The 57,671-nt window shown below is 38.3% G+C and carries 54 protein-coding genes and 1 other annotated feature (1 of these 55 running past the window's edge); of the genes, 8 read left to right on the top strand and 46 right to left on the bottom strand.

What is annotated here, in order from left to right:
* The 3 genes from clpB to HMPREF2758_RS02875 all read right to left on the bottom strand — a co-directional run.
* Positions 1–1,906, bottom strand: partial view of an ATP-dependent chaperone ClpB gene (gene clpB, locus HMPREF2758_RS02885; RefSeq protein WP_070609087.1) — the 5' portion only. The gene continues 707 nt to the left of window position 1, outside the view; the window shows 1,906 of its 2,613 coding nt (coding positions 1–1,906); its start codon is at positions 1,904–1,906; the stop codon falls past the left edge of the window.
* Between the two features lie 122 nt (positions 1,907–2,028).
* A complete protein-coding gene (locus HMPREF2758_RS02880) occupies positions 2,029–2,400 on the bottom strand; it encodes a hypothetical protein (RefSeq protein WP_246823217.1) in 372 nt (123 codons plus the stop codon).
* 20 nt (positions 2,401–2,420) lie between these two features.
* The gene (locus tag HMPREF2758_RS02875; protein WP_006907694.1) at positions 2,421–2,759 is read right to left on the bottom strand and encodes a metal-sulfur cluster assembly factor; all 339 of its coding nucleotides are present in this window, start codon (positions 2,757–2,759) and stop codon (positions 2,421–2,423) included.
* Between the two features lie 198 nt (positions 2,760–2,957).
* On the opposite strand from HMPREF2758_RS02875, the gene HMPREF2758_RS02870 reads away from it, so the two are divergent.
* Positions 2,958–3,779 (top strand): Cof-type HAD-IIB family hydrolase, encoded by an 822-nt coding sequence (locus tag HMPREF2758_RS02870; protein WP_070609085.1) that lies wholly within the window; start codon positions 2,958–2,960, stop codon positions 3,777–3,779.
* A gap of 84 nt (positions 3,780–3,863) precedes the next feature.
* Here HMPREF2758_RS02870 and HMPREF2758_RS02865 read toward each other — a convergent pair whose 3' ends face one another.
* Complete coding sequence (locus HMPREF2758_RS02865; protein WP_070609084.1) at positions 3,864–4,874, bottom strand: YitT family protein; 1,011 nt, start codon at positions 4,872–4,874, stop codon at positions 3,864–3,866.
* 49 nt (positions 4,875–4,923) lie between these two features.
* Positions 4,924–5,358: a hypothetical protein gene (locus HMPREF2758_RS02860; RefSeq protein ID WP_070609083.1), complete on the bottom strand. Its 435-nt coding sequence runs from the start codon at positions 5,356–5,358 to the stop codon at positions 4,924–4,926.
* Positions 5,359–5,509: 151 nt separating this feature from the next.
* Between HMPREF2758_RS02860 and HMPREF2758_RS02855 the strand changes: the two genes are divergently transcribed.
* Entirely contained in the window at positions 5,510–7,384 is a 1,875-nt protein-coding gene (locus HMPREF2758_RS02855; protein WP_070609082.1) for a fructose-bisphosphatase class III, read from the top strand.
* A gap of 103 nt (positions 7,385–7,487) precedes the next feature.
* Here HMPREF2758_RS02855 and rplS read toward each other — a convergent pair whose 3' ends face one another.
* Positions 7,488–7,835, bottom strand: a complete 348-nt coding sequence (rplS, locus tag HMPREF2758_RS02850; RefSeq protein WP_070609081.1) for a 50S ribosomal protein L19 — start codon at positions 7,833–7,835, stop codon at positions 7,488–7,490.
* Positions 7,836–8,030: 195 nt separating this feature from the next.
* On the opposite strand from rplS, the gene HMPREF2758_RS02845 reads away from it, so the two are divergent.
* Positions 8,031–8,444 (top strand): hypothetical protein, encoded by a 414-nt coding sequence (locus HMPREF2758_RS02845; protein ID WP_070609080.1) that lies wholly within the window; start codon positions 8,031–8,033, stop codon positions 8,442–8,444.
* Between the two features lie 70 nt (positions 8,445–8,514).
* Here HMPREF2758_RS02845 and rpmA read toward each other — a convergent pair whose 3' ends face one another.
* The 28 genes from rpmA to HMPREF2758_RS02700 all read right to left on the bottom strand — a co-directional run bounded on the left by rpmA (position 8,515) and on the right by HMPREF2758_RS02700 (position 38,056).
* On the bottom strand, positions 8,515–8,805 hold the full coding sequence (gene rpmA, locus HMPREF2758_RS02840) for a 50S ribosomal protein L27 (RefSeq protein WP_006907701.1): 291 nt from the start codon (positions 8,803–8,805) through the stop codon (positions 8,515–8,517).
* A 13-nt stretch (positions 8,806–8,818) separates the two neighbouring features.
* Complete coding sequence (locus HMPREF2758_RS02835) at positions 8,819–9,163, bottom strand: ribosomal-processing cysteine protease Prp (protein ID WP_070609079.1); 345 nt, start codon at positions 9,161–9,163, stop codon at positions 8,819–8,821.
* Positions 9,163–9,474 carry a 50S ribosomal protein L21 gene (gene rplU / locus HMPREF2758_RS02830; RefSeq protein WP_006907703.1) on the bottom strand — a complete coding sequence of 104 codons (312 nt, stop codon included), beginning with the start codon at positions 9,472–9,474 and terminating at the stop codon, positions 9,163–9,165. Before rplU ends, HMPREF2758_RS02835 begins: the two co-directional genes overlap by 1 nt.
* Positions 9,475–9,490: 16 nt before the next feature.
* Positions 9,491–9,561 (bottom strand) — a sequence feature (ribosomal protein L21 leader region).
* 74 nt (positions 9,562–9,635) lie between these two features.
* Positions 9,636–11,540, bottom strand: coding sequence for a M13 family metallopeptidase (locus tag HMPREF2758_RS02825; protein ID WP_070609078.1), 1,905 nt, complete (start codon positions 11,538–11,540; stop codon positions 9,636–9,638).
* A 106-nt stretch (positions 11,541–11,646) separates the two neighbouring features.
* Positions 11,647–12,216, bottom strand: coding sequence for a rod shape-determining protein MreD (gene mreD, locus HMPREF2758_RS02820; protein WP_006907706.1), 570 nt, complete (start codon positions 12,214–12,216; stop codon positions 11,647–11,649).
* The gene (gene mreC, locus HMPREF2758_RS02815) at positions 12,203–13,054 is read right to left on the bottom strand and encodes a rod shape-determining protein MreC (RefSeq protein ID WP_070609077.1); all 852 of its coding nucleotides are present in this window, start codon (positions 13,052–13,054) and stop codon (positions 12,203–12,205) included. Before mreC ends, mreD begins: the two co-directional genes overlap by 14 nt.
* Positions 13,055–13,072: 18 nt before the next feature.
* Positions 13,073–14,095, bottom strand: a complete 1,023-nt coding sequence (locus HMPREF2758_RS02810) for a rod shape-determining protein (RefSeq protein ID WP_070609076.1) — start codon at positions 14,093–14,095, stop codon at positions 13,073–13,075.
* A gap of 131 nt (positions 14,096–14,226) precedes the next feature.
* Positions 14,227–14,928 (bottom strand): RadC family protein, encoded by a 702-nt coding sequence (gene radC / locus HMPREF2758_RS02805; protein WP_070609075.1) that lies wholly within the window; start codon positions 14,926–14,928, stop codon positions 14,227–14,229.
* A gap of 51 nt (positions 14,929–14,979) precedes the next feature.
* Complete coding sequence (locus HMPREF2758_RS02800) at positions 14,980–16,329, bottom strand: bifunctional folylpolyglutamate synthase/dihydrofolate synthase (protein WP_070609074.1); 1,350 nt, start codon at positions 16,327–16,329, stop codon at positions 14,980–14,982.
* 21 nt (positions 16,330–16,350) lie between these two features.
* The gene (locus HMPREF2758_RS02795) at positions 16,351–18,993 is read right to left on the bottom strand and encodes a valine--tRNA ligase (protein WP_070609073.1); all 2,643 of its coding nucleotides are present in this window, start codon (positions 18,991–18,993) and stop codon (positions 16,351–16,353) included.
* A 333-nt stretch (positions 18,994–19,326) separates the two neighbouring features.
* Positions 19,327–20,073, bottom strand: a complete 747-nt coding sequence (locus HMPREF2758_RS02790) for an NAD-dependent protein deacylase (protein WP_070609072.1) — start codon at positions 20,071–20,073, stop codon at positions 19,327–19,329.
* Between the two features lie 172 nt (positions 20,074–20,245).
* On the bottom strand, positions 20,246–20,626 hold the full coding sequence (locus HMPREF2758_RS02785; protein ID WP_070609071.1) for a RidA family protein: 381 nt from the start codon (positions 20,624–20,626) through the stop codon (positions 20,246–20,248).
* A 39-nt stretch (positions 20,627–20,665) separates the two neighbouring features.
* Complete coding sequence (thiI, locus tag HMPREF2758_RS02780) at positions 20,666–21,874, bottom strand: tRNA uracil 4-sulfurtransferase ThiI (RefSeq protein WP_070609070.1); 1,209 nt, start codon at positions 21,872–21,874, stop codon at positions 20,666–20,668.
* A gap of 4 nt (positions 21,875–21,878) precedes the next feature.
* A complete protein-coding gene (locus tag HMPREF2758_RS02775) occupies positions 21,879–23,030 on the bottom strand; it encodes a cysteine desulfurase family protein (RefSeq protein WP_016647843.1) in 1,152 nt (383 codons plus the stop codon).
* Between the two features lie 79 nt (positions 23,031–23,109).
* Positions 23,110–24,834: a septation ring formation regulator EzrA gene (locus HMPREF2758_RS02770; protein WP_016647844.1), complete on the bottom strand. Its 1,725-nt coding sequence runs from the start codon at positions 24,832–24,834 to the stop codon at positions 23,110–23,112.
* 309 nt (positions 24,835–25,143) lie between these two features.
* Positions 25,144–25,383: a hypothetical protein gene (locus tag HMPREF2758_RS02765; RefSeq protein WP_016647845.1), complete on the bottom strand. Its 240-nt coding sequence runs from the start codon at positions 25,381–25,383 to the stop codon at positions 25,144–25,146.
* A 665-nt stretch (positions 25,384–26,048) separates the two neighbouring features.
* The gene (locus tag HMPREF2758_RS02755; RefSeq protein WP_070609068.1) at positions 26,049–26,315 is read right to left on the bottom strand and encodes a hypothetical protein; all 267 of its coding nucleotides are present in this window, start codon (positions 26,313–26,315) and stop codon (positions 26,049–26,051) included.
* 212 nt (positions 26,316–26,527) lie between these two features.
* Positions 26,528–27,136 (bottom strand): 30S ribosomal protein S4, encoded by a 609-nt coding sequence (gene rpsD, locus HMPREF2758_RS02750; protein ID WP_070609067.1) that lies wholly within the window; start codon positions 27,134–27,136, stop codon positions 26,528–26,530.
* 211 nt (positions 27,137–27,347) lie between these two features.
* Positions 27,348–28,076: a tRNA (guanosine(37)-N1)-methyltransferase TrmD gene (gene trmD, locus HMPREF2758_RS02745; RefSeq protein WP_070609066.1), complete on the bottom strand. Its 729-nt coding sequence runs from the start codon at positions 28,074–28,076 to the stop codon at positions 27,348–27,350.
* A complete protein-coding gene (rimM, locus tag HMPREF2758_RS02740; RefSeq protein WP_070609065.1) occupies positions 28,066–28,590 on the bottom strand; it encodes a ribosome maturation factor RimM in 525 nt (174 codons plus the stop codon). Before rimM ends, trmD begins: the two co-directional genes overlap by 11 nt.
* A 69-nt stretch (positions 28,591–28,659) precedes the next feature.
* Positions 28,660–28,935, bottom strand: coding sequence for a KH domain-containing protein (locus HMPREF2758_RS02735; protein ID WP_070609064.1), 276 nt, complete (start codon positions 28,933–28,935; stop codon positions 28,660–28,662).
* 40 nt (positions 28,936–28,975) lie between these two features.
* Positions 28,976–29,248, bottom strand: a complete 273-nt coding sequence (gene rpsP / locus HMPREF2758_RS02730; protein WP_006907724.1) for a 30S ribosomal protein S16 — start codon at positions 29,246–29,248, stop codon at positions 28,976–28,978.
* Positions 29,249–29,342: 94 nt separating this feature from the next.
* A complete protein-coding gene (gene ffh / locus HMPREF2758_RS02725; protein WP_070609063.1) occupies positions 29,343–30,803 on the bottom strand; it encodes a signal recognition particle protein in 1,461 nt (486 codons plus the stop codon).
* Positions 30,804–30,818: 15 nt separating this feature from the next.
* Positions 30,819–31,151 carry a YlxM family DNA-binding protein gene (gene ylxM, locus HMPREF2758_RS02720; protein WP_070609118.1) on the bottom strand — a complete coding sequence of 111 codons (333 nt, stop codon included), beginning with the start codon at positions 31,149–31,151 and terminating at the stop codon, positions 30,819–30,821.
* Positions 31,152–31,287: 136 nt separating this feature from the next.
* The gene (locus HMPREF2758_RS02715) at positions 31,288–32,247 is read right to left on the bottom strand and encodes an ABC transporter permease (protein ID WP_070609062.1); all 960 of its coding nucleotides are present in this window, start codon (positions 32,245–32,247) and stop codon (positions 31,288–31,290) included.
* The gene (locus HMPREF2758_RS02710) at positions 32,247–33,329 is read right to left on the bottom strand and encodes an ABC transporter permease (RefSeq protein ID WP_070609061.1); all 1,083 of its coding nucleotides are present in this window, start codon (positions 33,327–33,329) and stop codon (positions 32,247–32,249) included. Before HMPREF2758_RS02710 ends, HMPREF2758_RS02715 begins: the two co-directional genes overlap by 1 nt.
* Positions 33,330–33,332: 3 nt before the next feature.
* Positions 33,333–34,892: an ABC transporter ATP-binding protein gene (locus tag HMPREF2758_RS02705; RefSeq protein ID WP_006907729.1), complete on the bottom strand. Its 1,560-nt coding sequence runs from the start codon at positions 34,890–34,892 to the stop codon at positions 33,333–33,335.
* A gap of 263 nt (positions 34,893–35,155) precedes the next feature.
* On the bottom strand, positions 35,156–38,056 hold the full coding sequence (locus HMPREF2758_RS02700; RefSeq protein ID WP_016647849.1) for a DNA translocase FtsK: 2,901 nt from the start codon (positions 38,054–38,056) through the stop codon (positions 35,156–35,158).
* 173 nt (positions 38,057–38,229) lie between these two features.
* Between HMPREF2758_RS02700 and yidC the strand changes: the two genes are divergently transcribed.
* Positions 38,230–39,198: a membrane protein insertase YidC gene (yidC, locus tag HMPREF2758_RS02695; protein ID WP_006907731.1), complete on the top strand. Its 969-nt coding sequence runs from the start codon at positions 38,230–38,232 to the stop codon at positions 39,196–39,198.
* 194 nt (positions 39,199–39,392) lie between these two features.
* Here the strand turns inward: yidC and HMPREF2758_RS02690 are convergent, their stop codons facing one another.
* From HMPREF2758_RS02690 to gndA, 3 genes are all read right to left on the bottom strand, one after another.
* A complete protein-coding gene (locus HMPREF2758_RS02690) occupies positions 39,393–40,886 on the bottom strand; it encodes a sensor histidine kinase (RefSeq protein ID WP_070609060.1) in 1,494 nt (497 codons plus the stop codon).
* A gap of 3 nt (positions 40,887–40,889) precedes the next feature.
* Positions 40,890–41,591: a response regulator transcription factor gene (locus HMPREF2758_RS02685; protein ID WP_006907733.1), complete on the bottom strand. Its 702-nt coding sequence runs from the start codon at positions 41,589–41,591 to the stop codon at positions 40,890–40,892.
* A gap of 93 nt (positions 41,592–41,684) precedes the next feature.
* Positions 41,685–43,121, bottom strand: coding sequence for an NADP-dependent phosphogluconate dehydrogenase (gndA, locus tag HMPREF2758_RS02680; protein ID WP_070609059.1), 1,437 nt, complete (start codon positions 43,119–43,121; stop codon positions 41,685–41,687).
* 195 nt (positions 43,122–43,316) lie between these two features.
* Here gndA and HMPREF2758_RS08800 point away from each other — a divergent pair, with 195 nt between their 5' ends.
* Positions 43,317–43,454 (top strand): DUF4044 domain-containing protein, encoded by a 138-nt coding sequence (locus tag HMPREF2758_RS08800; RefSeq protein WP_164999400.1) that lies wholly within the window; start codon positions 43,317–43,319, stop codon positions 43,452–43,454.
* A gap of 111 nt (positions 43,455–43,565) precedes the next feature.
* Here HMPREF2758_RS08800 and HMPREF2758_RS02675 read toward each other — a convergent pair whose 3' ends face one another.
* Together HMPREF2758_RS02675 and HMPREF2758_RS02670 are read right to left on the bottom strand one after the other, a co-directional pair.
* The gene (locus tag HMPREF2758_RS02675) at positions 43,566–46,358 is read right to left on the bottom strand and encodes an ABC transporter permease (protein WP_006907735.1); all 2,793 of its coding nucleotides are present in this window, start codon (positions 46,356–46,358) and stop codon (positions 43,566–43,568) included.
* An 11-nt stretch (positions 46,359–46,369) separates the two neighbouring features.
* Complete coding sequence (locus HMPREF2758_RS02670; protein WP_006907736.1) at positions 46,370–47,071, bottom strand: ABC transporter ATP-binding protein; 702 nt, start codon at positions 47,069–47,071, stop codon at positions 46,370–46,372.
* Between the two features lie 87 nt (positions 47,072–47,158).
* On the opposite strand from HMPREF2758_RS02670, the gene HMPREF2758_RS02665 reads away from it, so the two are divergent.
* Positions 47,159–47,686, top strand: coding sequence for a TetR/AcrR family transcriptional regulator (locus HMPREF2758_RS02665; RefSeq protein WP_070609058.1), 528 nt, complete (start codon positions 47,159–47,161; stop codon positions 47,684–47,686).
* A gap of 54 nt (positions 47,687–47,740) precedes the next feature.
* On the opposite strand, the gene HMPREF2758_RS02660 is transcribed toward HMPREF2758_RS02665, so the two are convergent.
* From HMPREF2758_RS02660 to HMPREF2758_RS02630, 7 genes are all read right to left on the bottom strand, one after another.
* Complete coding sequence (locus HMPREF2758_RS02660) at positions 47,741–48,142, bottom strand: rhodanese-like domain-containing protein (RefSeq protein WP_006907738.1); 402 nt, start codon at positions 48,140–48,142, stop codon at positions 47,741–47,743.
* 13 nt (positions 48,143–48,155) lie between these two features.
* On the bottom strand, positions 48,156–49,127 hold the full coding sequence (locus HMPREF2758_RS02655; protein ID WP_083304838.1) for an ROK family glucokinase: 972 nt from the start codon (positions 49,125–49,127) through the stop codon (positions 48,156–48,158).
* A complete protein-coding gene (locus tag HMPREF2758_RS02650) occupies positions 49,117–49,821 on the bottom strand; it encodes a rhomboid family intramembrane serine protease (RefSeq protein WP_006907740.1) in 705 nt (234 codons plus the stop codon). The genes HMPREF2758_RS02655 and HMPREF2758_RS02650 overlap by 11 nt, the downstream gene beginning before the upstream one ends.
* Positions 49,822–50,026: 205 nt before the next feature.
* The gene (rpmG, locus tag HMPREF2758_RS02645; RefSeq protein ID WP_006907741.1) at positions 50,027–50,179 is read right to left on the bottom strand and encodes a 50S ribosomal protein L33; all 153 of its coding nucleotides are present in this window, start codon (positions 50,177–50,179) and stop codon (positions 50,027–50,029) included.
* A gap of 90 nt (positions 50,180–50,269) precedes the next feature.
* A complete protein-coding gene (locus HMPREF2758_RS02640; protein WP_070609057.1) occupies positions 50,270–50,860 on the bottom strand; it encodes an MltG/YceG/YrrL family protein in 591 nt (196 codons plus the stop codon).
* Between the two features lie 15 nt (positions 50,861–50,875).
* Positions 50,876–51,361: a terminase gpP N-terminus-related DNA-binding protein gene (locus HMPREF2758_RS02635; protein WP_070609056.1), complete on the bottom strand. Its 486-nt coding sequence runs from the start codon at positions 51,359–51,361 to the stop codon at positions 50,876–50,878.
* Between the two features lie 72 nt (positions 51,362–51,433).
* Positions 51,434–53,626 carry a peptidoglycan D,D-transpeptidase FtsI family protein gene (locus HMPREF2758_RS02630; protein WP_070609055.1) on the bottom strand — a complete coding sequence of 731 codons (2,193 nt, stop codon included), beginning with the start codon at positions 53,624–53,626 and terminating at the stop codon, positions 51,434–51,436.
* A gap of 260 nt (positions 53,627–53,886) precedes the next feature.
* Between HMPREF2758_RS02630 and HMPREF2758_RS02625 the strand changes: the two genes are divergently transcribed.
* Positions 53,887–56,550, top strand: coding sequence for a YfhO family protein (locus tag HMPREF2758_RS02625; RefSeq protein WP_070609054.1), 2,664 nt, complete (start codon positions 53,887–53,889; stop codon positions 56,548–56,550).
* A 70-nt stretch (positions 56,551–56,620) separates the two neighbouring features.
* A complete protein-coding gene (locus tag HMPREF2758_RS02620; protein ID WP_006907746.1) occupies positions 56,621–57,634 on the top strand; it encodes a DUF1189 family protein in 1,014 nt (337 codons plus the stop codon).
* Positions 57,635–57,671: the final 37 nt, after the last annotated feature.

The raw sequence follows: 57,671 nt of genomic DNA, 5'->3' as shown, positions 1-57,671 counted from the left end.
CCATATGGTGTTCATCATCAAAAAGCACTTCTGCTAAGGATTTAGCTAGTTCAGTTTTACCTACCCCAGTTGGTCCTAAGAATAAGAAGGAACCAATTGGACGATTAGGATCCTGTAGACCTGAACGTGAACGAAGGACTGCTTCACTGACCTTCTGTACAGCTTCATCTTGACCAATCACTCTTTGATGGAGCGTTTGATCCAAGTGTAACAACTTGGTTCTCTCCCCTTCAACTAATCGATTAACGGGTATACCGGTCAATCGTTCCACCACTTTCGCAATTTCCGTTTCAGTAACACTCTCTTGGGTTAGCCGTTCCGCTTGATGACCGACTTCTTGACTCGCTTGCGCTTCGATTTCTTGAAGTTCTTCTTCCATCTTAGGTATTTCACCGTGCCGCAAACGCGCAGCCGTTTCAAGGTCATAATTATTTTCAGCTTCTTCCAAATCATGACGAGCTTGATCTAATTTTTCGCGTTTTTCACGAATCTTGTTCGAAGCTTCCTTCTCGATTTCCCAACGCATTTTTAATTCATTAGCTTCTTGCCGAACAGCAGATAAATCTTCTTGTAAGTTCTCTAAACGCTTCTTAGAAGCTTCATCTTCCTCTTTTTTCAAAGCGGCTTCTTCAATCTCTAATTGCATCAATCTCCGATTTACCGCATCCATCTCGGTCGGCATGGAATTCATTTCGACTTTAATAGTGGCACAAGCTTCATCAACCAAGTCAATTGCCTTATCTGGTAAGAAGCGATCTGTAATATAACGATCAGAAAGCGTCGCTGCCGCTACCAAAGCATTATCATGGATGGATACTCCATGATGGATTTCATAACGTTCTTTTAATCCTCTTAGAATTGAAATTGTATCTTCAACAGTGGGTTCATGCACCATAACCCTTTGGAAACGCCGCTCCAATGCCTTATCCTTTTCAATATTTTCACGATATTCATCCAAGGTCGTTGCCCCGATACAGTGCAATTCACCACGAGCCAGCATAGGTTTTAAGAGATTCCCTGCATCCATGGACCCTTCTGTTTTACCGGCACCGACAATGGTATGGATCTCATCAATAAATAGAAGGATTTGGCCTTCTGACTTTTTAACTTCTTTGAGTACCGCTTTTAACCGTTCTTCAAATTCACCGCGGTATTTTGCACCCGCGATTAAAGCCCCCATATCAAGGGAATAGATCTCCTTACCTTTTAAGTTTTCAGGAACATCCTTTTTAATAATCCGATGAGCCAATCCTTCTATAATAGCGGTCTTACCTACCCCAGGTTCACCGATCAATATCGGATTGTTCTTGGTTTTACGTGAAAGAATACGAATAACATCTCGGATTTCTTCATCACGACCGATTACCGGATCCAGTTCATTGTTCTTAACAGCTTCATTTAAATTCTTAGCATACTTCGCTAGAGATTCATAAGTTTCTTCTTGATTTTGTGAGGTCACAGACTCTCCTCCTCTCAATACTTTAATTCGTTCCTTGAGTGTGGCTTCATCCAATCCATTCTCCAATAAATATTGAGTTAATGGATTATTTTTTTGATTATATAGAGCCAGCAATAGTACTTCCGTCGCGATATACTGATCTTGAAATTCCTCAGCAATTGCAGAAGCATCACTGATCAATTGATTCAAACGACTGGATAACTGCTGACCATAAGTGACATTGCTCCCTGTCACTTCTGATATTTTATCGATCTCGCCTTCAATTTTTTGGCGAAAATCTGCTAAGCGAATCCCCAAATCTTGGTAAATTTTTCCTGCAAAATGATCATCTTGTGTAAAGATCAACCAGAGATGTGGTATGTCAATCGCTTGATGGTGACGAGTAATGGCGACTTGTTGGGCTTGACCCAAGGCCTCTTGGACCGTGGTTGTCATTTTATCGATCATCGTATCACTCCTTATGTCAAAAATAGTCAAACTTTTTAATGTTTTAAAATAGCTCTTGCTTAAGAGCTTATGTTTAGTATATACCATTGGTCAAAAAAGGTCAATCATTTTTTTGAAGATTTTTAACGATTTAATTGCAAAGATAGATTCAAGGCATATGAATCAAAGTCCAACTCATTCTGTGACGAAAAATAAAGGTCTAAACGAGCATTCAATTCCTTTAGAAAATCCGCTATATATGGAAGTTCTCCTTTTTCTTGATAAGGGTGTTGGTCAATATAGAAACGTAATTGCTCTTTAATAAATTGGTCCAGTGCTTGACGGTAACTAACCTGAAGATAAGGAAAACCTGTTTGGATATCCGTAGAAATTAAATATGCAGGGGCTAATAATATAAATTCTAGTGAAAAATGACTCACAGACTCTTTCGTTAAATCACTAAAGTAACGACTTAAATAACATTGATGAGTAATATACTGTTTAACCTGAGACATAATCATCCAACCTCTTAATTCTAAAGCATCCCTAAGGCAATCTTGGCATAGCGAGATAATTTTTCCAATGACCAAGGTGGGTCAAAAGTCAGTTCAACTTGAATATCCTCGACGCCAGGAATTTCTCCTAATGCTGCCTGAATGTCCCCGATTAAAACCCCTGCTAAGGGACACATCGGAGTCGTTAATGTCATTAAGACCTTTAACTTACCAGGTGCTTCCTCGATCACCTCATAAATTAATCCTAAATTAATCAAATCCAAGCCTAATTCTGGATCAATGACTTGAGACAACTGATCTACAATTTGAGTTTGAAATTCCGTTAAATCTCTTCCCTGTCGCATCATCTCTAAATCCATACACTACCTCCTTTAACTACTCTATTGTAAATAAAATGAATAAGATTGCAATCGATACGAATTCAGTGACCATTGAGTCTTCAAGATATTTTGAATAATTAGAAAATACCAACGACCAATTAAAAACTGGTTTAAAATTATCTTCTTAAAACAAAAGTCTGACTATGATATAATGAACAATCATCAAGGAGGAAGACTATGCAACAACATTTAATTGCCATTGATCTCGATGGAACCACTCTTAATAACCAATCCAAACTTAGCCCCTTAACACGACAATGCTTAAGAAAACTCGATGAAATGGGACATCTTATAGCAATCGTAACAGGAAGACCCTATCGCACATCCATTGGCCTTTATCAAGAATTAGGGATTACAAGCCCGATGGTTAATTTTAATGGGGCCTATTGCTGTTTTCCTCAGCGTCCAGCTTGGACTGCAGCCTATCATTATGACTTAGACCGGTCAATCGCCCTAGAGCTTTTAAAAAGGCAGGACAGCTTAAATGTCAATTTAATCTGTGCTGAAGGGATTGATCGCCTCTATTCTTCATCGATGAACTTACCAGATTCACCTTACTATCCCAAAGAAGAAACCCAATTGTCTAAGCTGACCCGATCAAGCTTAACTAAAAACCCTACCGCCCTAACCCTCTTTTCGAGTGAAGACCAGCAAACATTTATCAAACAACAGATTGAAAATAAGTATTCGGATCAAGTTGCAGTAAGAACTTGGGGAGGAGAATTTCCGGTTCTTGAAGTCGTCCGTGCCGGAATTAATAAGGCGGTCGGTGTGAAGGCTATTGCCGACTTCTACCATATTCCCAGGGAAAGTATTTACGCCTTTGGCGATGAAGATAACGATCGGGAAATGATTGAGTATGCTGGGCATGGTGTTGCAATGGCGAATGCCATTGAGCTGATCAAAAATAGCGCAGATGAGATTACTGATTTTACCAATGACCAAGATGGTCTGGCCAAGCATTTGATTAAAGCCTTTGATCTAAAAATTCTTTCATAAAAAAGCCTGCAGACTCAGGAGCATTATGAGGATAACTGTTTCAAACAGTTTGATCCAGCAATGTTCCTAAGCCTGACAGGCTTTTTAATCGGTTAAATCATCCACATTCTCATAAAGTTGATCAAACTCTAACCCATAACTATAGTTATGGCTATTATCCCTCATACTATCAGATGAAGGCTGGGTAGTTTGAACCTGTTTCTTCATGGCTCGTTGTTGATCCCGACTAAAGAAATGACCAACCACCTTAATCGAAGGCACGATATTAATGAAGGCTTTATCATCGGCATGCTTAACGGCTTGCTGTAAGGCATACAATTCATAACGGTTGATCACAACCATGACCACACTCCGCTTGTCTCGAAGATAGCCTCCCTGACCATCTAATATCGTTACACCACGAACAATGGACTTATAGATCGCATTCACAACCTCATCCATCTTGTTGGTAACTACCAAGGCAGTGAGACGTTGTTCAGAGGTATGGATGCTATCAATCGTATTGGCTAATACATAAATCGAAATTAATGTATAAAGAGCATTCTCCCATTCAAACAAAACACCTGAAGCAAAAATGATCAGGGAATTAATCGCAAACCCTAAGATCCCGATATTCACATTCACAACCCGTGCTAACACCAGAGATACAATATCCAATCCACCACAGGATAGGCCAAACTTAATTGCAACGGCAGAACCCAAACCACAAATTACACCGCCCATAATACCATTAAGTAAAGGATTCGTTGAAACTTGAATGACCGGTACAATATTCGTAAAAACAGTCGATAAAAAAACGACTAACAAACTCAGCAAGGTGAAGTCACGACCAATCTTAAACCATGACAAAAAAAGCAAAGGCACATTCAGAATAAACACTAGGTTTCCGACCGTCAAGAAAGGCCCAATCACCGGAATAACGGGTGCAAAATAATTAATAATTTGAGCAATCCCAGAAGTCCCTGAAGAAAAAATATCTCCTGGAATCAAGAAGAAATTTAAACCCATGGCAATAAAAAATGCGGCCATATTCGCAATCAAAATTTGAAATAAGATACGCACCAATGGCCTATCTTGAATATATTGTTCAAACAACCATACTCCCCCTTTTAAATAAAATGAAACCAGATCATTCTATCATAGATTAGAGACTTTTGCCCAACTTTTCAGGCAATGATTTTTGCAAGAGCCGTGCAATTGTCGATCCGATCACTAGGGTATCATATAAAGGTCTGGGGTCCTGACAGCATCTGATGAGACTGCGTAGATAGATTTCCCCATCTCCTGCTAAATAAAGATTATAATAGCCTGTTTTTGCTCCATTTAAGTCATTAATCGCTTCTAAAGCTTGAAATTTCTTTTGGTAATCGTCCAAAACATGAACTTGACGATAAATAATTTGCGCATCAAAATAAGCTTCCTCACTCTTTTGTAAGATGACTTCCACCATTAACATTCGCTCTTTAGACGCTCTAAACTGAAAACGATATAAATGGTGCCCTCCTTCAATAGCTTGGTACTGTGTCGGAAGTTCCTTTTCTTTTAACAGGGCCTCAAATTGTGTTTTAAATTCTAACATAACTACCCAACTTTCTAATTTGTTTTGAAATCTTCTTAAGTATAACAAATTATTATATAATCTTAAAGCGATTGACAAGCATTGTAAAAATGGTAACTTATAAGAGTAAGCAAGCGCTTAAAATACCAGAGAAAGCGATGGGATCGAATTCATGAAAAATCAATTATCTGATCACACAATCAATGACTTAATGGAAATTATTAATCTCGAAGCCATCAAACAATTACCCAAATCAACAGAGCATTTTATTTCGGACGTGCATGGGGAATTTGAAGCCTTTGACCATCTTCTACGTAATTGTTCCGGTGTTATATCCATTAAAGTAGACGACTTGTTTGACGGGATATTAAGCGAAGAAGAAAAACTCGATCTCTGCTTTAACATTTACTATCCGGAGGATTTAGTCTTAAATGCAGAAAAATCTAAAGAAGAATGGATGATATTACTTGACCAATTAGTTCGACTAACACGTCATGTAACCTCAAAATACACGCGCTCAAAAGTTCGCAAGGCCTTGCCTTCCGCTTATGCGTATATTCTGGAGGAACTCATCTATCAATATGATGCTGAAAACGATAAGATGCGTTATTATCATACGATCTTCAACACCATGATTGACCTTGATCTCGCTCGTCACTTTGCTGTTGCTCTGGCCCATTTAATCCAACGCTTTGTAGTCGATCATCTCCATGTATTAGGGGATATCTATGACCGTGGTCCGAATCCAGATAAGATCATGGATCGACTTATGGAGATTCCATCAATGGATATTCAATTGGGCAATCACGATATTATCTGGATGGGAGCTTATGCCGGCTCACTGGCATGTCTAACGACTGTCTTGCGAATTCAACTGCGTTACGGCAATACCCAACTACTTAAAGATTATGGTATCGATCTTTCCCGTCTTGCTAAATATGGTCACCGTTACTACCAAGATAATAAGGCCTTTCGTCCTCGAGGTAGCAACTTAAACTTAAGCCCAGAAGATGAGCTAGAAATCACCTTGATGCATCAAGCAATTTCCATTATGCAATTTAAGGTTGAGGGGCAAGTTATTCAACGACGGAGTGACTTTCAAATGGAGGATCGACTCTTACTGGATAAATTATCAGCAGATCGACAATCCATTCATCTGAACGGTAAAAAATATAGTATTAAAAACGGTTGCTTCCAACGGGTCAATCCAGATAACCCCTATGAGCTAACACTTGGTGAAGAACTCGTCCTATTAGACCTATTGCATCAATTTCAAACTTCCCCAGCCCTTAGTCGTCATATGAACTTTTTAGCCCAACAGGGAACTCTATACTTGACTTATAATAAAAATCTACTCTTTCATGGTTGCCTACCGATGACCGATGATGGTGACTTTATGTCACTCACCCTAGATGGCAAGGTCTATCAAGGACGCTCCTTAATGGACCGCTTTGAGTATGCGATTCGCCAAGCCTACATTCATAAAAATGATCAGGATGACTTTAATAAAGATCTTATTTGGTATCTCTGGTGTGGTCCGGTTTCTCCACTCTTTGGAAAACATGCAATGACCACCTTTGAACGTTACTTCATTGAGGATAAATCCAGCCATAAAGAAAAGCAAAATATCTATTATAGCTTGCGAGAAGAAGAGGACTTTTGCTTCAAAGTCTTAAAGGAATTTGGTCTTGACGAATCTGGTTATATCATTAATGGTCATACACCAATCAAAGCCATTGAGGGAGAAAAGCCAGTAAAAGCAAACGGAAAAATGCTCGTGATAGACGGAGGTCTCGCAAAACCCTATCAAAAAGTCACCGGCATTGCCGGCTACACACTCGTCGATAATTCACATGAAATATATATCTGTGCCCACCAACCTTTTACGAGTCGATCTGAAGCAATCCAATCGAAGAAAGACATTCTCCCCAAAAAATACATTGTTACCGAACGTCCTAAACGACTCTTTGTCGCAGATACCGATTTAGGTATGGAATTCGATAAAAAGGCTGACCGATTAAAAGAAATGCTTTTAGAAGATGAATAATTATAAAAAAAGCCCTCCCAAACACTTAACAAACATGTATTTGGGAGGATTTCTTATCAGTCCATAAAAAATAGGCCCTATTAATGGGCCTATCATTCTTATCTTAGAAACCGCGCTCTTTAATACGAGCAGCTTTACCAGATAAAGCACGAATGTAGTAAAGTTTCGCACGACGTACTTTACCTTTACGGGTCACTTCGATTTTAGCAACACGTGGTGAATGAACTGGGAAAGTCCGTTCAACACCAACACCGTTTGAAATCTTACGAACGGTATACGTTTCGCTGATTCCTGCACCACGGCGTTTGATCACTAAACCTTCAAAGATTTGCACACGTTCACGTTCGCCTTCAACAATTAAAGCGTGAACTTTCACGGAATCACCAGGACGAAAATCTGGGATATCGTTACGTAATTGACCTGCAGTGATCTTTTCAATCAATTGACTCATTCTTATTTCTCCTTCCAACAAACATTCTTAAATAGTCATTCTATTTAGCGGAATATCGTTAATTAGGGTCTCTTGACCACTTGTTTAATTATACTAGAAAACAATCAATTGTAAAGGAAAATCTTAGATTTTTTCAGCAAATCTCTTTATATTTAACCCGCTGACCTTCATAATAAAGTCCATAGGAGGATATATATGAACCATTCCATAAAGCTCCACTATACTGATCTTGAAACAATCACCATTCCAATCAGTCAAATTGACGACTTTAACTATCAAATAGAAAAGGGACAAATCGATCAATATCATCTAGTACTTAATCGATCATCGATCCTAGCCAACATCAAGGGTTACCCCTATCCGATTGACCACAACAATCTAGCTACTTACCTTACCGCTGACCACCCAGCTATTGTCAGCCTACAAATCGATGATCAGGACCCACTAAGCATCCGTTGGCAACAGTTACCCAATCCCAGTCTACAGGATTGTCAATGCGAACCCATCAATATCCGATCCTATTCCATTCTTGGAGAAAAGCAAATAACCCTCGGTAATCATAAGTACTTAAAAAACTTTTTTAGCAATAAAATTTATCAAAGTAAATAAAGGAGTTAAAATACAAAGAGCCTGCTAAATTCCATGAATCTAGCAGGCCCTTATAGATCTATTAAAAAATTTAGGCTTCAGCAGCTACTGGATAAACAGAAACTTGCTTTGCTTTTTTTCCTTTACGTTCGAAACGAACAACACCATCAATTTTTGCGAATAAGGTATCATCGCCACCGCGACCTACATTATGTCCTGGATGGATTTTTGTTCCACGTTGACGGAAAATGATCGATCCTCCGGTAACCGTTTGACCGTCGCCAACCTTAGCACCTAAACGTTTAGCAATGGAGTCACGGCCGTTTTGAGTCGAACCTCCACCTTTTTTAGTCGCAAATAATTGTAAATTTAATTTTAACATGAACTTGCACCTCCTATGCGATAACTTGTTTGATCTGAATATACTCTGGATAAGATTCTTGCGTCACTGTCAGCGCCAAAATCACATGTTGGCATAACAATTGGATATCATGATCTCTATTCTTTATGCCCAAATGTGGAATCGTCAGATTCAAATATCCGCCATGAACATCATCTATTTCAACTTCTGTCTCAAGTGACATCAATTGATACAACGAATTCTCAAGTGAAATGATTTGACTGGAAACCGCTGCGCAAACAATATCTAATCCTGGATCAGCCATCTCAGCATGCCCTTTTAATTCAATAAAACGAACCTGCTTTTGATCTGAGCTCAATCCTATCTGAATTCGAATCATTAGGCTTTAATAGCATTAATCGTCAACTTAGTATAAGGTTGACGGTGTCCTTGCTTACGATGTGAATCTTTACGACGTTTATATTTGAAAGTAACGACTTTCTTAGCACGTCCTTGTTTTTCAACAGTTGCTTCTACCGAAGCCCCTGATACGAATGGTGAACCGATTTTAGTTTCGCCTTCGCCACCTACAAGAACTACTTCTTCAAAGTTTACTTTATCGCCTTCTTGAGCGTCCAATTTTTCAACAAAAATTGTTTGTCCTTCTTCAACTTTGATTTGCTTACCGCCTGTCTTAATAATAGCGTACATTTAAGCACCTCCTATAATTTATTTTGAGACTCGCCAACTTGCGCGACCAATGTGCTTAATACACAAGCTGAGCGGTTGCAGATGTGGTGCTACACAATACAACAACAGTCTTATTCTAGCAGACTGATCTTCATCTTGTCAATGATCAATTGTAATTTGTTTTACCAGATTCGAACTCGTTTTTCAGGAGCAAGATACATGGAGTCTCCTTCTTTCGTTGCAAACTCTTGATGGAATTCGTCCAGATTTCGAACTTGAATATTGGCCCGCAATTCCGCCGGTGCGTGAACGTCGATTTGTAATAACATCGCTTCAAATTCTGGTCGAGCTTTTTGGCACCAAATCCGCGCCCAATTATAGAAAAATTCATCAACTTGGTAGTCAGACTCATGCTTTAAAGCTTGTAAAGCTGCCGTTAAGCCTCCGCAATCAGCAATATTCTCAGAAACCGTCAGCCGTCCGTTAACACTTCCTTGTCTATAAGGAATACCATCCCACTGATCGATCATAGCTTGAGCCTTGGCTTCAAAGGATCGGAAATCTTCTTCAGTCCACCAATTATTAATGTTTCCATCAGCATCCATCTTCGCACCATTATTATCAAATGCATGAGAAATCTCGTGAGCAATAACTGCTCCAATCCCACCATAATTCTGAGACCGAGACTGGTCTAAACTATAAAATGGCGCTTGTAAGATCGCCGCTGGGAAGCAAATCAAATTCCCTGAAGGGCTATAGTAAGCATTAACCATATCCGCAGGCATATGCCATTCTGTACGATCTACTTTTTTACCCATTTTTTCAAAATGATGGGCCACTATTATTTCTTGTAATTGACAAAAATTCTTAAAATAAGATTGATCCGAATCGACTTTTAAATAAGAATAATAAGCAGGATAGCTATCAGGATAACCTACCAAGACTTCAAAAGCAGCTAATTTTTGAATTGCTTTTTCGATCGTCTCTGGGCTTAACCAATCATTCTGATTTAATCGGTCTTGATAGACCTTGATCATCTGATCAACCATCTCTTGCACATCTGCTTTAGCTTTTGGACCAAAGTATTTCTTACCATAATACATACCTACTGGCTGACTAAAAACTTGTTTGACTTGATAATAAGCATGTTTTTTAAAGCTCTGAACTTCTGGGTTACCTGATAAGGCCAGGCTATACTGACTAGCCAATTGCCGAATTTCTTCAGATAATATATTAGCTAGATCATTAGCAACTCGGACCAATAACCAGGCTTGCAATTTTTTAAAGCCATCTTCTTTAAAGAAAGAGTTCCAAGCCTCAAAAAACTCAACTTGGGTCACAATAATGTTTTCAGGGACAAAACCAATCAAGCCTGTAATGATCGCATCAAACTTCAAGTTATTAAAATAAGCGATGACTTCATTGCTAGGACGTGGATTATATTGCTTAGTATAATCAGCTAATACTTCTCTTGATTTTTGCTTTTGAGCAAAATCTTTATCCAATTCCAAAGCTAATTGAACCAGTAACTCAGCTATTTCACTTGAATAGCCATATTTTTCTAATAGAGCTTGGCTTTGTTTTTCATAAGTTGCTAACAAACTCTGTCCCTTTTTATTTCCTTCTTGATAATAAGTAGTATCTGGTAGAATTAGATTAGGTACATCTAAATATAAAGCATGCTCTTTAGCTGATTTCAGGTCTGGGCTAACCGATAAATTAAAAGGACTCGTCCAACCCATTTCTATCATTTGATAGATTCTATCTTGTAAATTTTCGTAGTCTTCCGCTTTTAGAATCCAATCCAAGATTTTCTTCGCTTCTTGCACTCCAATTTTCGTGCGACTATCTTGATCTAAAGCTAGTCGATAAAGCTTCACAAATTCCAATAGTGCTTCGTCTTCTAATTCAACGTTTCCAGCAAGCATCTGGTCCACTTCTGACAACATGGTCTCCTCAAGCTCATCCGCTAAAACTGAAAACCCTCCTGTACGAGATTTATCATTAGGAATAACCGCTGTTTTAAGCCAGTCGCCATTCACTGCTTGGTATAAATCTTCTTTTACTAACTGTCGATCAATCGTCATACAAGCACCTCTTTCTTAAAATTATCTGTATTATATCATACTAAAAAAAGGCCTATCAATCTTAGACCCTACCAAAAAAGCTGCTTTTAAAAGCAGCTTTAAATCATTAAAAAATAATATGATCATTATAGCCCAACCAACGGAGTAAAGCTTTTGCTGGGAAATATAAGAAGAAGGCCATTGCAGTATTAAAAATTAAACTAGGTCCCAAGCGAACCAGTATGTAAGTTTGGACACTCATATCAACAAGGCCCACTCTTAAATAAAAATAATATACGACAAAATCGATTAGGGTAATCGCCACAATAAACAACATAAAATGAATAATCGCATTCCTTGGAAAGTACCTTCTTGTCTTCAGAATAAAATAAGTTAATAAATAGTAAATGATGGCATATAGGCCCAATACTGTCGTTAAATATGCATCTTGAACCAGACCGATCAAAAAACTATACCATAAAATATAGGAATGTCTCAGATAAAAGGCGAACACAAGGATAAAATATACCAAAAAATGAGGCACTATGACCTGCTGTTCGCCAATAAATGCCTTAGGAAATAAAGTAGATAAGGCGGCATCTACGACTAAAGCAATTAACAGGACCAAGGGAATTAATCCCTTAATATTCCGATCGCGTTGATAACTTTGATTATAAGCCAGATTAGTCCTTCTCATTAGCTTCACCTGCTCTTTGAATCACAGTTACAAATCGAATATCGGTCATTTCTCCGGCGGGTTTGATACGAACAATTTGGAAAAGACCATAGTTATCCATCTGGGTCGAAGTAACTTCACCGATTAATAAGGTTGATGGAATCACTCCCCCTAATCCAGAGGTAATTACCATGTTCCCTTTCTTAACCTTAGCATCTGGAGAAACCTGAGTCATTAAATACTCTTTAGTCTGGGGATCGTACTCACTAAGAACACCGATCGCCGAGGCCCCTTTATCATCAGTTTGGATGCGAGCCGACACCATACCATCTTTACTCTTTTGTGACATTAGGAGCAAGACTTTGGCTGAAGTTGGATACACCTCAATTACCCGGCCCACTAGACCATTTCCTGCCATCACCGCCATGTTTGGTTTAAGTTTTTTGTTTTCACCCGCATTAATAATCAAAGTTTCAGTCCACTGATCGGGATTACGAGAGATAACCGTAGCATTAACCGTTGTAAATTCAGAAAGTGTTTCACTTAGATCTAATTGCGAACGTAATTTTTCATTTTCAGTCTCTAAGTCAGCAATTCGAACCTGCATCTCGTATGCTTGATCGATTTTAGATTTTAAGGCTTCATTTTCCTCAAAGGTATTCACCAAATCATCCACCGAATTGACGAAACGCACCACCATGTTCACCGGCTCAGATAGAACACGACCAGTCCAAGATACCGTCTCATTCACTGCCAATTTTAAGATGTTGTTGGTTGAATTGAAAAGTGAGTAGCTAATCAAGGAAACAATTAGAATCCCACCTAAAAGAATCCCAATTAATTTTTTGTTATTGAGCATAAATAGTCTTCCTTCTTCCTATAGACGTGCTTGACGCTCGATCTGTTTACTTTGATAATTGAGTTGGTCAAATAACTTACCGGCTCCTATCGCAGCTGCATCAAAAGGATAATCATATGAACGTACAGGAATTCCAATTTCTCCTTCAATACGCGTTGCTAAACGCTTTAAGAGACATCCTCCCCCACTCAATAGAATTCCAGTTTCCAGGAGATCAGCCGATAATTCAACGGGTGTTTGTTCTAATACTTGACGAATACCTAAAAGAATTTGTCCAATTACTTCATTGATAGCCTCTGCCACCAAAGCCGCTGAGACCTTAGCTTGACTCGGCACTCCTTGGGCTACACTTCGGCCTCGAACTAATAGATGGTCTTGGTCATCCGTTTCATAAAGGGCATTTCCCAGAACAATTTTTAAGGTTTCAGCAGTATAGTCACCAATGAGCAACTGATGTTCATTACGAACCGCTTGCGCAATTTTATCATTCATGCTACCCGAGGCTTGCTTTAAGGTTAGAGACTTTACTGTTTCACCATAGGAGATAACTGCAATATCCGTCGTCCCTTCACCAATATCTACAACCATCTTACCGCGCGCCTGTTCGACTTCCAAACCAGCTGCTAGGGCCACCGCATAAGGTGCTTCGACGATCATTGCTCGATTAATTCCTAGATCGCGAATTGAATCAATAATCGCCTTTCTTTCTACCTTAGAAAGGTCGCAAGGAGCCGTTAAAACCACTTCCGGTTTTGAATATGAATATTTTAATGAGGCCGACATAAAATGAGCCAACATTTGCTTAGTGTAAGAAAAATGAGCGATCGCTCCGTGCTGCAAAGGATGAATCAGTTCATAATTATCAGAAGTACGTCCCTCCATCCTACTAGCTTCTCGGCCAAAAGCGACGACCTTTTGAGTCTGCTTTTCAACTGCCAATAATGAGGGTTCCCGTAAGGCAATCCCTTTGTTAGCAACCGATATGACTGTATTCGCTGTACCAAGATCAATACCTAATCGTTCCTTGCCAAAAATTGCCACGTTCCTTCCTCCTCATTAATGATATAGCTTGATAAATTATATCAAAAGACCTAACTTGATTCAATGGATATTCTAGGTCTCATCCTAGGGTTAGCCCCTAACCATAGAGTCTAGTCTCTTTCTTAGAGGTATTAATCAAATAAGTTACTAGTCTCTCGAATACTATGGTATATGCCATTCCCAATGATAATATGATCTAACAATTCAATACCCATCATATCACCACATGCAATCATTCGCTTGGTAAAATACAAATCTGCTGGCGATGGATCAGGATTACCTGATGGATGGTTATGAGCCAAAATAATTCGAGCAGTGGGATATTTTACTGCCTCTTTAAAAATTTCTCGAGGATGTGCCACACTGGACGCCAAAGATCCAATAAAAACGGTTTGTTTACGAATCACTTCATTTTTTGTATTTAAACACAGCGAAACAAGGTGTTCCTGTTGCAGGTCCCCCATTTCCTGGATTAACCACTGACCGACTTTCTGGGTCGAAGTTGCAATACCATATCTCGGTAAATTGGATATATGAACCCTAGACCCTAACTCAATCGCCGCTTTCAATTCAATCGCCTTAACCCGACCAATTCCTTTAATCGATTGGAACTCTTCAAGAGAAGCCTGCTTTAAATCATTTAAACAAGAAAAACAAGCCAAGAACTGCCCAGCTAGATCCATGACTGATTGCTCTCGAGTGCCTGTTCTCAATAGGATGGCCAATAATTCTTGATTGGACAAGGCCTTTACACCATACTGAACGAGTCTTTCTCTTGGTTGTTCTGGATGCCGAACCGCCTTCTTTTTCAAAGTAGCATCGATATATGCCATAGTAAAACCCCTCCTTCACCTATAATTAGATGACTTGGAGGGGTTTGCGCTTTAACCATTAAGCTTTTGTGATAGAATGTATTCCCGAACTTGTGAGACAAAATATAAAGAACCTGTTATCAACAGTAAAGAACGATCAGATCCACTATGGTCATGACAATACTGGTCGATCCATGTCGGCCAATCTTCAATAAAATGATACGCCTGTTCTATCGGCTTATCCGTTTGTTCTAAGATAGCTTGGAAGTCTTCCAATTCCATAGATTCAAAATGATCAAAGCCGGTAAAATTAACCTGATCAACCTCAAAAGTTAATAATAAAGGAACTTGGTCGTGCTGATTTTTCTTTCTTAGTCCAGCATAAACCAATTCAATCTGATAGTCTTTAAATTGATGGGAGACAACTTCTTTTAAAGCTGTTAATCCTTCCATATTATGAGCTCCATCCAGATAAATCAAAGGCTGCTCACTAATTGCTTCCAAACGACCGATCCAGTGAGTCTGGCTCAAAGCTTGAAGAGCCTTGGACCAATCAATTTCTAAATGATGGCCTTGCATCCATAGAATAAACGCTTGTAAAGCAGTTGCTGCATTGTGGACTTGATGTTCACCAATCATAGCAATCTTTACCGCTAATGATTCATTCAAACATAAAGGACTCTTAAAAATAAATTCTGCCCCGTGAGGCCCCAAATCTTTAACCTGACTGACTTGATACTCTTTATCATAGTGATAGGCTTTAGCATGATGGTCCTGAGCCCATTGATCGATAACCGCTAATGGGCCCTCATCCATATAACCAGTCACCGCACTATGGCCTGGCTTAATAATTCCCGCTTTCTCATAAGCGATCTTTTCTTTAGTATCACCCAACATTTCTGCGTGATCTAAACCAATGGATGTGATAACAGATACCTGTCCATCCAGAACATTAGAACAATCATGCATTCCACCAATACCCGCTTCAATAAGACATACATCAGGCTTCTTTTCTTGAAAGTATAAGCAGGCTAATATGGTAAACAATTCAAAATATATTAAGCGACCGTACTCTGAATGAGTCTCCATATAAGTATTCAATTCTTTTAAACGGTTTGTCCAACGAATAACCGCTTCATCTGAGATCTGTTCATGGTTATAACTAATCCGTTCATTAAATCGCTCAATATGTGGTGAAGTAAAAGAACCCACATTTAAGCCCTGACTTTGAAATAAGTCTCTCAAATAAGCGACCACTGATCCTTTACCATTAGTCCCCGTAATATGAAGGACCGGCAACCCAAGATGGGGATTCCCCATGTATTCTAATGCTTGATACATCTTCGTCATATCCGGACGTGGTATCGGATTGACTTGATTTAAAAGCCAGTCCGTTGCTTCTTCAATCCTTGTAAATTCCATTTATTTATCTCCCTTAATGGATTAATTCATCGATTGAAGCGTTTCGATTCGCGCTTTAACCGCTTGTAATTGTTCTTCATACTGTGTTAATTTTTGTCGTTCTTGCTCAACGACTGCTTCCGGTGCTTTAGCGACAAAGGATTCATTGTCCAATTTTTTACTGGCACGAGTCACTTCGGATTGCAGACGACTCACTTCAGATTGCAGACGTTGAATTTCATCTTCAATCTTAATCAACCCTACAAGAGGGATTAACACTTGGGCAAAGGGCAATGTTTGAGTGACCATTTCTTCATCAACAGCAAATTCATCACCAATTTTTAAAGATTGGCAGTGGCAGAAGCGATCAATATAAGCCTGATTATCTTGTAAATCAGTGATGACTTGAGCTTCTTTGGTTTGAATCATAATATCTAAAGGCTTGGATAATGGTGTATTCATCTCATTGCGAATCTGTCTAACTGCTGTAATCACCTGAATGAGTTGATCCATCGCCTTTTCTGAATGATCATTTTGATATTCAACCTTAACCTCTGGATACTTAGCATGGCATAAGTTGGCACCTGATGGCGCGATGTGTTGCCAGATTTCTTCCGTTACAAAAGGCATAATCGGATGCAGTAAACGTAAAAATTGATCCAAAACATAAATCAGGACAGATTGGGTCGTCCGACTATTCAAATGATCTGCTTGAAGTTGTTCTTTTGTCATTTCAATATACCAATCACAATAATCATTCCAGATAAAGTGATACAAAATGCGACCCGCTTCCCCAAATTCGAATTTCTCAAATAGACGGGTTACTTCTTCAATCGTTGTTTGAAGTTTAGATAAGATCCAACGATCAGCCAGAGTTAAATCCTGTCCAATCTCTATTTGATCTAATTTTAGATCATCAACATTCATCAAGACATAACGGGAGGCGTTCCAAATCTTATTAATAAAGTTCCAAGCAGCAGCCATCTTTTCTGTTGAATAGCGAACATCTTGCCCTGGTGTCGATCCTGTTGCCAAGAACCAACGGAGAGCATCTGCTCCATATTCATCCACGACATCCATTGGGTCTACCCCGTTACCTAAGGATTTAGACATTTTTCGTCCCTGAGCATCACGAATCAACCCATGAATTAAAACATTTTTAAAAGGACGTTTATGCGTAAATTCCAAGGATTGGAAAATCATTCGGCTAACCCAGAAGAAGATAATATCATACCCTGTGACTAGGGTATCCGTTGGAAAATATCTTTGGTAGTCTGCTTGTCCTTCGTCGGGCCATCCCATCGTTGAGAAGGGCCACAAGGCACTAGAGAACCAGGTATCTAACACATCAGACTCTTGTCGCCAATTTTCAGCATCTTGAGGTGCTTCTAATCCAACATATACCTCTCCGGTCGTTTTATGATACCAAGCAGGAATTTGATGTCCCCACCATAATTGCCGCGAAATAACCCAATCATGGACATTCTCCATCCAGGTCAAGAAAGTATTCTCAAAACGAGCTGGATAGAAATCTACCCGATTATCTGTTTCTTGATTGGCTATCGCTTCTTTTGCTAATTGGTCCATCTTTACAAACCATTGAGTGGATAGACGAGGTTCGACAACTGCATGCGATCTTTCCGAATGTCCCACTGAGTGAACGATATCTTCAACTTTAATTAAAAATCCGCCAGCTTCAAGATCTTTAACAACTGCTTTTCGACATTCTTCTCGAGTCATCCCTTGATACTTACCCGCATTCTCATTCATTGTCGCATCATCATTCATCACGTTAATTCGAGGCAGATCATGCCGATTGCCCACGGCGAAGTCATTAGGATCATGAGCGGGAGTAATTTTAACAACCCCAGTTCCAAATTCTCGGTCCACATAATCATCAGCAACAATTGGAATTTCACGGTTCATTAAGGGTAAAATCACCGTTTTACCAATCAAATCTTGGTAACGATCATCCTTAGGATTAACCGCAACCGCAGTGTCACCTAATAATGTTTCCGGACGCGTCGTTGCTAACTCCACATAACCCGATCCATCGGCTAAAGGATAGCGCAAATGCCAAAAGTGACCCGGATCATCTTGATAAACAACTTCAATGTCCGATAGTGCTGTTTGGAATTCAGGGTCCCAATTTATAATATATTCCCCTCGGTAAATCCAACCTTTTTGATATAAATCGACAAAGACTTTACGAACCGCTTCATTCAAGCCCTCATCAAGGGTAAATCGTTCTCTTGAATAATCGACTGAAATTCCCATCTTTGCCCATTGCTGACGGATGGTTTCAGCATACTCTTCCTTCCATTCCCAGGTTTTTTCTACAAACTTTTCCCGGCCTAATTCATGACGCGATATCGATTCTTCACGACGCAACTTCTCTTCAACTTTGGCTTGAGTTGCAATCCCGGCATGGTCCATTCCGGGTAACCACAAGGTATCAAAACCTTGCATTCTTTTTTGACGAATAATCATATCTTGTAAGGTCACATCCCAAGCATGTCCTAAGTGTAATTTCCCGGTAACATTGGGTGGTGGAATAACAATTGAATAAGGTTTTGCTTTTTTATCACCTGAGGGTTTAAATAGATCTTCTTCTAACCAAGACTGGTATTTTCCCGATTCAACCTCTTGAGGTTGGTATTTGGTTGACATTTCTTCTGCTTTCATAAGACACCTTCCCTTTAATATTTTAAAATAAAAAGCCCTATGCCTTCGCATAGGACGTATGAATAACGTGGTACCACCTAATTTTTGACCCGAAAGTCACTCTTTTTGATATCGAAGCCAAGGCTCCGTAAAGTACTAATCCGTGTTTCTCATACTTTAAGACTCCAAGCTACCACATTCACCTTGAAAACTTTCACCAAATGTTATCTCTCTAGTCGATGGTCAATGTTCCTCTCTTCATCGCCTTCATTTTATTTTTATAAATCTTAGTCTATCATGAATTATAAACCAGAGCAATAGTCTAAACCCTAAGGAATAAAACACAAGAAAGACTTATTTTAATTGACTAAAGACACTTTCGATTCGATCATTAAAGACGAGAGAACCGGGTGGAAGATTTCTTATAGGTGATTGGTTAATAACCGCACAAGTCTTTCCATTAAAATACTGGATAAAGGAAGCCGCAGGATAGACATTCAAGCTAGTTCCAGCTACAATCAACAAGTCTGCTTGGCTCATAGCCTCAATACTACTCATTATGGTCATTGGATCTAAGCTTTCTTGATATAAAACAATGTTCGGTCGTACGATTGCCTGATCTCTCGGGCAACGTGGAACACCTTTAGCATCGCGTTCCAATTCTTTCAATGAATAATGTTGACCACATTTCAGGCAATAATTATCCAAGGTCGTCCCATGCAATTCTATCACATTTTGAGAACCTGCTCGTTGATGCAATCCATCAATATTTTGAGTAATCACCGTTACAGACTTACCTTGTTGCTCAAGAGCTGCTAAATACTGGTGAGCTGGATTAGGTTTAGCTTGGGGATAAATCAAGTGTTTAAAATAAAAATCAAAGAAAATAGTTGGCTGAGCTTCAAAAAATTCATGGGACAAAATCTCTTCCGCACAACAATGATAGCCTGTATCTTTCATATATATACCTTTTGAGGAACGAAAATCTGGAATACCAGAAGCAGTAGAGACTCCCGCTCCCCCAAAGAATACAAGATGACTACTTTTGTCGATAGCTGTTTGCAATTTCTGCAACTTAGCCTTAGCAGATTGATCGGTCATATAGATCGCCCCCTTTAATAATGACTAAATAAATCAAAATTTTAAATAAAGATACCTATCGACTATAATGAACTTGATCAGACAATCAATTCCATTATAACTACTTTAACAAAAAACTCCTTCCTACAGGCCGCACCAATAGGAATGGAGTCTTAATACAAATTATAAAATTCTATAAACTAGCGATAACTTCAATTTCAACCAAAGCATTCTTTGGAAGTGTCTTAACAGCAACCGCTGAACGAGCTGGTTTGGAGGTAAAGTATTGACCATAAATATCGTTAAAAACAGCGAAATCGCCCATATCCGCTAAGAAGCAAGTTGTTTTAATAACCTTGTCAGAACTTGAACCGGCCGCCTTTAATAAAGCATCCACATTCTTAATAACTTGTTCGGTCTGACCTTGAATATCTGTTGCATCAATTTGATTGCTTTCAGGATTAATCGGAATTTGACCCGAACAAAACACTAAATCACCAATGACCTTGGCTTGAGAATAAGGTCCGATCGCTGCTGGTGCATGGGTCGTTGCAATTGTCTTAATTTCTGTCATTCTACATTCCTCTTTCTCTTAATTAATAAAACAAAGAAACTACAACAAATCTTGGATCGCTGCCTGGGCTTCGTTTTCATAGTTGGCATGGATTACCGAGCTTTGAATCTGACTGACCGCTTCATCAACTAAGCGATCCACCTCTAAGAGGTCTTCATACTTTTTAACAGTATGTAGTCTAGGTTTAGTCCATGGTGACCGTGGTGCAAAGACCGTACAACAATCCTCATACGGTTGATTGGAGATATCATAGGTCCCAACCGCTTCCGCTAATGCTATTATATCATTTTTATCCATCGCAATTAAAGGGCGAAGTATTAAAGATTCACTGACTTCATTAATAACTTGCATTGATTCGATTGTTTGTGAAGCTACTTGACCTAAGGACTCCCCATTTATGATGGCTTTAGCTTTTTGTTGGACCAACAGACGATCCATAACCCGGAGCATCATTCGACGCATAACAGTCATTGATAGCTTATCTGGAACTTGTTCTCGGATAGCTAGCTGAATGGCCGAAAAAGGAACTTCATGAAAGACAATTTCCGTAGCGTATTGAGCCAAAACACTGGTTAAACGTTTAGCTTTTTCCACAGCTTGAGGACTTGTATAGGGAGGCGAAGCAAAGTGAACCATCTCTAAGGCCATCCCCCGTCGAATCATTTGATAACCTGCTATCGGCGAATCAAAGCCACCCGACAGCATTAATAAGCCCTTGCCAGAAGAACCGTATGGCAAGCCTCCTAAACCTGGATAGGACTTGAGACTCAAGTAAGCTGCGTCTGATTGAATGTGCACCATGAGTTTCCAATCTGCTTGTCGAAGGTTAACACTTAACTGAGGATAAGCTGCTAAAATCTGGCCACCAATTTCACGTTTGATTGTAATACTTTCATGTTCATAACTTTTGTCCGTTCTTTTAGCAACGACTTTAAAGCTTTGTCCCGCTTTTAAATCCAACTCACTAAATAATTCGATTGCTTTTTGACCAATCTGGTCCAGATCTCGCTCTACCGCAAAGACCGGTTCAAAACGTTGGATTCCAGGAGTTTTTTGCAAAACCTCGATGACCGTCTCATAGGGGAGGTCTTGCCATTTTAAGTGCATAAAATCATGGCCAGCAATGATTTTTATTTTTTCTAAATCCTTCGTTTGAAAACGAATATGTTGGGCAATTTGTTGACGGAACCGCTTGCCATTTTGTCCTTTCGTGGTTAATTCACCATAATGAATCATCATTTCTTTCATACAGTTACCTCCCTTGTAAGTCAAGACTAAAGCGTTTTGAGATTCTTTCAATCACAGTTAATAATTGATCCACTTCGACAGCAGAAGTAGACTGGCTCATCGAAAGCCGTATCGCTGACTGAGCTAATGACGGATCAACACCCATGGCTTGTAAGGTATGATGAGCTTGGTGCTTGCGACTGGAACAAGCAGAAGTCGTTGATACCATCACATCCTCTTGAGAAAAAGCATTAATCAGGACTTCTCCTGGTATCCCTGGATAAGCGGCACAAATAATATGAGGGCTTGCTGAATCTTTAGCAAAAACGGTCCAATTCTGTGATTCTAACGCTTCCACAATCCGATCATGCTCCCCTTTTAGGAATACATAAGATGCCGTCTGCTTAGCTTCAGCAAATCGAAGTGCCTTAGCCGTTGATACTATTGTGGCCAAATTCTCCGTTGAAGAACGAAGACCACGCTCCTGTCCGCCCCCATAAAGAAGCGGTGCTCTATTCACACGTTCTTTCATCACCAAGATGCCTGTACCTCGAGGTGCATGAAATTTATGTCCAGATAGGGTCAAAAGATCGACCCGATCTTGCTTCATCAAATCCAGATGCAAACTGACTCCTTGAACCCCATCTACATGCCATAAAATTTGAGGATAATCCTCTAGCAAACGACTAATCGCCTTAAGATCCTGAACACTGCCCACTTCATTATTAACAGCCATAGTTGATAATAGTAACACATCGTCACTTAATAAGTTTTCTAGTTGGTCGATGTCGATACAGCCGGACTCATCCACGGGGGCTAGTTTAACTTGATATCCTTTCGACTGTAGTAAGGGAATCTGCTTAAGAATAGAAGGATGTTCAACTTCTGAAAGAATTACCTGATGACGATCTGGATGACTCTTAGCTGCTTGATCTAGAATCACTTGTAGGACCCAGTTATTCGATTCCGTCCCCGAAGAGGTAAAATAAACTTCGTCAGCTTTAACTGACAGGATCTGAGCCACTTGCGTTCTTGCTTGCTCCAAGAGTTGCTGGCAAATTTGACCGGCTTGATGAGCTGATGATGGATTCGCAAAGTACTCCCGACTTACTCTAAGGTATGTATCCAAGATCTCTTCGCTTGGTTTTGTAGTGGCTGAATGATCAAAATAAAGCATTCTTTTCCTTTCCTTTCTCATTCTTTTCCATAAAAAATCCGAACAGTACCAGCTAAGCAGGACTATTCGGATGATTTAATTAAAACATACGGTGTTGCTTCTCTTGATGATACATCCTACGAACTTGAGTTGGTCCCTCTGGATCAACTCGCCGTAAGGCTTTTTCAATGACTGCGAGTGCTTCTCGATAGCGAAACTCTTCGTAGAAATAGTATTGAGCATCTCGGATAGCTTGATCCATTTCTGGGATATCATAACGGAAGCGATTCGAATGTTGGATCATATACTCAGTCAAAGTCGCAGAATCAATAATCTCTTCGGTAATTGTCTCTAACTGATCCATGTCTTCTTGTAATTTAACTTCTAATTGATCCACTTCATCCATGTCAACTTTCACACGATTCAAGAATTGAGATAAGTTTTCAATCTCTTCCGTAACCTTATAGAATTGTTGGTAATAGACTTCATGCAAGCCAGGAAGATTATTTTTTTCCAATCGTCGCTTAAGATTCCTTAAATCTAATTCATACATATCTAGGTTCGCTTTAGCATCTTTCTCGCGTGCCGTCAAATTGCTCAAAGACTTAACTAGATCCTGTTGTTTAAGGGCTATCTCTTCTACATTACGTTCGATCTTACGAATAGATGCCTCAATTTGTGTATATACTGCATGGGAAGTTTCGATTTCCTGATTAAGTTGCATAAAACGATTCTCTTCTAACTCAATTTGACGTGTTAAGTCATTGACTTGGTCCGTTTCATTATTATGAAGAATATAGGATTGAGAAATCCGGTCAACTTCAATCCCAGCATAACGATTACTTTCCTTCACTTCATCGATTTGGCGTTTTAATTGGTTGATATGCTGGTTCACAAAGGTCTTAGCTTGAACTTCAGCCTCCATTAATTCATAGAGTGAATTAATTTCACGGTCCGCCTTATCCATTAAAGTGGTTGCTTTTTCAAGATCAGCATTTTTAATTTCAGATTTCGCCTTGTTTAACTGTTCTTGAATCGCATCAATCTCTTCCGGAATATTCACATTAGCAAAGTTAAATTGACTCGCAACCATTTTCTCGTAACCATCACGCAAGTCAGCTAAGCTGTCTTCATAGTCATTCTTAATTTGATCGTTCATCTGTGGAATTTTATCCAATATTTCTTCCAGGTCTTGGGTATCTTTTTCGATTGAATTAAGCAGATCTTGTGCCTCTAAATAATCGCCCTCACTGGTATATTCATTATAAGTGGTAAAATCCAATTCTAAGAGTTGTAAATTCTTTTCTAAAGTCTCAATTGCTGGCCCGAAATCAAAAGCATGGTTCATTACTTTTTTCCGAGCTGTTTGATAGCGCTCCAGAAGGTCCTCGTAGCGTTCTTGATTATCTGATTCTGTCTCAAGTAGATCTGTTAACTGTTGATGTAGATCATTCACCTGTGATTCAGTCTCATCCAATAACTCCCGTGCTTGGTTGAGCGCATTTTTGGCTCTCACCAAATTCATCTGTTCTACAAATTGTTCTGATCCTACTAACGCAGCTTCAATTTCTGTAAATTGAAAATTAGTAATGGTTTGCCAATTAGCAACTAAGCTTTCATATTTACGTTTTGTCTGACCTGAGAGATTCATATTCTTCAAAGTGAAGAGCTGATCGGCAATTGAAACAGACATCATTTCATCCTTACGTTGCTCTAGCTCTTTAATTTCTTTACTACGTTGTGTACGGAAGAAATAAATCAAACCGTATACTAATAGGATCAAGACAACGATTATGAATAGAATATCTGTAAATTTTAATCCCATATTCCTTGCTCCTCTACATTAATCTGATTGTTTTCAAACTATCCAATCGTATAAATAGTAATTTGTCAACTTGTATTGTATCATTTCTAACGTTTATTTTAAAGTCATTAAGCTTAAGAACTATAAATTCCTTTAACTTTATAAGCTTTTTGTATTTCTTTAAAAACATTTATTTACTTAAAATCTCAATTTTCAAAGATCTTGATTTCTTTAACGATATCATCAACTTGTTTGACATTTTAATTATTAGGCTACACTTCTTAAATTCAGACTATAAAAATAGCACCCCTCGATTGAGTAAGTGCTCATTTAATAAATATCTATAGTTGCTTTACAAATGACTTCAGAAAGTTTCTTACCTTTAATTTTAACTTCAAGAAGATTATCAAAACCTTTTATGTTCTCAATCAATCGTTCTCCTATCCCTACGTCATAACTATCAGGAGTAGACGGATATATTCCACAACGAATTCCGTCAACATCCAAGACTACATCAGTAAGATTCTGTGTCACTGATTCTTTAAGCTGATTAATTGTTAACCCTATCATAATATGTCATCATTCTCCTTTCTTTCATTATCAGTTCTTTCATAGTATACGATTGCTTCACCAACAAAAAAATAATCATAGTCTATCAGCTAACCAATGGTTGGTGTCCGTCTATCATATCACCTTAAGACAGCAAACACCTACATACATTTATAACTATGTGTAATATATTTAAGTTTAATAATAGTTGTTCATAATAGAAAACGATCGTTGATCTTGAATCCATTCTAATCCATCATTACTACCCAAAATGAAAGCTGGCAATTCAATATAATAACATTTGTTATCATCTCTGTAGATAGCCTCGTAAACTCTTTTTGATTGATAAACACCTAAATATGCAGCTGTCTCATATCCGTATTTCTTAGCAAAGTCCACCATATTTATAGACATAGAATCAGCTTCCAAATTTAGATATAAACTAGCGATTACTAGCAACCATCACTATTTAACATTTGATTTTTTCTCAATTTTTTACCAAGTCAAAAATAAAGCTATTATAGTCTATCAAGCAATCAAATACTGGCTTTTTCCTACCATAACGCATAGAGATAGTAAACACCATCTTTTTTATAGTTTAAGCCAGTCAAAAGAAATCATAGATTGTGTTCCTTTTATTAAATAACCATCCAAATAAATAGAAAATTATAAATTTTACGACTAAATTATAAAGTCCGAATTTCATTTAAAATCATTTTAATTATTTCTTCTATTTTTAAGTCGCAATTGATCAGATCACCCTCTTCGAACAAACTGTTCCTAGCATTTTTATCATTTTCAGCGTATTCAACTACAAAACCATTGAAATCTTCTATAAAACTAACTTTAAATATAGTTCCATCATTGACTTTGAAACAATCTTTATTGTTTACACTCGTTTTTTCAAATTTTTCAGATAGGATTCGATCAATCTCATTTAATATGTAAATCATTTTTTTCTCCATCTAAAATGTATGTTCACTAATCCGACAACGAATGAAATAGTATCGATAATAGCTATTACCCACAATTAAACAATGTTTCAGGGAAACTAGCAAAATATGTTAATTTTTAGAATAACGTATTCAAAACGTATTCAAACAAAAAAACACCGCCCAGAGACATTGATAAATCAATATTCCTAAGCGGTTATTAAAGATTATAATTAACCTAATTTGTTGTAGTATTCTACGACTAGGGCTTCATCCACTTCAGCGTTTAATTCGCTACGTAATGGCAAACGTACTAAAGTACCTTCTAACTTATCAGCATCAAAGTTAACGAATTCTAAACGAACATTCATTGACTCAACTGCTTCTTTGATGATTGCTAAATCACGTGAACGTTCACGAACAGCAATCACTTGACCAGGTTGTACTAAGTAAGATGGGATATCCACACGTTTTCCATCCACCGTAATATGACCATGGTTTACTAATTGACGAGCTTGACGACGCGTTGTCGCTAAACCTAAACGATAAACCACATTGTCTAAACGTTGTTCTAATAAGATCATGAAGTTTTCACCGTGTTTACCTTCAGTAATCTTACCAGCTTTATTAAACAAACGACGGAATTGACGTTCTGTTAATCCATACATAAAACGAAGTTTTTGTTTTTCGTTCTTTTGTAAGGCATATTCAGATAGTTTTTTACGAGCATTTCCGTGTTGTCCTGGTGGGAAAGGTCTTTTAGCTAATTCTTTACCTGTTTCACTTAAAGAAATTCCTAGACGACGAGATTGTTTCCATTGAGGTCCTGTATAACGTGACATATTATTCCTCCATAAAGTAAATTTTTGTGGAGTAAAATAAGAGTTAGAAAACCGAATGCGTGCAGTCAAACTTTCACCTTTGCAGCCGCGGTTACTTGTAAGCCTAAAGCTGTTGACTGTTGACGCGCTTTCCTTTTCTAAGGCTGCTGTATTTTACACTCCTACTATTATAAGGGTCTTTACCTGAATAATCAAGCGTTCTTTTATTATTTTAAGTTAGATTGATCCCATTGTACTCTTTTAACCAGCCTTTTTCTTCATCGGTCAATTGTTCTTGATCAATTAAATCGGAACGACGTTCTAAAGTCTTAAAGAAGCTCTGTTTACTCCGCCAGCGTTCAATATTTTTATGATGACCAGATAATAGCACATCCGGTACTTTCATATCTCTAAACTGTGCGGGGCGAGTGTACTGAGGGTATTCCAAGCGATCTTGTTGAAAAGACTCATGAACAATCGATTCGGCATTTCCCACTACTTCGGGAATTAATCGCACAGTTGCATCAATCATTACCATCGCAGGAATCTCTCCGTTCGTTAAGACAAAATCTCCAAGTGAAACCTCCTGAGTCACAAAAGAACGTACCCGTTCATCAAATCCTTCATAATGACCACAAATAAAGACCAGTTGATCTTCTTTTGACCAGGATTCCGCCATCTTCTGATCAAAAGGCTGGCCTGTTGGATCAATCAGAATAATTGGGCAATTTTCTGCAAGATTCAAAGACTCCAAAGTATGTACAATTGGCTCCACTCGAAGCAGCATGCCTGCACCACCGCCATAAGGATAGTCATCTACATGACCATGCTTGTCAACAGCAAACTGTCTGAAGTCATGGGTCGCTATCTCAAAAAGTCCCTTTTCTTGACCTAATTTCATGACTGATTCATTCAAAGGAGAAAACATTTGTGGAAAAAGTGTTAAAATATCAATCTTCATCCCAGAGCCCCTCCAGAATATCGACAGTGACTAGCCCCTTTTCTAAGTCAACGTCTTTTACCACGTCATCAATAAACGGCAGTAATAAATCTTTACGATGCTTGTCCTTTGGAGCCACCACCCAGACATCATTAGACCCTAGTGTCAGGATTTCTTTGATTTTTCCGATAATCGTTCCGGCTAAATCAACCACCGTCAAGCCTTTAATTTGATGGTGATAATAGGACCCTTCCTCCAATTCAGCTTGATCCTCTTCAGCAATTGCTAAAGTCATGCCTTTGAATCCTTCGACTTGATTAATCTGATGATAATCTTCAAACGCTACTAAATAAGCTCCTTTATGAGGCGCAAATGAAGCCACTTGAACCTTAGCGCACATCTTATTGCCATCCAAAATATATAAGATATTTCCTATCTTAAAGCGCTCTTCCATAAAATCTGTATCCACAAGAATCTTCAATTGCCCTCGAATACCAAAGGTATTAACAATTCGAGCTATCTTATAATAGGTCACTAATTTCCACCTTTCTTTTATTATTAGCAAAAAAGCTAGTCATTCACCAGGAATCACTAGCTTCATTGATTAGTCTTCTTCAATCATCACTTCATCTGAACGATCATCGGCAATGGTAATACGAGCCCGCTTTTCGTCGCGATTTCGAACACTATAGATGATGGTGCGAATTGCACGAATCACCCGTCCTTTTTTACCGATAATGCGTCCAACATCATCAGGATGTAGAATAAGGTTGTATTCCATAAAGTCTTCACTTTCACCGAGTTCAATCTTTAATTCTTCTGGATGATCGACTAAAGGTTCCACTATCGTATGAATTAACTGTTCAATTTGAGCTGACATGGTTGACACATCCTTATACTTTTTTCTTTAGACTAAGCGTTTATTTAGTATATTTAGCTTGGTGGAATTTAGCCATAATTCCTTGATTCGATAAAAGATTGCGAACGGTATCAGAAGGTTGTGCTCCTTTTTCTAACCATGCTAAAGCTTTTTCTTCATCAAGAACTACTTCTGCAGGGTCTAATAAAGGATTGTAAGTACCAATCTTTTCGATAATACGTCCGTCACGAGGTGAACGAGAATCTGCAACGACGATACGATAGAATGGGCTTTTCTTAGCTCCTGCACGTTTTAAACGAATTTTTACTGCCATAATTTAATGACCTCCTAGTTATTTTTATCTGACTTGATTATACTAACAGAAAAAAGATAAGCTGTAAAGTCTTTTTGCTTTACAGCTTAAAAAATTATCTTTTTTTCCTTTTATTCTTTTTAAGGAGGCGGGCAATTTGTTTTTCATTTTGCTCTTTTTTAATTTGCTCAGGAGACTTCATCTTTTCCATCGCTGGACCCTTCATGCCTCCTTGCGCATTAAGGCGACCCATCATCTTGTTGAGTCCTCCCATTCGTCCATTTGACATCTGCTTCATCATCTCGCGAGATTGATTGAATTGCTTGATTAATTGGTTAATATCATTGAGAGGTTGCCCACATCCTGCAGCAATCCGTTTACGGCGACTTTGTGAAATCACATCAGGATTTTCTCGTTCATAAGGTGTCATCGATTGAACGACCGCTCGAATCCGATTCATACTCTTATCATCGATATCAAAATCATCCAGTCCAGGAATTTTACTCATTCCAGGAATCAACTTCATTAAATCTTTAATAGGTCCCATTTTACGAACTTGATCCATCTGATTAATAAAGTCATTAAAATCAAAAGAAGCATCTTTTAATTTGTCAGCCATCTTAGCGGCTTCTTCTTCATCAAAATCTTGTTGGGCTTTCTCGATTAAGGTCATCATATCGCCCATACCTAAAATCCGTCCGGCCATCCGATCTGGATAGAAGAGTTCTAAGGCATCTAATTGTTCCCCTTGTCCCGTGAATTTAATCGGCTTGTTTATAATTGACCGAATTGATAATGCCGCTCCACCACGCGTATCGCCGTCTAATTTAGTAATAACAATCCCAGTAATATCCAAATCATCATTAAAGGCCTTAGCGACATTGACGGCATCTTGTCCAGTCATGGCATCAATCGTTAGCAAAATATCGTGAGGTTGAACAGCAGCCTTGATATTTTGCAGCTCTTCCATTAATTCTTGATTCACATGAAGACGCCCCGCCGTATCAATAATCACAGCGTCATTCCCTTGGATTTTAGCTTTTGCCAAAGCGTTCTTAGCAATATCAACTGGATTGGCTTCAGTTCCTTGACTAAATACTTCTAGATTTAATTGTTGACCGATTGTCTGTAACTGATCAATCGCAGCTGGACGATAAACGTCGCCAGCAACAAGCAAAGGCTTCTTAAGACCTTGGCCTTGAATATATTTTGCCAATTTTCCGACGGTAGTCGTTTTCCCTGCCCCTTGAAGACCAACCATCATAATAACGGTTGGTGGCTGCGTTGAGATGTTTAATGGAACATGGTCGCCACCCATTAGAAGCGTTAATTCTTCATTAACAATTTTTACCACTTGTTGAGCAGGTGATAAGGATGATAAAACTTCAGAACCTAGCGCCTTATCATTTACTCGCTTTACAAAGTCTTTAACAACCTTAAAATTAACGTCAGCTTCTAGTAGGGCCAGACGAATTTCCCGCATCATTTGTTTCAGGTCAGCTTCAGTAATTTTCCCGCCTTTTCCCACTTGAGAGATCGAATTTTGTAATCGTTCAGATAATGCTTCAAATGCCATAGTCTGTCTCCTTTATTATAGATTCATTTCTTCTTGTATCAGTTGTTTAAGTAAGTGACTTGCCTCGGTTGGTCGATCGATGATCGATTCAAGGTGTCGATAATTCGCTAATCGTTGATCACTTTTTTGAGCCAAATGCAGAACCGACTCGAGTTCAAGCAAGGCTTGTTCTGATCGACGAACATGGTCATGGACCCCTTGACGAGAGATGCCTTGATTTTGTGAGATTTCTGCTAGTGAATAATCTTCCTCATAGTAATCACGCATAATCGCTTGTTGTTTTTCAGTTAATAAATCTTGATAGAAAGATAAGAGCTTATTCATATAGACCGTCTTTTCCAGGGTCATTAATCCATCTTCCTTTCTATCGTGACTCAAACACCAATCAAGCTTTATTCTATCATGTTTATGTCTTAAGAACAATTCAAAGAAAAAGAAGAGACCGACTTGAAAGGGTCTCTTCTCTAACTTGCTAGTGATTCTTCTATTTTGATTTAACATAGATCTTTCCATCCGCAGCAGGGGCCTTAGATTTACCGACTAAGCCCACGAGGACAATAATGGTAATAATATACGGCGCAATCTGTAAATAAACTGGTGTAATGGATTCAATAACCGGAATTTGAGATCCAATTACAGCGATCGTCTGCGCAAAGCCAAAGAATATGGCCGCCAACAAAGCGCCAATTGGATGGTATTTACCGAAGATCATAGCGGCCATGGCCATAAAACCTTGACCAGCGACTGTCGATATTGAAAATTTTAGGGTAATAGAGTTAGCTAAAACTGCACCACCCATTCCACCTAAAAATCCTGAAATCAATACGCCCGCATACTTCATCCGGTATACATTGACCCCTAAAGTATCCGCAGCCTGAGGATTCTCCCCTACTGAACGAAGCCTTAAACCAAAACGAGTTTTGTAAATGATGAACCACACGAGCGCTGCTACTAACATGCCAAAAAAGGCAGGTCTAGATGTTGTTTGGAACAAAACTGGACCCAACACTGGAATCTTAGAAAGCAAAGGAATATTACCATAGCCAAAAGCATGCTGGATAGATGGCGTTTCCCCTTTGCCCTCATAAAGTACCCGAGTTAAGAAAACAGCGAGGGATGGTGCAATCAAATTTAATACCGTTCCCGATATGATATGATCGGTTCTCAAATTAACCGTTGCCAGCGCATGAATCAAGGAAAAACACATTCCTGCTAAAGCCCCAACAAAAATAGCTACCCAAGGTGTCCACTTCGCCCCTAAAGTAGGCCCTAGATACAAACTAGCAACAACAGAAGCAAAAGCGCCGATTACCATGATCCCTTCTAGACCCACATTTACAACTCCCGCTCGTTCGGAGAACACACCTCCTAAAGCCGTATATATTAAGGGTGCTGAATAGACCAAAGTCGATGATACGATCAATGCTACTAAAGCTGAACTCATTAGGCTCCCTCCTCTTCTTGGCTGACATTATTGGAAAGTCGATCTCTTCGTCTCGCAAGTTTGTCCCAACAATAAGTAATGATGTAAGAAGCTCCAACGAAGAAAATAATAATACCAATCACAATCTGTACAATTTCTGAAGGAATCTTTGCAAAAGTCATAGCTGGTGCTCCGGTATTTAAAGCACCAAATAATAATGCTGCAAAAATGATCCCGATCGGATGATTAACTCCTAAAAGAGCAACCGCCATCCCATTAAATCCAATTGCTGGAGCTACACCATTCTGTAAGTTAATGAAGCCAAATTCGCCAAGACCATTCATCGCTCCGCCTAAACCAGCTAATGCTCCAGATATTAACATTGCTAAAATGATATTTCGTTTAGCGGACATCCCAGCGTAATCCGAGGCAAAAGGATTCAGTCCAACTGACTTCAATTCAAATCCTAGAGTCGTTCGTGACATTACAATTAGAACGACAACCGCTGCAATAATCGCTAAGAAAATCCCAGCATGGAGGGTTGAATTTTGGGTCAATTCAGACAACCAAGCTATTCTAAGAGGTGGAGTATCACCAATCGATGGGGTGCGATCTGCACGATCCGTTAAAACATATCGAATTAAATAGTCCACCACATAAATAGACACATAGTTCAACATAATTGTTACAATCACTTCTGAGGTTGAAAAATAAGCTTTCAAAACACCCGCAATTCCTGCCCATAAACCTCCAGCAATTGCTCCAGCAATAATAGCTAGAGGAAGCATGATCCAAAGCGGTGCATCGGCTAACAATAGACCGACCCCTACCGATGCAAACCAGCCCCAAAGTGCTTGTCCTGCTAAACCAATATTAAAAAATCCGGCAATATACGCGACCGCAAAACCTAAACCCGTAAATATCAAAGGGGTCGCCGCTCGAATCGTCTGTCCAATTGAAAAAGGTGTCCCAAAAGCTCCTTTATATAAAGTTTGATAACCCTGAATTGGATCATGACCAAAAGCAAGCATTAAAATCGCCCCAAAAATCAGTCCTAATATCACAGAGGCTAGCGAGACAAATATTTTTTTAAATGATGACATGGTCTAGACACCCTCCTTTTGCTGTTGACGATGCTCAAGAACTTCTTCATAAGAAGTTCCTGCCATCAAGAGACCAAGCTCTTGTTCATTTGTTTCATGAGCAGGAATATCAGCAACAATCTCGCCATCATGCATGACTAATATTCGGTCTGATACATCTAGAATCTCATCTAATTCAAAACTCATTAATAAAACCGCTTTATTGTTATCCCGTTGATTGATTATAGCACGATGAATAAATTCAATCGCCCCAACATCCAAGCCGCGAGTTGGATTAGCCGCAATCAAGAAGTCTGGATCGCCAGATAGCTCTCGGGCAATAATCGCTTTTTGTTGATTTCCACCCGATAAAGCAGCGGCTGGTACTTTTTCCGAGATCGTGCGTACGTCAAAAGAATCAATCAAATGGTTAGCACGTTCTCGAATTTGTCTAAAGTTTAAAAAGCTCCTTCTAGAAAAAGGTTCATGATAATATTCTTTTAAAACGAGGTCTTCTTCTAAACGCATATCAAGAATTAACCCGTATTTATGACGGTCTTCTGGAATATGCCCTAGTTTACGTTCATTAATTTGGCGTGGTCTCAAGTGCGTAATTTCTTCGCCGTTCAAGATAACTTTCCCTGAATCCACCGGCATTAGCCCACTAATCGCCAAAATCAACTCAGATTGGCCATTACCATCAATCCCAGCAATTCCGACAACTTCACCATGGTGAACATCAAATGAAAGGTTTTTCACTTTCATAACTCCTCGGCTATCTTTGACCTCAATATTTTGTACACTTAGAGCCAAGTCGGTAACTTTAGCTGGCTTTTTATCTATTTTAAAGGAGACATTCCTTCCAACCATCATAGTCGCTAATTCCACAGAACTTGTATTTGCCACATCGACTGTGTCAATAGATTCTCCTCGTCGAATAACTGTACAGCGATCTGCAACTTGCTTTATTTCATTTAATTTGTGCGTAATAAGAATAATCGACTTACCTTCTTTCGCTAAAGAAGACAATGTTTGCATCAACTCTTCGATCTCCTGAGGGGTCAAAGAGGCGGTCGGTTCATCAAAAATTAATATATTTGCCCCGCGATAGAGAGTCTTTAGGATTTCAACCCGTTGCTGCATACCCACACTGATATTTTCAATTTTCTCATCAGGTGCAACATCTAAGCCATATTTTTTAGAGAGGTCAATAATTTTTTCTCGTGCAGATTGTTTATCAACCACTAATCCTTTGGTTGGTTCATGCCCTAAAATAATATTCTCCACCACCGTAAAATCTTGAATTAACATAAAATGTTGGTGGACCATACCAATCTTAAGTTCACTGGCTTTAGCCGGTGAATCAATTTTAACCGCTTGACCATTTAAATAGATCTGACCGGAAGTCGGCTCTAACAATCCGGATAACAGATTCATCATTGTCGATTTTCCTGCTCCATTCTCACCTAAGAGTGCATGGATTTCTCCTTCTTTCAAACAGAAATTAATATTTTTATTGGCATAAAAATCACCAAAACGCTTAGAAACATTGCGCATTTCAATGACTATTTTATCCGATGCCATCCTCATCACCTCTCCAAATCGCTTTTAAGACATTCTAAAAAGATTATATCGAAAATAAAAAGCGTATTCAATCTTTATTCTAATAGCCGAGTAACTTTTCACTATTATTTTAGTGAATCCGAAAAAGCTTAATCTATTAAATCCCCATTGCCAGAACGATCCAAGAACTGTATTCTAGGAAGCCTGACAATGGGGATTGTTATCCAATATTTTCAAAATATCTTAGATGGATCAACGGCTTTCAAATTCCATGATCAATTCATCTAACCCTCAGATTGATCCCCTTCAATAAGTACTTGTCGGGGCTTGGACCCATCTTGAGCGGAGACTAAGCCATTCGCTTCTAAATCGTCAATCAAGCGAGCGGCACGATTGTATCCAATCCGGAATTTTCGTTGAAGCTGAGAAATAGAAACTGTCTCTTGATCACTAATTAAGTCAACGGCTTCTTCATAATATTCGTCATCAGAAGCATTTTCTGCCGAAAGATCTTGGTCTGCTACTACAATTTTTTCATCATAATCCGCAGTTTGCTGCATCTTGATATAATCTGTAATTCGTTCAACTTCGTCATCAGAAATATACGCACCTTGAACTCTAACCGGTTTATTTTTACCCATCGGTTGGAAGAGCATATCCCCTCTTCCAAGTAATTTCTCAGCACCCACAGAATCAATAATGGTTCGAGAATCCGTCCCAGAGGATACTGCAAAAGCCAATCGTGATGGAACATTGGCCTTAATAATCCCTGTGATAACATCCACCGATGGTCGTTGTGTAGCTATAATCATATGGATTCCTGCTGCACGAGCCATTTGGGCTAGTCGAATAATAGCATTTTCAACATCATTTGAAGCGACCATCATTAAGTCCGCTAACTCATCAATGACAACAACAATCTTAGGTAAACGTTCATAGCCTGTCCCATTTTCTTGATTCCAAGAATCCACCTGCTCATTATAGCCATCGATGTTACGAACACCAGTCGTAGCAAAAAGCTCATAGCGTCGTTCCATTTCTTCAACGACATTATTCAAGGCACGGGCCGCCTTACGTGGATTGGTCACTACCGGAGAAAGTTGATGGGGCAAGTCGTTATATAAAGTTAATTCAACTTTTTTCGGGTCAACCATTAAGAACTTAACTTCCTCAGGACGCGCCTTCATCAATATTGAACAAATAATTACATTAATACCAACGGATTTACCCGATCCCGTTGCCCCTGCAACCAGTAGGTGTGGCATTTTACTTAGATCCGCTAAGCATACCGAACCAGAAATATCCCGACCCAGAGGCACTTCCAACTTATTGGAACTTGCTAAGCCTGCTTCAATAATTTCAGAAAAAGCAACCGGCGACACTTGGCTATTCGGAACTTCAATTCCAATCAAAGATTTACCTGGTATTGGTGCTTCAATCCGTACATCACGAGCAGCAAGTGCTAAGGCAATGTCATCAGCTAAATTAACAATTTTTGAAACTTTAACGCCGATCGCAGGTTGAATTTCGTACTTAGTCACAGCGGGACCTAAATTCGCCTTAACAATTTTTGCATCAACGCCAAAACTTTCAAAGGTCAATTCCAATTTCTTAATATTTTCTTCAATCCGTTCGTACTCTTCAGTTTGATCAACAGGTTCCATCTTATTAAGAAGATCTACCCCTGGAAACTGATATTCTTGATTTAATTTCTTGTTGGCGATTTTTTTGCTTTGTTTAATATTAGGAGCCGTTGCATTCGGAGAATCATCTTGAATTAACTCTTGTGTTTGATGACTCGCTTCTTGCCAGTGACTACGCTGTGCTTGTGATTGGTCCATTTTGCTTGATTCTGAGAATGACGCTAACTGAGAATCATCATCTCTTCCCGTCTGATCAGCTTCTGATATTTTAGTATCCGCTTGCTTCTCAAATTCATTTGCTTTATCTTCTGGCAATTTGGAAACCTCCGGAAAGACTGTCATTGACGGATCTGTCACCTGTGATTCTGTTGAAGGACTAGCAGAAGGTCTAGTAGATTGACTGACTGAACTAGGCTGATCATGATGTTCTAAATTTTCTTTAATAATTGTTTTGAGTGGTCCAGATACTTGTTCTCTTTGCTCATTCGAAGTCTTTCTTTGTTGTTGAATTTGATCAAAAAAGTCTAAATCCAAAATACGTTCCTGTTCGGGCCTCATTTTACGCTTTACAGACGCTGTATGAGCCTTAGGATCCGATAACTTATAAGGTTCAAAATCATAAGGCGTATTAGGTTGAAATACAGGCTCCTCATCTCTTTCTACGCTTGGCATATATCGTGCGGTTTGATCTGACTGTGGAGATACGTCTTGGCTCAAATCAACTGCTTCTTGATCAGAATCTCCGAAAAAGAAGTGCTTAAATTTTTCAAAAGGGGTCATTATCCATGAAATAGATCGTTTTTTTGAAGAGTCTTGTGCAACTTGAATATCTTCCAAGGATGTTGAAATTTCTTCTTGAGAGTAATTTTGATCATTTAGATTATTTTCATCATTAAAAACCTGCTTTATTTGCTGTAAGTCCGGATTAATTTTTCTTAATCCTTTAAAAAGCCACTCACCAGCATACCTAAGTGTTTGCCATGCAGCATATAGAGTCTGGTTAATGACTAAAATTAATCCCATAAAAAAGATGGTCCAAAGTAATAAATAACTTCCCCACCGACCTACTAAAAATATTAACCCTTGATATAAGAGTGCACCTAATAGCCCTCCTCCAAGACTATCCACAATCTGCCAAGTTAATAATTCATTCTTATACAATTGGAAGGTGTAAGCAAAGATAGACTGTCCCGTCTGTTGACTAAAGCTAGAGTAAAAAGTTGAGATATGTAAAATACCCGTTAAGGCCATCAAAACAAATATTCCGCCGATAACTTGGCGTCCTTCAATCCGCACCATTCGGCCTCGAACGATTAATGCCAAGCCTAACCAAATCGCAAAGGCCAAGACCAACGTATAAGTCTCACCAACAAGTAGCCTAAATCCATTAGTCATCATGACACCGACCATGCCCCAATTAAAGACAGATACTAAACTTAAGAAAACGATAATTAGACCTAAAATCAAGTAAGTATTCTGATAAGTCACTTGAGATTTCTTTTTTTTCTTAGCGTTTGAATTATTTTTCTTACCTACAGTCATTCCTTCACATCCTTCGATCATTGCTTATCGTATCGTCCGTCCATTATACCATAAAGTTGTCTAGGCGATGAGCTTTCACTATAATACTCCTTGCACTGAAAGCTATTTTAGCATAAAATAAGGAGGATTAGCTTCCAACTTTTAGGAAGAAAAATATTAATGGAGTGTGAACTATGCAGTTTATCAAAAAACATGGCAAAAAGATTCTTTTATTTGCCTTTATTTGTCTGATAGCAGCCGGTTGCGTCCGCTATGATAAATCAGGCATGCCAACAGGAACGGTTTACCAATATATCGGAATTCCAACCGCTCGCTTAATGGACTTTCTAGCCCATCTATTTAATGGTTCGTATGGAATGGCAATTATTATCATAACCGTAGCAGTAAGACTGTTAATGTTGCCTTCCACCTATAAAATGACTAAAAACACCATGGAATCATCCGCAAAAATGAAGTATGCTCAACCAGAAATTAGTGAAATTCAAGCAGAAATGAATGATACCGATGATCCAAAAGAAAAAGCAGACCTACAAAAAGAATTAATGCAAGTTTATGCTAAATATGACATTAACATGCTCTCTTCAATGTCAGGTTGCTTGCCCCTATTGATTCAATTGCCCTTCATTTCAGCGGTTTATGCCGCCATTCGGTCCTCCGAAAAAATTGCCCATTCAACCTTCTTAGGTATTGATTTGGGGCAACGTAGTATCGCAATCGTTGTTCTAGTTGTCGTAGCCACCTTCTTATCTTCCTGGTTGATGCAAAAAGCTGCACCAACTCCTGCGACTGACAACCCACAAGCCAGCCAAATGCAAAATTCAATGTTAATTATGAACCCACTCATGTTAGGTTGGTTCACTTATGCTTCTAACGCTGGTTTAGGTGTCTATTTCTTAGCTGGATCCATTGTATCTCTCCTTCAACAAATTTATATGAATCACGTTGCACGCCCTAAGATTCAAGCTGAGATGGAAGAAAAAGCCAAAAAGTATGCCGATCTTCCTCGCGAAAAGCGAAAAAAGGCCGCTAGAGAAAACAAAAATGCCATTAAAGCTGAAAATGCTAAACGGATCGTCCCTGTTAAGAGCAGCTCCAAGGGTCAAGGACGCAACGCTGGCAAACAAAATCGGAATCAACGATAAGCCCTTCCCTTAACATAAAAGAGAGCTTATCAAGTTTTTCAATCATGAAAGTCTCCCGAATGCTAAAATATAGCACTCGGGAGACTTTTTTAATGGACCACAATATAACATAATTTCCCAATAGAATAGGAGCGTCTAAAATTTTGGAGGCTGCAACAAATATGTCACAGCCTCCAAAATCATAGCTCATTGTATTATTTAATTTCTTTTTCTAATTGAGCCTGTTTATTTTTATAGATTGCACGTTGATCAGTCATAATAGGAAATTCAACATAAAAAATGGAACCATGTCCATAAACAGACTCCAAACGGATTTGACCACGGTAACTTTCAACCAATTGTTTAGCAATACTTAAGCCCAATCCATTGCCCCCTTGATTGCGAGCACGCGCTTTATCCACTCGATAAAAACGCCCAAACACACGCTCTTTATCTTCTTCTCGCATTCCTTCACCAAAATCTTGAACCGCAATTTCTACCTTATTAACCCCTTTACTCAAGGATAAATGGATTTCTTTACGATTAGTAGAATACTTGACGGCATTATCCATTAAAATAATTAAAATCTGCTCAAAATGATTGCGGAACATATTCACATAAATAGGATCCTGGCTCTTCTCCGCATCTAAAAAGATTTTAAAATCGGGATAAAGCATGACGAAGTTATTAAAGACCTGTTTCGTCGTCGAAACGACTTCAGTCATTTCATTTTTATAATCCACATCAACATGGTCTGCCCGTGAAAGATCTAACATTTCTTGAACAAGATCCTTCATTCGAGTTATTTCTTGCAAAGAAGCAGCAATTGATTCCTCAAGGACCGTTTGATCCTCCTTACCCCAACGATTGAGCATTTTTAAGTGCCCTTCAACAATGGCTACAGGAGTCCTCAATTCATGTGAGACATCCTCTACGAATTGTTTTTGATTTGTCACATATTGGTCAATCTTATCCAAAAGTCGATTTAAATGTAGACACAAATCACTCCACTCATCATTCGATCGTGGCTCCATTAATCGCACTTCAGATAACGTTCCCTCTTCCAACAAATCCAAGGTGTTATTAATATAAGATAAGGGTTTTAGAAAATAATAAGAAATTATATAAGCTAGACCTAGAGATAATAAGACATATACGATTAAGGCAATTCGCCCATCACGATATTGACCTCGCATTAATTCTTCCATGCGATCCATGGAAACGATCATCTGTATGCTGCCTAAGTGCTTATTTGAGCTAGGAGAGATAACCCGTTCATTTCCGACAAGATACTGTTTACCTTGAATCATCTTATCTGTTAAAACTTGATTCGTTTTTTGATAGGACAAGGCATAGGGTTGGCTTTCATATACCAAGCGACCTTCAGGAGTGTAAACACGTACATCCACATTTTTTTCAACATACAAGCGAACTAATCGCTGTTGAAGATCCATTCTTTTCGATAAACTTGGATCCATAAAATTGGTCGAATTAATAGGACGCTCTAAGGAGGCTAGTTCTTGCGTTAAGTCCATCAATCGTTCTTGATAAACTTCCTTAACCTGATTATGGAAATGATTCACCGATATTCTTTGGTAGGCAATCAAGGATCCAATTGATAAAGTCATAAATGCTACAAATAACAATATTGGCCATTTCCATTTTAAGGAAGGGGGATGCTTTAAAAAATTAATTGTCGGTTTTTTCATTTTTTAAGTTCTCATTACATAACCTGTGCCACGTACAGTTTGGATATAAGATTCTTGCCCTTCAACATCAATTTTATTTCTTAAATAACGAATATACACATCCACTACATTGGTCTCAACTTCTGTCTTATATCCCCAGACCTCTTCTAATAGCACATCTCTCGATAAAACCATATTAACATTTTCCATCAAGAATAAGAGCAATTCATATTCCCGCTTGGTTAAATCAATCACTTCATCTCCTCGCCGAACGATTCGAGAAGCTTTCTCAATCGTTAAATCTCGATAGCGAATCACTAATTGTTGTTGAGTACGGATATCCTCTTCACTCTCAATCCGTCGAAATAGGGCTCGCAATCGAGCTAGAAGTTCCTCAATCGCAAAAGGTTTGACAATATAATCATCAGCTCCTTGATCAAGACCCGATACGCGATCAATCACTGAATCACGAGCCGTCATAATAATAATTGGTGTATCCTTAATAGGGCGAATGCGACGAACAACCTCGAGACCATTTAATTCTGGCAACATTAAATCTAATAGAATAACATCCCAGTCATCCTCCAAGGCTCGGTTTAATCCTGACCGCCCATCATAACATATTTCTGTTTCATAGCCTTCATGTTGTAATTCTAATTCAACAAAACGCGCTAAATTCTTCTCATCTTCGACAATTAGAATCTTCTGATTATGGTTGGTATTCATAAAAACGCTTCCCTTCTCATATACTCACTCATATTGTAAACTTTTTCATCTTAAAAAGCTATGATAAAATAAAAATCTTCTATTTTTATCTATTTACACTTCTTCTTCTCCTTGAGTCAGCCAATGATAGTGAAAAGCTCCTGGACGATCCACGCGCTCATAAGTATGCGCTCCGAAATAATCTCTTTGAGCTTGAATAAGATTGGCTGGTAAGCGGTCGCTACGATAGGCATCATAGTATGACAAGCTAGACATAAGGGCAGGAATTGCTATGCCAGTCTGAGTTGCTAAAACAATGACCTGTCTTAAACTCTTCTGATAGTCTTGGCATACTTTGGCAAAATAAGGATCCAACAATAAATTTTCTAATTCTGGATCACGTCGATAGGCTTGGGTAATCTCTTGTAAAAATCGAGCTTGAATAATGCAGCCACCCCTAAAGACTTGAGCAATTTGACCACAATCTAATTGCCAATTATACTCAACCGAAGCCGTTTGATATTGAGAAAATCCTTGAGCATAAGCGATGAGTTTCCCTAAGTAAAGGGCTTGTCGAAGCTGTTCGATGAGTGCTTCCTTATCCACATCAAAAGATAAGTCTTCATCTGGACCGGATAGATATTGGCTCGCCTTAACTCGTTGCTCTTTAAAAGCTGAGATATATCGACTAAAAACTGACGCTGTAATTGTAAAAGAAGGCAAACCTAGATCCAAAGCAGATTGAGAAGTCCATTTTCCCGTTCCTTTATTACCAGCGCGGTCTAAGATCATATCAATCATTGCTTCTCCGGTTTTTGGATCTTTTTTGCTTAAGATATTAGCTGTAATTTCAATCAAATACGATTGGAGCTCTCCTTGATTCCATTGGTCAAAAATGCTAGCAATTTCTTCAACGGGTAAATTCATCCGATAGCGCATAAATTCATAGATCTCAGCAATCAATTGCATATCAGCATATTCAATGCCATTGTGGACCATTTTGACATAATGACCCGCGCCATCCGGACCCATATAAGCTACGCAGGCTTCATGGTCTTGAGGGTCTTTTGCCGCAATCTGTTGTAAGATCTCCGCAACCTGATCATAAGCTTCTTTTGGTCCCCCTGGCATCAAAGCAGGGCCGTGTAAAGCCCCTTCTTCGCCACCAGAAACACCCATTCCCATAAAGTGAATGCCCGTGGCATTAATCGCTTGACTACGTCGTCTAGTATCTTGATAGTAACTATTTCCGCCATCAATAAGAATGTCACCAGAATCTAACAATGGTAAGATGCTTTCAATGGTTGCATCTGTCGCTGATCCTGCCTTTACCATTAGAATAATCCGGCGCGGACGTTCAATCGATTGAACAAACGCTGAAAGTTCTTGACTTGCGATTAAATTTTTTTTGGGGAATTCATCTTTAACTGCCTGAGTTTTCGCGTAGCTACGATTAAAGATCGCCACATGATAGCCCCGGCTTTCAAGATTTAGTGCTAAATTCTTTCCCATTACCGCCATGCCAACAACACCAATTTGTGCTAAAGTCATTTTATAACTCCTTATCTATTCATTATTAAAATTCTCCTATTCCTTACTAAGGAATGATAACCCTCTAAAATCTACCTAATTATTTCTAATTTTAGCAAAAGTTTAATCGGATTAAAAGTTTGATTACCAGTCTTTCTTGGATTTTCAAAATATTTTTGGTAAAATGAGCTTATCTTGACGAAGGAGGTCGTCTGTTTGGCAAAGAAGAAAAAGAAAAAAGCCAGTAAGTATGATCGCATGATTCGAATCATGTCTTTATTAATGGTACTAGTAATGCTGATTGGACTTGCAATTACTTTATATATTACGCTAATCGACTATCTACCCCATTAGTAAATGGCTTTAATCCTAACTTACCCCTACTTTAACTAGTAAAGATGAAATTGTACTAAATACAAAAAACTCGACCAATCACAGGGTCGAGTTTTTATATTACACTAAGAACTAATCAACGGATTTTAAAGCTTCTAACATATCCACTTTTTTAAGATGATGGTTGACATAGAATCCTAATAAACAAATTAACAGCAAGACCGATCCAATTGGAATCGCGTAAACTGACCAACTGACACTTAATGGAAATTGCATCGTATCCGGTGCCACCCCTTCTAAGATAATCCGATGTAAGAGTCGTCCCCCTATTAATCCTAGCAAAATGCCAATAATTGATAAGACAATGGTTTCACGATAGATATATAAGGTCACTTCTCGATTATAAAAGCCCAGTACTTTAATCGTCGATAATTCACGAATTCTTTCTGAAATATTAATTACCGTTAGATTATATAGAATCACAACGGCCAAGGCTAAAGTTGCAATTGTCAACACATTCATCACACTATTTAAAGATTCTACTAAGCTATCAATTTGATTAATAATAGCAGTATTTTGAATGACAGCCTTGACCCCATCCAAAGCCATAAAATCAGCCGCAACAGCCTGAACATGTTCTGCCTGCTGATTATTTAGTTTCAATAGGTGAGCATTGGATTCAAAATCATGGTTCATTGCTTGATGATAATAATCTGCATTCATCAACACATAATGACCCGCAAACATTTGAGCAATCCCCTTTAATCTAAAAGTATATTCAAGGCCTTGATCATCTTTTAATGTAAAAGAATCCCCCACTTGTAGTTTCAGCAGCTTAGCTAATTTACTTGATACAATAACCCCATCTTTAGGTAGGTCCATTCGCTCACCCGATTGGTCATCAAAAAGTTGAATAAAGCCCTTCATATTTGCTTGATCACTTACCATCAAATTTACTTGTTGTTGATCGCTCAGTCCATCAATCTCTTTAGTCATTTGTTGACTATAAATTGGCAATTTCTGGTCAATAGCCGAATCGGCTAACTGATGAAATAAATCTTCTTTTTCTTGGTCACTTAAATGATCCTTATGAACCACCATGGCATCATATTGAATCACCTCTCCAAATTGATAGGAAGCAACACCAGACAAAGAGGATTGCATAGCTAGTCCAGCATATAATAGGGAAACAGAGCCCGCCACCCCAATCACAGTCATTAACATTCGCTGTTTATAACGAAACATGTTACGGGCAGTCACTTTGTTAATAAAAGAGAGTCGATTCCAGATAAAAGGGATCTTTTCTAATAAAATGCTAGATCCTTTGGCAGGAGGTTTAGGTAACAATAATTGAGCAGATGATTCACTCAACTCCTTATAGGCAATCCAAATAGCTGGAATACAAGCAGAAAGAACGGAAATTAGCAAAGCCAATAAAGAAATTGGCCAGTAAATGCGCTCTTTGATTGATGGTAATATCGTTTCTGATAGTAGCGCCGTCTCCAAAAGTTTAGGTAATAAGTATGTCCCCATCAATATTCCTAAGATTCCCCCAATAAATGAAGCAGAGAATCCATAGTAAAGAAACTTCCTAATAACATGTCGATTACTATATCCTAATGCTTTCATGACCCCTGCATTGGTTCTTTCTTCGGCCACAAATCGAGTCATCGTTGTCATTGATACTAAAATAGCGACTGCAAATAGAATAACTGGAAATAGATTACCCACCGCAGAAATCCCATTCGAAGATAAAAAGACACTTAAATAACCATTTCCACCAGGAATAGTTCGCCGCGTATAAGTTTTATAAGTAGGCACTGAAAGATTCATTAATGTTTCTTGGGCGTCATCAATCTCTGACTGTGCTTGATCAATATCAGATTGGCCTGTTTTTGCCTCGCGTTGATAGTCAGTCTTCTTTTGATCAAGTTCTGATTGTGCTTGATCTAATTGATCGATACCTGCTTGGAGTTCAGCTGGATAAATGATATCTGCTTCCTTGATTCCCTGAGCCAACATCTGTTGTTTAACAGCATCAATTTTAATTTGAAGATCAGCCCTTTGCTGATCAAGTGTCGCTTGTGCTTGGTCTAATTGTTCTTGACCATCTTGCAAATCTTTCTTACCTTGGTCGATCTTATCTTGTCCTTCTTCAATCTGATCTTTAATTTCGCTTTTAATTAGCTCATATCTTTTTTGACCATTATCTGCTAATAATTGATCCAATTCATCTTGGTATTGTTCCAACCGTTCTTGATACTCATCGCTAAAACAATTCAACTTTGCTAAATCAGAGTAGGTCAATCGTGCTATCGTATAGTATTCACTATCGAAAGCTTGCTGATCGACCAGACCATAAAAAGCCAGCGCTCCAGATCCAGAAGATGCCTGTCCCAATTCAATATTAGAGATGATCTCGGTCGAATTTACAAAGCCAACAACTGTGTAACTATCTTCTTTAAGGAGTGCAGAGTTTGATTGTTCAAAAGTAATCTTATCACCAATTTGATAACGACCTTGATAGAAAGATGCTAAGGCAATTTCGTCTTTATATTTAGGATATTGGCCCTTAACTAATTCAAATTGTGAATTATGTTCAGTTTTAGAAAAAATCCGAACTGCTTGGCTAGAGTCCTTAACTACGACATCGGTAAAATAACCATAGTCAATCACAGCATGATCCCTAAGTTTATTGATATCCTGACGGTCTTCATCACTTAAGCCCCAATCTGAAATAACAGCCAAGTCCATTGTATGATAATTGTTTAGATAAGACGATGCCGCTTCATTAATCATAGGACCTGTCACCTTCAATCCCACTAGTGCAAAGGATCCTAACATGACTAACATAAGAATGGAGAAAAATCGTCCTTTGGACTTTAGAAATGAACGAAAAATGTCTTTATTTAAACTCTTCTTCAAAATTTTCCCTCCTAATAAGTGATATCTTCAATATTCTTAGGATGTTCATTCACTTCAATTGACCGAATCTTGGCATCATGCATATGGATCACACGGTCTGCAATCGGTGCTATCGCCGCATTATGGGTCACAATTACTACTGTGGCATGTTGCTCACGTGATCGATCTTGTAAGATCTGAAGTATCGCTTTACCCGTTTGATAATCCAAAGCACCCGTTGGTTCATCACACAATAATAACTTAGGATTCTTAGCAATCGCACGCGCAATAGAGACCCGTTGCTGTTCACCTCCAGATAATTGGGCTGGAAAATTATTCATTCGATCTTTTAAACCAACCGATATCAAGGCCTCCTCAGCATCTTGGGCATCGACAACGATTTGAGAAGCCAGTTCAACATTTTCTTTTGCGGTAAGATTCGGAACCAAATTATAAAATTGAAAAACAAAACCTACATCATTGCGTCGATAAGTGGTCAGTTCTTTCGAGCTATAGTTTGCAATATTTTGACCATCAATAATTACTTGTCCTTCATCATTAGAATCCATTCCTCCCAAAATATTTAAGAGGGTAGACTTACCTGCTCCCGAGGCTCCTAAAATAACAACTAATTCACCCTGATTCACTTCAAAGCTAATATCTTCATTCGCGATGATTTCACTTTGACCTGACTTAAACCGCTTATAACTATGTTTTAACTCGATATATGCCATATTTCTACTCCTTAATTGAACATTGTGTTGATTTAATACCCTAACTATTCTATAATAATCTTGACTAAGATACAAGTAGGAGGCTCTATGAAAGCAAAACGACATACTAACACTAAAAATGCCATAAAAAGCGCGCTCACAAGACTCCTCCACGATCAAGCTTGGGAGACTTTATCCATCTCTGAAATTAGCCAAGCTGCCAATATTAATCGTGGCACGTTTTATCTTCATTATAAAGATAAGGAAGATATGATGAATCAACTTTTACAAGGATTACTGGATCATGTATCAAATCACTTAGCTAATATTGATCAACAGACTAGCTGGCAACCAAATATCTTACCGATTATCGAATGGCTGGAAAAAGATTTCGATTTCATTGAAAGCGTCGTCAAAGCACGCCCAGATTATATTGAAAAAATACTTAGAGATTATTTATGGCAGCTAATCCAGACATATCCTAGCCTACAACAATACATCAAAAATCAAATCCCGCTACCATCAGATTATGCTTATGAGGTATTTATCGCTTCCAATATTAGCATCGCACTTCATTGGATAAAAAAAGGAGGCAAGGAAAGTCCTGAACAAGTCTCAAAAATGTTTTTCAAATAAAAAGTTCGATTTTGACGCATCATCCCATGCATCAAAATCGAACTTTTTATCAATTTAAGATAAATTAGATTTTGTTTTTCCAAACCATTTTTCCAAACCGCCTGTTAAAATATAGACTTGAGAATGTCCTTGTTTCTTTAGGATACCTGCTGCACGTGAGGTCAGATGATTTCCCCCTTCATCATAAAGACACACCGGTAGATCTCGACGGATCTCACCGCTCCGCATCTTAAACTGGGTAAAAGGAATATTACGGGCTCCTAAAATATGTTCACGATCAAATTCAGCGGCTTCTCGGACATCCACCAATTGAAGCTTACGAATCCGTTCATTCAAATCCATCGCACTGATCATTTGAGCCGACCGTTTGCGCAAAAACCATAGATAAGCCTGATAAACTGCAAACAAAATAATTACTATTAAAATAACACTCGATAAAACTCTTAAAAATGACATAAGATCCTTCTTTCTAATTATTCCGAATAACTAAAGCTGCTGCCCCAATTAATCCCGCATCATTGCCCAAATTTGCTAGTGCTATTTGGGTTTGCTCTTTAATAGGTGGATATACATAGTTCAAATATTTCTCTTTAATCGCATGGATCAAAAATTCTCCCGCCATTGAAACGCCGCCACCTATCAATATTAATTCAGGGTTAAGAATATTGGCAATATGTGAGCAAGCTAAAGCCAAATAATGACTAAATTCATCAAAAATCTGCAAAGCCAACAAATCACCTGACTTTGCCGCATTGATAATTTGCTTAGCGTCGATCATTGCCCCCGAACGATAATCCTTGAGCAATTCTGATGAAACAATACTTTCTTGAGCATAATGGTCTAGAAGGTTGACTAGACCCGTTGCAGAAGCTACCGATTCCAAACAACCATATTTCCCACAAGTACAGCGATACGTTCGACTTGTATCAATCGTTAAGTGACCAATCTCACCGGCAGAGCCCCAAGAGCCTTCGATTAAACGACCACCGCTGACAATTCCACCACCAATACCTGTTCCCAAAGTAATCATTACCAAACTTTGATGCCCTGCTCCAGCACCTAACCATTGCTCTCCTAAGGCCGCCGCATTAGCATCGTTGGTTAAATAAAAAGGCAGAGGTAAGGATAAATTAAAACTCTCTTTAACAGGGAACGCTGTCGCCCAATTCAAATTATAGGCTCCTTTAACAGACCCGTCTGCTAAAACAATCCCAGGTGTCCCCATACCAATCCCCTTGATATCAAGTAAGTCTAGATCCAAAATGGTTAGTTGCTCATGAATTGACTGAATTAGATTGGAAACGATATAGCGCCCCTGGTCACGAATATCTGTAGGCAAAGACCATCGATGGTGGATAGCTCCCTCAGTGTCAATCAAGGCCATCTTTGCAGAAGTGCCACCTAAATCGATCGCCAGACTTAATTTATTCTTAGAAGCCACCGAGTATCGCTCCTTTCGTACGTTGAATTCCCCAAAATAACATTCCTAGGCTTAGTAAAATAACGGCTATTAAAGCAAGAAATCGATCTCTTTTATCAATGGTTGATCGATAACCAGATCCCAATCCTAATATTAATGTAATCAGTGCTCCAAAGACTGCTCCACCAAAATGACCCCAATTATCAATACCGGTGGACATGAAGCCTGTGACAATATTTAATACAATTAATAAAGCAAAGTTGATGGCTCTTTGTTGCAAGGCGAATGAGTGAGGATACATCTTAGCTAAAATAACATAGGCCACAAATAATCCAAAAATTCCTGTTGAAGCGCCTGCTGATACATTCATATTTAAGGCAAAAGAAAAAAGATTGCCACCAAAACTAGCCACAAAGAACAAACAGGCAAAACGCCAATGACCCATTAAAGCTTCTAAATCCTGCCCAATAAAATAGAGTGTCAAGCAATTAAAAAATAAATGTTCGAAGCCTATATGAATAAATGAAGGTGTAATCAATCGATACCATTGATGATAAGCAACAATATGAAAGTTGGACTTGGCACCGGTAGCAATCAAAGCATCAAAAGATGTGCTTGATCCAAACCGAATCAACATATAAGCATAAACGATTACATTAATAAGTAGTAAACTAAAAGTAACATATGATTTTTTATAGGATGATAGTAGGTGCATAAAGACCTCCTTTTTTATTAATTAACCTTATTATACATGATTCCCCCCTCTGCTGACGAGTAAATTAACAAAAGTCCAAGATTAGTTACCTTCTAAACGATTTAATAACCTATTCCAATTATTATACGTGCCAAATTTTACCTTGAACATACACATCTTATATTGAAAATAAAAAAGACGGTCATACAACCGTCTTCAATAAAGATTATTTTTTAACTTCACGGTGAAGTGTTACTTTACGTTCACGTGGACAATATTTTTTAGTTTCAATCCGGTCAGGATTGTTTCTTTTATTCTTACTGGTTAAGTAATTACGTTCTCCACATTCAGTACATTCTAAGTTAATATTAACGCGCATCATATTCCCTCCAATCGGATCTAAAATTATCTTACTAGAAGCACCTAACTAGTATAACACGATTGACACATTCATGCTACCGTTTTTTTATTATTGATGATAGTAGGCACCATTCGTTAATTGACTTGCTATCTCATGAATGGTCATCGAGGTAGACAACTCGTGGTCACCTGCTTGGATCAATCCGGATAGATTCCAATCAGAAATCAACTGTTCAAATTCGGCCGCTGAAGAAATAAAGCCTTCCGATTCAAGTCTTTTAGCTATCTCCCCTGCACTTTCACCTTGATTGACTGTAAATATTTGATCCCCTTTAACAGTTGATTCACTCTCATCCTCGGCAGTTTCACTATCATCCTTAGGTAACAAGATACCATTTGATTCTAATAGAGATTTATAATATTCCAAAGACTCAGCTTGATTATTTACTTTTTCAGTTAGACCCGTATTTTCAAGATTGATCGATGCAATATTTAAATTTAATTGATCCTTTTCTTCCTTGACTTGACTCAGCTCTTCGACCACAGATTCATTGGCCTTTGAATTCTGTCCTTTTAAAACACTCGGTAAGGTAATTCCAGAAATGGGGACCTGTCCTTGATAAAAAATAGCAAATGCCCCCGTTAGAATAGCAGCTAGTAAAAAGCCTACACCGAGTGAGCGTAAGGATTGCTTACTCATTATCTCATCCTCCTTTTAACGGTTCTCAATATATTCATCGATGAAGTATTGAACGGTCTCAGCTTGTTCATTCACTTCCTTAGCAATTTCATTCACTGTGTAACCTTGAGAGTAGAAACGAATAATTTCCTCTCTCGTTCTTTCTGTAATATTCATATTTACACTCGGTCCTTCATCAACGACTTCTGTAGAAACGCCAGATTGATCCGCAACTTTTACGGTAATATCTGAATCAGCGGGATTTGTAGAATTGTGATAAACCTGATCTGCCGTTAAGGAAGATACATTTGGAAGATTTTCATTATCTTCTAGTCCCACTTCTTCATAGATATCCCGTTCAATCTGTTTGATTTGACCTTGCAAATCAGAAAGCTTTTGTTGATGCTCATTAAAACTGTCATCCATCTCTTGATAATCCTGACTATCTTTAGCAAAAAGTGAGGCGAATAATAAAATAATCGCAATCACTAAAAATGCCAATACTAAAATCCATATATCCATTCTTTTCACCTTCTATATTTTTCTTTTATTATAACAAATTAAATCAATTTTGAGTAAAAAAGCCAATAAATATTATTGAACACTGGTTGTCGTTTGTTCAACTGAACTTTCTGAGTCCGCCTCAGTTGAAGTAGAAATAGCGTTCGTATCAACACCTTCTTGACCCTTAATCAACTGATTTGTCTCACTTTGTGATTCAAAATAAATATCCATAATTTGCTTGGCTAAATTCAATACGTCGACCGCTAGAATTCCTTCCTTAAGATATGGAACGACCACTGCAACCGCGATTTCCGGCTTATCATAGGGAGCAAAGCCTATAAATGACGCATTCGTTACAGGATTATTTTTAGCATATTGAATAGGTCCTGAATAGAATGCCTCTGCCGTTCCTGTCTTTGAACCTAATTTTATCGGATAATTCAAGAAGTACCGGCTTGCCGCACCTTCATTAGTGTGAGAAAACTGATACATCCCCTGGTGTATCCGATCCATAGCCGCAGGATCAATATTGATATCATTTAATAATTTTGGAGGAACCGTTGCTAAGACCCCCCCAAGTTCACCATTGGAATCAGTACTCCGAATTTCTTTAACCAAACGTGGAGAAAATCGTTTGCCCCCATTAGCTATCGTTGCTGCATACTGCCCCAACTGTAAGGGCGTATACAAGTCAAACTGTCCGTAAGATAAATCCAAGGCAGATACCAATTGATTACTCTTAGGAGAAAAACCTTGAGATTCATTTGGTAAATCAATACCCGTTGATGTCCCTAGACCAAACTCTGAAAAATGTCGTCGAATAATATTAATAGTATCAGGATTAATATTTAATAGACCCTCTTTTTCGTAATTTAGTTGACCACCAATCTTCATAGCTAATTTAATCATATAAATATTAGAGGACTTTTGAATAGCTGTAATATCGTCGACAGGTACCTGACCATTCCGATTAAAAACGGATGACTTAACTTGAGATGCCTGGAATTTCATTGGCTCATCCACTAAAACATTATCAGTTAAACTAATCGCTCCTTCTTGATATCCGGTTGCCACCATTGCTGGCTTAACCGAAGAACCCATACTATAAGAAGAATTGATGGCCCCTAGGACATCGTCTTGAATTTGATCATAGTTATAAGAATCAGTGGCTTGATCATAGGCAAATTTTTTACCAGAAATCCCTAATATATCTCCATTTTGAGGATTAAGAGCTACCACATAAATCCGATCGTTAAGATATTGATTAGGGCCAATATTTTTAAGATTCTCCTCGACCACCTGATCTAATTTCTTTTGGAAATCACTATTTATGGTTAATACTAAGTTAGCTCCCTTATTTCCGGGATAGACTTGCTCATTTTTTAAAATATCATCTTGTGAGTCCGTCACAATATTATTCACAGACTTAGTACCTCGTAAAACGGTCTCATATTGTTCTTCCAAGTAGGACATTCCTACCCGATCATTCATGGCATACCCACGCGTTAATAATTCTTTAGCAGTATCGCTAGGAATTCCGCGTTCTTCGGTAGACACCTGACCCAAAATTGACCTTAACATATCACCTTGTGGATAAGTCCGTTGCCAATCGGTCCCCAATTGTATTCCTGGTAAAACAGACATATTTTCACTAATTCGTGCAATTTCTTCCTGGGTTACATTTTTATTCTTAATAGGAACTGTAGATAGAGCATAGGCAGAGGACATTCGGTTATAGATCATTGCTATTTCTAACTCAACATCCGAAAAATTTAAGTCTTCCGGCTTAATTTTATCAAGTTGAGCCTGATAACCCTTAGTACCTTTTAAGGTTTTTTCTTCAGCAGTCATCCGACTAAGTACTTCATCTCTCCTAGTGGCTAAAAAGTAATTTTTTAGATCCACCTCGGTTAAAGATTGAGTCGGCAACTCGATTAAGGAAGCTAGTTGTTTGGCCACTGTTAAAATCTCTTTAGAAGAAACTTGGGAATCTCGACCCCGCGTATATAGAATCGCTCTCTCTGGTTGATTACCAACAACGATTCTACCTAAACTATCATAGATCATTCCCCGAGGGACTGACCCCGTTGAAATCGTTGAATCTGTTCGCTCTACCATTTGAGTCAAACTCTGTCCCTTATAAAGTTGCAAATAACCTAATCGAACAAAGAGTGCCACAAATGCTAAGAAGGATACCGTAAATAAAATATTTAAACGGCGAGGAATGTGCGATTTTTTCTTTTTTCTTTTTAATTTATAGTTTGAATTTATCATAAACCTCATACTTTCTCTTGATCAAATCATAATCCATTAAATTATAGCAAATTATCAAACCGTTTAAAACCGAGATAAAAAATTTAGTCAAATGATTTAGCCAAATCTTCTAAATATTCTTCATAGTGGTAGGCCCTTTAGCAATTAAAATAATTTCCTTCTAGAAATTTACTTCTTTTATCTGATTGCTTACAAAATGAGAAATCCCCCATGCAAAAACAAAGCGTCTTTGTTATGATAGTTGAGAATTTTATTTTAAGGAGTCCAATATGTTGAGATTTAAATATGCCGACTACCTGCTTACAGGAACCATAACCGGCTTACTACTCGCTCTACTTGCCCTAGTCAATCGTTTTATTCCCTTCGCTATTGAAGATGGTAGAAGCCTTCTAACAATTGACTTAAGTCAACAATACCTTGACTTTTTTGCCCTGTTTCGTCAGGCCTTACTACATGACCCTAGTCAAATCCTTTACTCCTTTCATAAAGGTCTAGGTGGCGAAATGCTAGGATTATGGGCCTACTATCTTATTAGTCCCTTTAATCTGATTCTTCTTATCTTTCCTAAGAATCATTTGGACCTAGCCATCAGTTTTCTAACTGCTGCGAAAATCATGGCTTCTAGCATCAGTTTTTATTTTTTAGCAAAATCACTCTCTCCCAAGACTCAATATAATAATTTAGCGCTAGCCCAATGTTATGCCCTCATGTCTTATACAATCGCCTTTTCATTAAACATTATGTGGTTTGATGGATTGGTGCTATTACCTCTTATAGTTTATGGCCTTGAAAAAATGATTCGCCAACAATCACCTAGGTTTTATGTCTTTAGCCTAAGTCTGTGTCTAATCTGTCATTATTATATTGGTTACATGATCTGCATATTTCTAGCCTTCTATGCCTTGTATGCGATTATTTGTCAAGAATCCTCAATCAACTTTAAAAATATTCTTAAACGGTATACTCATTTTGTAAAGTATTCACTCATCGCTACTTTAATAGCAGGGATCGTTCTTGTTCCAGCATTTATCTCTATGCTGTCATCAAAAGCAGCTCAGATGACAGGGGATAATCAGCTCGTCTGGGAGATTGTTCAAGAGCACTCTTTTTTGGATATTACTTCTAAATTCTTCATAGGAGCCTTTAATTATGATCAAATGGCTACTGGATCTCCTAATATCTATATAGGAATGTTTGCTTTTATTCTAGCTCTTTCTTATTTTATGACAAAAGAAATCCCGCTTAAAGACAAGTTAGCAGCCATATTTATACTTTTAATGTACTATGCCTCTTTTTCGATCGAGCTATTCGATAAGCTTTGGCATATGGGACAATTCCCTATCTGGTATAATTTCAGATTTTCTTTTACTTTCTGTTTTTTCCTATTGGTATTAGCCCTAAAATCTGCGCGAAAAATCGAAGGTTCCTTATCCAATAAACAAGCCCTCATCTTGTTAGTTGCTTTCTTTATTTTAGGAATTCAATATAAGGGAAGTGATTACGCTTATTTAAGCTTTGGAAAAATTGCCTTAACAGGATTATTCTGGATCCTAACGCTTTGGTTATTAGCCAATAAATGGTTACCCAAAAATCACCGACAAATCCTGCTACTTGCCCTTTGTTTAGCAGAACTAACTTCAAATGCTTTCTTGATTATTTCTGATAATGATACCTATCTCTTAGCAGATCGTTATCAAGACTATACTCAATTGCTCGATGAAGCAATCGATCCGATTCGCCCAAAGCGTGATCAATTCTATCGAATCAGTCAAAACTTTTTCCGAACAAAAAATGAAGCTTTTTTTGGAAATTACTTTGGTCTGAACCACTTTAGTTCGACATTAGAAAAACATATGACAACCCTTTATCAGTATTTGGGGCTAACCAGTGGTATGAACACAATGACCTATTCACCGGGAACGCTCTTTACGGATGATTTGTTCAATGTCCGCTATCTGCTAGATGTAACCTCTAATACCGAGATGTCTACCCCTGATAAAGGCTATACCCTATATCCTAAAACTAAAGACTTAGATATCTTTTCATACCCACTTATCGAAACGAAAAATCGTTATCGAATTTATGAAAATACTGAACGTTTAGGTTTTGGCATTGAGGTGTCCCCTAAAATTATTCAGTCGCAATTTAATAACTATCAACCCATCCAAAATCAAGAAAAACTCCTACAATTAATCGCTTATGATGGTGACCATCAACCCTTCTTCGAACCCATCGAATTAGATAGTACGCAATATGATAATGTGGAGGTATTGGATCGGGGCGACGGGGACTTCTATACTTATGCTAAAAAGGATAACAACCGACCTGGATCTATCTTGATTCGTTTTTCAACAACAAGCAGCGACCCCTATTACTTTACCCTTCCTAGCCAGTATTCACCATCGCAAGTAGAATTAAGGCTAAATGGTCAAGATTACGACTACCACCTTACATCTGATGGCCGCCAAATTATTAATGCTTCTTATAATAAGACAAAGAACCAACAAACTTTTCGAATTAATCTAAAAAAAGGACAGCTTAAAGCTAATTTAATGGCTCTATATCGCTTTAATCTGAAGAAGTATCAAGCTATGATCCATGAAAAACAAAGTCACCTTTTTCAAATCAAGCATTTTTCTTCAACAAAAATTCAAGGTGATATAAGCATTCAACAAAATCAGGCTTATCTTCTTTTCCCGATGGCTTACGATCCGGCCTGGTCCATCAAAGTTGATGATCAACTTGTTAAACAAGAAAAGGTCCTCAACGATACGATGATGGCGATTCCTATCACACATGGTGACCATAAAGTGACCTTATCCTACCGCCCTAAGTCAATTTTCTATGGATTCATTATCAGTGCTCTTGGACTGCTCCTATTTCTCGCAGCTTATAAAAGTGATCAAGGGACTTTAATCAAAAATCAATCTTAAGATAAACTTGCAGACCATTCCAATATTCGTTAAGATAAGTACGAAAATATAATGAAAAGGATGTTTCTATTTGAAGCGTACATTTTTAATACTTAAAGCCGCCTTGTCAAATCCGCGCTATTTCATTGAAGGTATTGATTTAGCCTGGTCAAAACACGTTATACTGGCACTTATTGTCACACTTTTTATGGCTTTAAATACTTTTATCGCGATTCGTCCAAGTTATCAAAACCTCTTAGATAATATTGGCCAAGCGGATACCCATGTTCCTAAATTTCAAGTTAAAAACGAGGAACTTCAACTGGCCTCTGGTGAAAAATCACTTTACTATCATTCCGCCCCCTTCCAATTGGTCGTTGATGACCAACTAGTTAACCATAGTACTGACGGTGGCCTTATACTAAATAATGAAGACGCTGAAAAAATATCGTCAAACTCATTAGTGAATTTGATTTTAAGCAAGGATCAAATTTTATTCTACCTAAAAGGCCAAAATCAATTAATGACCTTTGACTATCAAATCATTCCTAATGAAGCAAGCCTTCATCAAAGTCTTGATCTCTTAAGAATGTCTAAACCACTGGTCTTCTTTAGCACGTTTCTATTAAGCTTCTTATTCTATGCTTACTTAATCGCATTAACAACTTTATTCTCAGGAATTCTAAATTTTTGGCTAAATACCCCTTTAACTTTTTCTTACCGATTAAAATTAGTCATTATGTGCAGTTTCTTCCCTTTGATCTTTCTACAAATAATTCAAATGTTTTTACCGAATTTCTATCTGCCGATTTTCGCCATTGTGGTACTCATCCTAATGATTGCCTATTACGCCTTTAAGCGTCATACACTCTTTATCCGTGAAGTGATGCAAAAAATTCAAACGATCGATAAAGATGAATTTGCTCGTCTCGTAAACGAAGATCCTAAAAGCCTGCATGAATACTTAGCAGGCCCTGATCAGGCGGATCTTATTGATCAAAAAGAAATCGATGAAATCCAAGAGTTTATCAAAGCTAGCGAAGATAAATCCGATAAAAATTCTGACGATCATTCTAAGGAAAATCATGATCATCCAAAAAAATAGCAAAAATAAAGAGGCTGTGACACAAGTCTCAAAAATA

The sequence above is a fragment of the Facklamia sp. HMSC062C11 genome (assembly GCF_001810675.1).
Taxonomy (GTDB): domain Bacteria; phylum Bacillota; class Bacilli; order Lactobacillales; family Aerococcaceae; genus Facklamia; species Facklamia hominis.
The sequence above is the reverse complement of the archived record's forward strand: the minus strand, read 5'-3'. Positions and strand labels throughout refer to the sequence as shown.

Excerpts from the sequence above, each read along its gene's own strand:
- HMPREF2758_RS02880 (WP_246823217.1), bottom strand. The coding sequence starts at position 2,400 with ATGTCTCAGGTTAAACAGTATATTACTCATCAATGTTATTTAAGTCGT.
- HMPREF2758_RS02875 (WP_006907694.1), bottom strand. The coding sequence starts at position 2,759 with ATGGATTTAGAGATGATGCGACAGGGAAGAGATTTAACGGAATTTCAA.
- HMPREF2758_RS02870 (WP_070609085.1), top strand. The coding sequence starts at position 2,958 with ATGCAACAACATTTAATTGCCATTGATCTCGATGGAACCACTCTTAAT.
- HMPREF2758_RS02860 (WP_070609083.1), bottom strand. The coding sequence starts at position 5,358 with ATGTTAGAATTTAAAACACAATTTGAGGCCCTGTTAAAAGAAAAGGAA.
- HMPREF2758_RS02855 (WP_070609082.1), top strand. The coding sequence starts at position 5,510 with ATGAAAAATCAATTATCTGATCACACAATCAATGACTTAATGGAAATT.
- rplS (WP_070609081.1), bottom strand. The coding sequence starts at position 7,835 with ATGAGTCAATTGATTGAAAAGATCACTGCAGGTCAATTACGTAACGAT.
- HMPREF2758_RS02845 (WP_070609080.1), top strand. The coding sequence starts at position 8,031 with ATGAACCATTCCATAAAGCTCCACTATACTGATCTTGAAACAATCACC.
- rpmA (WP_006907701.1), bottom strand. The coding sequence starts at position 8,805 with ATGTTAAAATTAAATTTACAATTATTTGCGACTAAAAAAGGTGGAGGT.
- HMPREF2758_RS02835 (WP_070609079.1), bottom strand. The coding sequence starts at position 9,163 with ATGATTCGAATTCAGATAGGATTGAGCTCAGATCAAAAGCAGGTTCGT.
- rplU (WP_006907703.1), bottom strand. The coding sequence starts at position 9,474 with ATGTACGCTATTATTAAGACAGGCGGTAAGCAAATCAAAGTTGAAGAA.
- HMPREF2758_RS02825 (WP_070609078.1), bottom strand. The coding sequence starts at position 11,540 with ATGACGATTGATCGACAGTTAGTAAAAGAAGATTTATACCAAGCAGTG.
- mreD (WP_006907706.1), bottom strand. The coding sequence starts at position 12,216 with ATGAGAAGGACTAATCTGGCTTATAATCAAAGTTATCAACGCGATCGG.
- mreC (WP_070609077.1), bottom strand. The coding sequence starts at position 13,054 with ATGCTCAATAACAAAAAATTAATTGGGATTCTTTTAGGTGGGATTCTA.
- radC (WP_070609075.1), bottom strand. The coding sequence starts at position 14,928 with ATGGCATATATCGATGCTACTTTGAAAAAGAAGGCGGTTCGGCATCCA.
- HMPREF2758_RS02800 (WP_070609074.1), bottom strand. The coding sequence starts at position 16,329 with ATGGAATTTACAAGGATTGAAGAAGCAACGGACTGGCTTTTAAATCAA.
- HMPREF2758_RS02795 (WP_070609073.1), bottom strand. The coding sequence starts at position 18,993 with ATGAAAGCAGAAGAAATGTCAACCAAATACCAACCTCAAGAGGTTGAA.
- HMPREF2758_RS02790 (WP_070609072.1), bottom strand. The coding sequence starts at position 20,073 with ATGACCGATCAATCTGCTAAGGCTAAGTTGCAGAAATTGCAAACAGCT.
- HMPREF2758_RS02785 (WP_070609071.1), bottom strand. The coding sequence starts at position 20,626 with ATGACAGAAATTAAGACAATTGCAACGACCCATGCACCAGCAGCGATC.
- thiI (WP_070609070.1), bottom strand. The coding sequence starts at position 21,874 with ATGAAAGAAATGATGATTCATTATGGTGAATTAACCACGAAAGGACAA.
- HMPREF2758_RS02775 (WP_016647843.1), bottom strand. The coding sequence starts at position 23,030 with ATGCTTTATTTTGATCATTCAGCCACTACAAAACCAAGCGAAGAGATC.
- HMPREF2758_RS02770 (WP_016647844.1), bottom strand. The coding sequence starts at position 24,834 with ATGGGATTAAAATTTACAGATATTCTATTCATAATCGTTGTCTTGATC.
- HMPREF2758_RS02765 (WP_016647845.1), bottom strand. The coding sequence starts at position 25,383 with ATGATAGGGTTAACAATTAATCAGCTTAAAGAATCAGTGACACAGAAT.
- HMPREF2758_RS02755 (WP_070609068.1), bottom strand. The coding sequence starts at position 26,315 with ATGATTTACATATTAAATGAGATTGATCGAATCCTATCTGAAAAATTT.
- rpsD (WP_070609067.1), bottom strand. The coding sequence starts at position 27,136 with ATGTCACGTTATACAGGACCTCAATGGAAACAATCTCGTCGTCTAGGA.
- trmD (WP_070609066.1), bottom strand. The coding sequence starts at position 28,076 with ATGAAGATTGATATTTTAACACTTTTTCCACAAATGTTTTCTCCTTTG.
- HMPREF2758_RS02735 (WP_070609064.1), bottom strand. The coding sequence starts at position 28,935 with ATGTCAGCTCAAATTGAACAGTTAATTCATACGATAGTGGAACCTTTA.
- rpsP (WP_006907724.1), bottom strand. The coding sequence starts at position 29,248 with ATGGCAGTAAAAATTCGTTTAAAACGTGCAGGAGCTAAGAAAAGCCCA.
- ffh (WP_070609063.1), bottom strand. The coding sequence starts at position 30,803 with ATGGCATTTGAAGCATTATCTGAACGATTACAAAATTCGATCTCTCAA.
- ylxM (WP_070609118.1), bottom strand. The coding sequence starts at position 31,151 with ATGACCCTGGAAAAGACGGTCTATATGAATAAGCTCTTATCTTTCTAT.
- HMPREF2758_RS02715 (WP_070609062.1), bottom strand. The coding sequence starts at position 32,247 with ATGAGTTCAGCTTTAGTAGCATTGATCGTATCATCGACTTTGGTCTAT.
- HMPREF2758_RS02710 (WP_070609061.1), bottom strand. The coding sequence starts at position 33,329 with ATGTCATCATTTAAAAAAATATTTGTCTCGCTAGCCTCTGTGATATTA.
- HMPREF2758_RS02705 (WP_006907729.1), bottom strand. The coding sequence starts at position 34,892 with ATGGCATCGGATAAAATAGTCATTGAAATGCGCAATGTTTCTAAGCGT.
- HMPREF2758_RS02700 (WP_016647849.1), bottom strand. The coding sequence starts at position 38,056 with ATGACTGTAGGTAAGAAAAATAATTCAAACGCTAAGAAAAAAAAGAAA.
- yidC (WP_006907731.1), top strand. The coding sequence starts at position 38,230 with ATGCAGTTTATCAAAAAACATGGCAAAAAGATTCTTTTATTTGCCTTT.
- HMPREF2758_RS02690 (WP_070609060.1), bottom strand. The coding sequence starts at position 40,886 with ATGAAAAAACCGACAATTAATTTTTTAAAGCATCCCCCTTCCTTAAAA.
- HMPREF2758_RS02685 (WP_006907733.1), bottom strand. The coding sequence starts at position 41,591 with ATGAATACCAACCATAATCAGAAGATTCTAATTGTCGAAGATGAGAAG.
- gndA (WP_070609059.1), bottom strand. The coding sequence starts at position 43,121 with ATGACTTTAGCACAAATTGGTGTTGTTGGCATGGCGGTAATGGGAAAG.
- HMPREF2758_RS02670 (WP_006907736.1), bottom strand. The coding sequence starts at position 47,071 with ATGGCATATATCGAGTTAAAACATAGTTATAAGCGGTTTAAGTCAGGT.
- HMPREF2758_RS02665 (WP_070609058.1), top strand. The coding sequence starts at position 47,159 with ATGAAAGCAAAACGACATACTAACACTAAAAATGCCATAAAAAGCGCG.
- HMPREF2758_RS02660 (WP_006907738.1), bottom strand. The coding sequence starts at position 48,142 with ATGTCATTTTTAAGAGTTTTATCGAGTGTTATTTTAATAGTAATTATT.
- HMPREF2758_RS02650 (WP_006907740.1), bottom strand. The coding sequence starts at position 49,821 with ATGCACCTACTATCATCCTATAAAAAATCATATGTTACTTTTAGTTTA.
- rpmG (WP_006907741.1), bottom strand. The coding sequence starts at position 50,179 with ATGCGCGTTAATATTAACTTAGAATGTACTGAATGTGGAGAACGTAAT.
- HMPREF2758_RS02640 (WP_070609057.1), bottom strand. The coding sequence starts at position 50,860 with ATGAGTAAGCAATCCTTACGCTCACTCGGTGTAGGCTTTTTACTAGCT.
- HMPREF2758_RS02635 (WP_070609056.1), bottom strand. The coding sequence starts at position 51,361 with ATGGATATATGGATTTTAGTATTGGCATTTTTAGTGATTGCGATTATT.
- HMPREF2758_RS02630 (WP_070609055.1), bottom strand. The coding sequence starts at position 53,626 with ATGAGGTTTATGATAAATTCAAACTATAAATTAAAAAGAAAAAAGAAA.
- HMPREF2758_RS02625 (WP_070609054.1), top strand. The coding sequence starts at position 53,887 with ATGTTGAGATTTAAATATGCCGACTACCTGCTTACAGGAACCATAACC.